Below are 56,753 nucleotides of genomic sequence, written 5' to 3'. Positions count from 1 at the left end.
AGGGGATCACCGCGAGATCGGGCACCGCCGTTGCGATCGCCCGGTGGTAGTCGATCCAGCCGGCGCGCGAAACATAGGGATGCACCGGCTGGTGCACCATCACCGCGTGGGCACCCTGGGCACGCGCATGGTGCGCCGATTCGATCGCGGTCGCGGTGTCGAACCCGACGCCCGCGACGAGCAGCGTTTCGTCCGGTGCCGCGGCCGCGGTCAGCTCGACCGCGGTGCGCCGTTCGGCCGGCGAAAGCGGGTAGAACTCGCCGGTGTTGCCGTTGACCGTGAGCACGCGCACGCCGCCGTCGGCCAGCCGCCCGATGACCCGTTCGAACGCCGCGACGTCGATCTCGTCGTCGGCGGTGAACGGCGTCGGCGTGATCGCGACGACGTCGGCAAGGCGGCGCCGGATTTCGTCCAGATCCATCGTTCTCCTTCGTCGGAGGTATTCGCCGGAGGGAAAAGGGCAGCGGGTACCGCCGCGACGCCCGGCCGGCTCGCGGTGTTCGTCCTGCGGTACGGCTCAGCCCGCTGCCGAGCTGCCTTCCCGGTTTTCGTCGGTCAGCAACGGGATCGTCCGCTCGACGAACCCGGTGATGTGGTCACGCAGGGCCGCCGCGGTCGCCACGGCGTCCCCTTTCTTCGCCGCGGCGAGCATGTCCCGGTGCTCGCCGGCCTCCGCCCGCCAGCCGCCCGCGGAACGCCAGCCCGAAACACTGACCAGCGCGGTCTGGTCCTTGAGCCCGTCGAGAGTCGAGATCAGCAGCGGATTGCCGCAGCCGAGGTAGAGCGCACGGTGGAATTCCCGGTTCGCCAAGCTCATCCCGGCGGTGTCGCCCGACTCGCCCGCGGCCAGCGCACGGTCCAGTGCATCGGCCGCCACGGACACGTCCGCGCCGTTCGCCACCGCGCGCCGCACCGCCTCGGGCTCCAGCAGCAGCCGTAGATCGTAAATCGCGGACGCCGCTTCCGCGTCGAGCTCCCGCACCACCGCGCCCTTGAACCGGCTGAGCACCACCAGCCCCGAACCCACCAGGGTTTTCAGCGCCTCGCGCACCGGGGTTTTCGACATCTGCAGCACCTCGGCGAGGTCGGCCTCCACCAGCTGCTGACCCGGCCGGAGACCTCCGGTGAGAATACCGCGCTTGATAGCCGCCAATGCCCGGTCGGTGCGGTTGGCCAGCGGATCCACCTCGGCGTCGGCGAGCGCCGGCCGGAACGCGGCGGCCACGTCCTCGGGAACGCCGTCCATCGGACCACCCTTCGGTCGATCATATATTAGATATGAAGGACTGTAGGGTTCCCCCGTCGCCGCGTCAAGCGAGCTCGGGCTCGCCATGACTCCCCCGGCAAAGCAAGCGCTTACAATCGAGCCCACCGGCGGGCGGACCCGCCGCCGGGACGACGAGGAGGTTCGCCGGATGACGGTTTCCGACGAGCTGTGGCCCGATGTGCAGCCGGCGACCGCGCGCCGGCTCATGCTCGCCGGGGTGGAATCGTTCGCCGAGCGCGGTTACCACGCCACGACCACCCGCGACATCGCCGGCGCCGCCGGGATGAGCCCGGCCGCGCTGTACGTGCACTTCCCGTCGAAGGCGGCGCTGTTGTTCGAGATCAGCCGCAGCGGGCACGAGCAGACCCTCGCGCTGGTGGAGGACGTGCTCACGCGCGCCGAGGACCCGGTGGAGCGGATGCGGCTGCTGGTCGAGGACTTCGTCGCCTGGCACGCGCGCCGGCACACCGTGGCCAGGGTCGTGCAGTACGAGCTGAACGCGCTGCCCGAACGGGAGTACCAGGTCGTCGGCAAGCTGCGGCGCCGGATCGAGCAGGTGGTGCGGGAAGTGATCACCCAAGGCCTCGGCTCCGACGCGTTCACCGTCGCCGATCCACAGGTCGCGGCGGTCGCCGTGCTGTCGCTGGGGATCGACGTGGCCCGCTGGTACAGCGACCGCGCCCGCCTGACCCCGACCGCACTCGGCAAGGAGTACGGCGAACTGGTGCTGCGGATGCTCGGCGCACGCTGAGCATCCGCAGCCCAGCCGTCACCCGGCTCGGGCCGGCTGCGGGTCAGCCGCCGGCGGTCCGGGCCGCGCCGGCGAAGCGATCGGCGATCCGGCGCAGCCGCTCCACCAGTCCCGGCGGGGCCTCCTCCACGACGAACTCGTAATCCCATTGCGCGAGGTAGAACGGGACCGGATCGAGGTCGTTCGCACCGGTGCGCAGCCGGCAGGTGTCGGCGTCGATCGGCTCCACGGTCCCCGCGGACGACGGCACCCGCAGGGCGAGTTCCTCGGCGGACACCGACACCCGCAGCGTCATCTGGTGCGGATAGCGGGCGGACGAGATGCGGCTCGCCACGTAGGCGGCCAGGTCCTCGGCCGGCGGTTGCCTCGGGGTGAAGCGAAATCCCGTGGACGGCACGCCGTCGATGCGATCCAGCCGGAAGGTGCGCCAGTCCGCGCGGACGAGGTCGTAGGCGACCAGGTACCACCGCCATCCGGTGTGCACCAGGCGCAACGGTTCGACGTCCCGTTCGGCGACCTCGCCGTCGTGGGTGCCGTAGGTGAACCGCAGGCGTTCGCTGTCCCGGCAGGCCGCGGCGACCACCGTGAGCAGCTCCGCGTCGATCACCGGGCCGCCGCCGGGCATCCGCACGAGCGCGGAGTCCATCGCACGCACCCGGCTCCGCAGCCGGACGGGCAGCACCTGCTCGAGTTTGGCCAGCGCGCGCACGGACGTCTCCTCGATACCGGACACCGTGCCGTTCGCGGCCGTGCGCAGCCCGAGAGCCACCGCGACCGCCTCGTCGTCGTCCAGCAGCAGCGGCGGCAACGCGGCACCCGAGCCGAGCCGGTAGCCGCCGGCCACGCCCGGCGTCGCGTGCACCGGATAGCCCAGCGCGCGCAACCGTTCGACGTCACGCCGGATCGTGCGGACGTCCACCCCCAGCCGGCCGGCGAGGTCCGGACCCGGCCAGTCGCGGCGGGCCTGAAGCAACGACAGCAGCCGGAGCAGGCGCTCGGACGTTCCGTACATGCCGAGCACTCTGCCAGACAACGCGGACATCTTCCGTCCTCGTTGCCACGGGACTTGCCCCTCGCGGGCGCGACCGGCGAAAGTGGCGCATGCCGATCGACCCGCACCAGCTGCTCACCGTTGCCCGCGAAGAAGCCGAACTGGGCAAAACGGAAGGCGGCGTCCCGATCGGCGCCGCCCTGTTCGACCGTACCGGCAGGCTCCTCGGCCGCGGCCACAACCGCCGAGTACAGGACGACGACCCGTCCCTGCACGCGGAAACCGTGGCGTTCCGCAACGCAGGCCGCCGCCCGCACTACCGCGACACGATCATGGTGACCACGCTGTCGCCGTGCTGGTACTGCAGCGGCCTGGTCCGCCAGTTCGGCATCCCGCACGTGGTGATCGGCGAATCGACCACCTTCACCGGCGGCCACGACTGGCTGAGCGACCACGGCGTACGCATAGACCTCCTGGACGACCCAGCCTGCACCACACTGATGACGAACTTCATCCGGCAACACCCGGACTTGTGGTTCGAGGACATCGGCCAACCGTCCACTTCGGACGCAGAGTAGCCGGGTCGCGGGCGCCGCTCGCCGGGCCGCAGCTCCCGCCGGTGAGCAGCCGAGGCACAAGCCAGCTGCTCGAAGCATCCCGCACGAAGGCGTCCGACACGGAGAAACCAGGACTGGACCCGCTCGACCGCAAATCGATTCGAGGACCGGCCACGGCATCGGGTCAGGACACCGGACCAGGCAGCGATCCAAGGCGAATCAGTACGCCGGGCCAGGTAGCGGGACCAGGGGCGCCGGCCCCGGAACCGGTCCGGGCTCCGGGCACCGCGGTCCGGAAACGGGCACGGGGAACGACCCGGGCACCAGCCACCGGGCCGAGAACCGGTCCAGGTGCCAGTGCAAGGCTCCGGATCCAGGCACCGGTCCAAGGAACGCCCCGCGTCAGGCACCAAGCCACCGGCCCGGAAACCGGTCAACGGCGGTGGCGCAGTACCGGTCAGCGGGACCCCGGTCGCTGCGGTGACCTCGGTACTCGTGGCGGGGTGTCGTGCTCCTTCCGTGGTGTCTTGACACTGCTCATTGGTCTAGTCCATTGTGGCGTGGCACACATCCCGTTCGAGTGCCGGAGAGCCGATCCCGCCGCGTCGTGCTTCGCCAGGTGCTCCGCCTTCGCACGTTCGCGTGGCGTGCGTTTCCCCGCTGGAGGACCCATGAAACCCTTGCGTCGCATCAGCACTCTCGCCCTGGTTGCGGGGGCCGCGCTGGCCACCACGGTCGGCGTCGCCCCGGCTGCGCTCGCCGCACCGGATCCGGTGCTCGCCTCGCCGTACCTGTACCAGTGGGGCGGGCAGAGCGACCCGGCCGCCGCGATGGACGCCACCGGGGTGCAGGCGTTCACCCTCGCCTTCATGCTGTCCAGCGGTGGCTGCAACCCGGCGTGGGACGGCTCCCGCGCGCTCGACGGTGCGGACCAGGCACTGATCCAGACCATCCGGGACAAGGGCGGCGACGTGATCCCGTCGTTCGGCGGCTGGTCCGGCAGCAAGCTGGGCGCGCTGTGCGGGTCGCCGGAGGAACTGGCGGGCGCCTACCAGAAGGTGATCGACGCCTACCAGCTCAAGGCGATCGACCTGGACATCGAGAACACCGACGAATTCGAGAACGAGGCCGTGCAGGACCGGATCCTGAACGCGGTCAAGATCACCAAGGACAAGAACCCCGGCCTGCGCGTGGTGATCACCATGGGCACCGGCACGGACGGCCCGAACGACTGGGGTAAGCGGCTGATCAGCCAGGCCAAGGCGCTCGGCGCGGACGTCGACGTGTGGTCGGTCATGCCGTTCGACTTCTCCGACGGCGGTGACATGGCTGCGATGACCGAATCGGCCGTCGACGGGCTCGCCACACAGCTCAAGTCGACCTTCGGCTGGGACGACGCCACCGCCTACCAGCGCAGCGGACTGTCCTCGATGAACGGCAACACCGACAACGCCGGCGAAACGGTTTCGGTGGACGACTTCACCGCCATCCGGGACTACGCGACCGGCCACCACCTCGGCCGGTTCACGTTCTGGGCGACCAACCGGGACTGCTCCGGCGGCGGCACCGACTGCAGCGGCATCGACCAGGACCAGTACGCGTTCACCAAGATCGTGGCCGGCTACCAGGGCTGAGACCGCCCCGGGCGAAGGGGACCTTCCGGTCGGGGAGGTCCCCTTGTGCGCTCGTGACCCGCTGTACGCGCAAGCCGCCGAACGGGGGACGCCGACCCGGGGGAAGCAGATCAGGCAGCGGCGGTGACCGCGAGCGCGGCGACGCCCGCCTCGGTCAGCTCCGCGCGGATCCGGCCGATCCCGGCCGCAGTGGCGCCCGCGGCGGGGCGCACATAGCCGCCACGCGCGAGCGCGTGTGCGGTCATCTGGTCACAACAGGCGAAACCATCGATGAAGAGGTCGGGCTCGCAGCTGGCGGACATCTCCGCACGCTGCTGCGCGATGGCCTTGAGCATGGCCATCGCGCGATGGGACAGCTCGACGGGGGCCTCTTCCGCATCGGACACCGGACTCGCCTTCTTCCTGATGAAGCTACTTACTCACCGTTATCGGCCGTTGGGCCGAATGTGTTAACAACCACACTGTAACGCGCATCGCTCGGACGCGGCTCAAGACTCCCCGGTTCCGCCGAGCCGGGTCTCCAGCGTGGCCGCCCATTCGCGCACGATCTGCCTGCGGCGGCGGGTGTCGTCGGTGAGCAGGTTCGCCAGGCCGAGCCCGCGGGCCAGGTCGAGAGTGGCCTGGACCAGCTCGCGCACGCCCGTGCGCGATTCGTCCACGCCCAGCAGTGCCACGGTGACCCGGTGCGCCTCCCGCCCGACCCGCGCCTCCAGCGGCACGAGCACGGCACGCAGCTGCTCGTCGGTCGAGGCCACCACCCACAGCTGCAACGCGGCACGGAACATCGGCCCGGTGTAGAGGTTCAGCACCATCTCGACCACGCGCTCGATCCGCGACGCGCCGCCGGGCAGACCGTCCGCCCGCGCGCGCAGTTCGTCCAGCTGTGCCTCGCCGAGCAGCTCCACCGCAGCCGCCACCAGCGCCTCCCTGGTCGGGAAGTGGTGCTGCGCGGCGCCACGGGACACCCCGGCACGTTCGGCGATCACCGCGACGGTGACCCCGTGCCAGCCGCGTTCGCCGAGGCAGTCCACCGCGGCCTCGATCAGCCGGCGGCGGGTGGTCCGGCTGCGTTCCTGCTGCGGTTCGCGCAGCATCAGACCGGCCCGCCCCGGGACAACGCGGACGGGACGGCGGACGGGAGGGTGCGCACCGGTGGCTCCATGGCTCGGGGAAACGGGCTCGGCAAGACGGGCTCAGTAGGACTTCGGCAGCCCGAGGCTGTGCTGCCCGACGAAGTTGAGCACCATCTCGCGGCTCACCGGTGCGATCCGGCCGAGCCGCACCGCGGTGACCAGCGAACCGAGGCCGTATTCGGTGGCAAGGCCGTTGCCGCCGTGGGTCTGCACCGCCTGGTCCACCGCGCGGATGGCGACCTCCGCGGCGGCGTACTTGGCCATGTTCGCCGATTCGCCTGCCGCGAGGTCGTCACCGGAGTCGTAGAGCGAGGCCGCCTTCTGCGTCATCAGCTTCGCCAGTTCCAGCTCGATCTTGGCGTGCGCGAGCGGATGCGCCAGCCCCTGGTGCGAGCCGATCGGCACGCCCCACACCTGACGGTCGTTCGCGTAGCCGACCGCCTTGTCCAGCGCGTAACGCGCGATGCCGAGGGAGAACGACGCACCCATGATGCGTTCCGGGTTGAGGCCGGCGAACAGTTGCGCGATCGCCGCGTCCTCCTCCCCCACCAGCGCCTCCGCCGGCAGCCGGACGTCGTCGAGGAACAGCGCGAACTGGTTTTCCGGTGCGACGATGTCCATGTCGATCTTCCGGTACTCGAAACCCGGCGCGTCGGTCGGCACGAGGTACAGCGCGGGCTTGAGCCGCCCGGTCCTGGCGTCCCCGGTGCGGCCGACCACGAGCACCGCGTCCGCCTCGTCCACCCCGGAGATGAAGACCTTGCGACCGGACAGCAGCCAGTCGCCGCCGTCGCGGCGGGCGGTGGTGGTGATCCGGTGCGAGTTGGACCCGGCGTCCGGTTCGGTGATCGCGAAAACGATCTTCTTGCTGCCGTCCGCGAGCCCCGGCAGCCACTGCTTCTTCTGCTCGGCGGTGCCGAACCGGGCGAGCACGGTACCGACGATGGCCGGCGAGACGACCATGAGCAGCAACGGTGTGCCTGCCGCGGCCATTTCTTCCAGCACCGCGGCGAGGTCGGCGATGCCGGCGCCCCCGCCGCCGTACTCCTCGGGCAGATTCACGCCGAGGTAACCGAGCCGGCCGGCCTCGGCCCACAGTTCGTCGGTCTTCTCCTCGGCACGGGCCTTCTTGGCGTAGTACTCGTGGCCGTATTTGCCTGCCAGCTCGGCGACCGCCTTGCGCAGCGCCACCCGCTCTTCGGGCTCCAGGAAGTTCATCGCGTTCATTCCTTCTCTCCCACCACGACCAGCACCGTGCCCACTTCGACCTGCTGCCCGACCTCGACCGGAAGTTCGCTGACCACGCCGTCGGCAGGCGCGGTGATCCGGTGTTCCATCTTCATCGCCTCGAGCCACAGCAACGGATCGCCCGCCGCCACCGGTTCACCGGCCGCCACCGCGAGCCGGACCACGGTGCCGGGCATCGGCGCCACGAGCGAGCCCGCGGCGAGTGCGGCGTCCGGATCGGCGAACCTCGGCAGCACGGTCAACGCCACAGAACCCAGCGCCGAGTCCACATAGGACGTGTCGAGCACGCGGTCCACCTCGAACGTCCGCCGTACCCCGGAAACGTCCAGCACCACCCGGGCCGGATCTGCCGAGACAAGGGCGACGTCCTCGTACCCGACGGCCCGCAGCCCTTCGCGGGTCAGCGAATAGCGGACCTCGTACCGCTCGTCTCCGCGGGCGAACACCTTGCGCTGCCCGGCAGAGCGGACGTTGCGCCAGCCGCTGGGCAACCGGCCGAGGACGGCCGCACCCGCCCGGTTCGCGGCCGCGTCCGCCAGTGCCGCAGCCAGTGCGGAAAGCCGTTGAGTGTCCGTTGTGGCCAGTGGGCGCGCCAGTGTGTCCAGTCCGTGCCGGTCGAAGAACGCGGTGTCGGTCTCGCCCGCCAGGAATGCCTCGTGGCGGAGGATGCGCACCAGCAGATCACGGTTGGTCACCACGCCGTGGATCTTGGCGCCCGCCAGTGCGGCGGCGAGCCTGCTGGCCGCTTCGTCCCTGGTCGGCGCCCACGAGATCACCTTGGCCAGCATCGGGTCGTAGTGCACACCGATCACCGAGCCCGCCTGCACCCCGGAATCGAGCCGCAGCCCGGGTCCGTGCGTGAACTCACGGTCCACATCGGGCACTTCGAACGCGTGCAGGGTGCCGCTCTGCGGCTGCCAGCCCGCGGCCGGGTCCTCCGCGTAGAGCCGGACCTCGATGGAATGCCCTTGTGCGGCCGGAGGATCGGCGGCCAGTTCGGCACCGTCGGCAACCGACAGTTGCAGTGCGATCAGGTCGAGTCCGGTGACGTTCTCGGTGACCGGGTGTTCCACCTGCAGCCGGGTGTTCATCTCCAGGAAGTAGAACCGGCCGTCGGGTGCGGCGAGGAATTCGACCGTGCCGGCCCCGAGGTAATCGATCGCCCTGGCCGCCTTGCGAGCCGCGTCGAACAGTTCGGCCCGCATGTGCCGGTCGACGAACGGCGAGGGAGCCTCCTCGACCACCTTCTGGTGCCTGCGCTGGAGGGAACACTCGCGCTCGCCCACCGCCCAGACCGTCCCGTGCTTGTCCGCCAGGATCTGGACCTCGATATGCCGTCCGGTTTCCAGGTACCGCTCACAGAACACCGTGGGATCACCGAACGCCGAACCGGCCTCGGCCTGTGCGCTCTGCACCGCCTCGGTCAGCTCCGCCAGCTCGCGCACCACGCGCATACCACGCCCGCCGCCACCGGCAGAGGCCTTGACCAGCAGGGGAAGATCGTCCTCGGTGACCTCGGCCGGATCCAGTTCGGACAGTACCGGCACGCCGGCCGCGGCCATCAGCCGCTTCGACTCCACTTTGGAGCCCATGGTCTCGATCGCCTCCGGCGGCGGGCCCACCCAGCTCAGCCCGGCGTCGAGCACCGCCCGCGCGAACGCCGCGTTCTCGGACAGGAAACCGTATCCGGGGTGCACCGCGTCGGCTCCCGCGTCCGCCGCGGCCCGCACGAGCAGGTCCGTCCGCAGGTAGGTCTCGCCCGGCGCGTTGCCGGGCAGCCGGACCGCGACGTCGGCCTCGCGGGTGTGCGGCGCATCCGCGTCCGCATCGGAAAACACCGCCACCGTGCCGATCCCGGCGGTGCGGCAGCTGCGGAACACCCGGCGCGCGATCTCGCCGCGGTTGGCGACCAGCAGGTTCTGGATCACTGAACCACCCCTACATCCGGAAGACGCCGAAGCCACCCTCGGCGCCCTTCACTGGTCCGTTGTGGATCGCCGACAGGCTGAGCCCCAGCACGGTGCGGGTGTCGCGCGGGTCGATGATGCCGTCGTCGTAGAGCATGCCGGACAGGAACATCGGCATCGACTCCGCCTCGATCTGGTTCTCCACCATCGTGCGCATCGCGGCGTCGTTGTCCTCGCTGTACTCCTGGCCCCGTCCGGCCGCCGCTGCCCTGGCCACGATGGACAGCACGCCCGCGAGCTGGGCCGGGCCCATCACCGCGGACTTCGCGCTCGGCCAGGCGAACAGGAACCGCGGATCGTAGGCCCGCCCGCACATGCCGTAATGGCCCGCACCGTAGGACGCTCCCATCAGGACGGACAGGTGCGGCACCTTCGAATTGGACACCGCGTTGATCATCAGCGCGCCGTGCTTGATGATGCCGCTCTGCTCGTATTCCTTGCCGACCATGTAGCCGGTGGTGTTGTGCAGGAATACCAGCGGGGTGTCGATCTGGTTGGCCAGCTGGATGAACTGGGCGGCCTTCTGGGATTCCTCGCCGAAGAGCACGCCGCGGGCGTTGGCGAGGATGCCCACCGGATAGCCGTGGATACTCGCCCATCCGGTGACCAGGCTGGTGCCGTAGAGCGGTTTGAACTCGTCGAAATCGGATCCGTCCGCCACCCTGGCGATGACCTCGCGCGGGTCGAACGGGATCTTCAGGTCGGCGGGCACGATGCCGAGCAGGTCTTCGGCGTCGAACAGCGGCTCGGCGTAACCGGGCTTCGACGGCTGCCCCTGTTTGCGCCAGTTGAGCCGCTTGACGATGCCGCGGCCGAGCCGGATCGCGTCCTGCTCGTCGGCCGCGAGGTAGTCGGCGAGACCGGACTTCCGCGCGTGCATTTCGGCGCCGCCGAGGGATTCGTCGTCGGACTCCTCACCGGTGGCCATCTTGACCAGCGGCGGTCCGCCGAGGAAGACCTTCGCTCGTTCCTGCACCATCACCACGTAGTCCGACATGCCCGGCAGGTACGCCCCGCCCGCGGTCGAATTGCCGAACACCAGCGCGATCGTGGGCACCTTCGCCGCCGAGGACCGCGTGAGGTCGCGGAAGATCCGTCCGCCGGGGATGAAGATCTCCTTCTGCGTGGGCAGATCCGCCCCGCCGGACTCGACCAGGTTGATCACCGGCAGCCGGTTCTGCGCGGCGATGTCGGCCGCGCGGAAGGACTTCTTGGTGGTCCACGGGTTGCTCGCGCCGCCCTTGACGGTGGGATCACTCGCCGAGATCAGGCATTCGACGCCCTCCACCACGCCGATGCCGGTGATCAGGCTCGCGCCGACCCGGTAGTCCGAACCCCATGCGGCGAGCGGGGACAGCTCCAGGAACGGCGAATCCTCGTCCAGCAGCAGTTCGATCCGTTCCCGGGCGAGAAGCTTACCGCGCTTGCGGTGCCGCTCGACGTACTTCTCGCCGCCGCCGGCGACCGCCTTGGCGTGCTCGGCGTCGATCTCGGCGAGCTTTTCCAGCATCGCCTCGCGGTTGGCGGAGAACTCGCCGCCCCGGGTGTCCACAGTGGATCTGAAGGTGGTCATGCGGTGTATCCCAATCGCTTCGCGGCCAAGCCGGTGAGGATCTCGGTGGTGCCGCCGCCGATCCCGAGGATGCGCACGTCACGGTAGTGCCGTTCCACTTCGGACTCACGCAGGTAGCCGAGCCCGCCGTGCAGCTGCACCGCCTCGTTCACCACCCACTCGGCGGCTTCGACGGCGGTGTTCTTCGCGAAACAGGCCTCGGCGATCACCTCTTCCCCCGCCACGTGCCGGACCGCGATCTGCCGGGTGTAGGTGCGCGCGACGTCGACCTTGCGTGCCATCTCCGTGAGCTTGTGCTGCACAACCTGCCGGGAAATCAGCGGACGGCCGAAGGTCTCGCGCATCCGGCACCAGTCCACGGTCAGCTCGAGTGCCCGTTGTGCATGCGCATAGGCCTGCACCGCAAGGGAAAGCCGTTCGGTGACGAACTGGGTGGCCACTTGGGCGAACCCGCTGTTCTCCGCACCGACCAGGTTCTCCACCGGCACCCGGACGTCCACGTAGGACAGTTCGGCGGTGTCGGAGGCCGCCCAGCCCATCTTCTCCAGCTTGCGCGACACGGTGAATCCGGGCGTGCCCCGTTCGACCACGAGCAGCGAGATCCCGTGCGCGCCCGGCGCACCGGTACGCACCACCGTGGTCACGAAGTCCGCACGGCAGCCGGAAGTGATGTACGTCTTGGCTCCGTTGACCACGTACTCGTCACCCTCGCGCACTGCCGTGGTGCGGATTCCGGCCACATCGGAGCCACCGTCCGGTTCGGTCACCGCGAGCGAGCCGATCTTGGCACCGGCCAGCGTCGGGCGCACCCAGCGCTCGATCTGCACCGGGTCGCCTGCTTCGGCGATGTGCGGCACGGCGATCCCGCAGGTGAACAGCGAGGCGAAGAGCCCACCGGAACCGCCTGCGTAATGCATTTCCTCGCCGACCACGAGCGCGTCCAGGTAATTGCCGTCGCCACCGCCCACCGCTTCGGCGAACCCCACGCCGAGCAGGCCGAGATCGCCTGCCTTGCGGTGCAGTTCCCGAGGCAGCTCGCCGGCACGCTCCCAGTCGTCGAGGTGTGGCAGTACTTCCTTGTCCACGAAACGGCGCACCGTCGCACGCAGTTCCCTGCGTTCCGGCGTACTGAACGGATCCGGGCTCACAGCAGCTCCTCCGGCACGTCGAGTTCGCGCGCCCGCAGCCATTCGCCGAGCGCTTTCGCCTGTGGATCGAACCTCGCCTGCGACGCGACGCCCTCGCCGAGAATCCCTTCGACCACGAAGTTCATCGCCAACAGGTTCGGCAGCAGGTGCCTGGTGACCGGCAGGTTTTCGGTTTCCGGCAGCAGACGGCGGAATTCGGCCACGGTGAGCGCTCGCACGAGCCAGCGCCACGCGGGTGCCGACCGCGCCCAGACGCCGAGGTTGGCGTTGCCGCCCTTGTCGCCACTGCGTGCTCCGGCCAGGAGACCGAGCGGCACCCGGCGCACCGGGCCCGCGGGCAGCGGTGCCGGCAGCGCCGGTTCATCCACTTCGGACAGTTCACGGGTTTCGGCGGCGGGTGCGATGTCCACCCGGGACCCGTCCGGCAGCACCGCCACGTGCGGTACTTCGGCAGCGTCCACATAGGCCGCCGAGTAGACGCCGTACGGCGAGGCATCCGAAGGCGGTGCGGTCACGTGGAAACCCGGGTAGCTGGCCAGCGCCAGCTCCACCGCAGCTCCGCTGAACGCCCGGCCGGCGACCTTCGGATCGGCGTCCTTCACCGCCACGTGCAGCAGCGCACTGGCCTGCTCCTCGGTGCCTGCATCGGGGTGGTCGGTGCGCGCGAGCGTCCAGGTGAGCTCCGCCGGGCGGCGGTTCGCCAGCCCGGTTTCCAGCTGATCCTTGACCAGCGCGGCCTTCTCCTCGATGTCCAGTCCGGTGAGGACGAACGTGGTCTCGTTGCGGAAGCCGCCGAGCCGGTTCAGGCAGACCTTCGCCGTCGGTGGCGGCGCTTCCCCGCGCACCCCGGAAATCCGGACCCGGTCCGGACCCGCCTCGCCGAGGGTGAAGGTGTCGAACCGGGCGGTCACATCAGGATTCGCATAACGGGCACCGGTGATTTCGTACAGCAGCTGCGCGGTGACCGTGCCGGTGTTGACCACTCCCCCGGTGCCGGGGTGTTTCGTGATCACGCTGGAACCGTCGGCGTGGATTTCCGCGATCGGGAAGCCCGGTACGCCGATCGGCTGCTCGCGGAAGAACGCGTAGTTGCCGCCGGTCGCCTGTGCACCGCATTCGATCACGTGCCCGGCGACGACCGCACCGGCGAGCGCGTCGTAGTCGTCGCGGGCCCAGCCGAAGTGCGCGGCGGCCGGGCCGACGATCACCGAGGCGTCGGTGACCCGGCCGGTGACCACCACGTCCGCACCCGCACGCAGGCATTCCACGATGCCCCATGCACCGAGATAAGCATTGGCGGTCAACGGCTTTTCGAAGCCCAGCTGGTCCGCACGGCTGAGCAGATCGTCGCCCTCGACGTGCGCGATCCGGACCTCGAGCCCGAGCTTCGCAGCCAGTTCCCGCAATGCGGCGGCGAGCCCCGCCGGGTTCAGGCCACCGGCGTTCGCGACGATCCGCACGCCCTTTTCCTTGGCCAGTCCCAGGTTTTCCTCCATCTGCCGGAGGAAGGTCTTGGCGTAGCCGCGGTCCGGATCCTTCATCCGGTCCCGGCCGAGGATGAGCATGGTCAGCTCGGCGAGGTAGTCCCCGGTCAGCACGTCGAGCGGACCGCCGGTGAGCATTTCGCGCACCGCGGAGAACCGGTCGCCGTAGAAGCCCGACGCGTTGCCGACGCGCAGCACCCCGGCGGTACCCGCCTGCGCGGACGAACCGGCGCTCATGCGAACTGCCCCGGCCCTCGTCCGGACCCGGGCGGCCCGGCGAAGGCCTGTGCGATGCCGAGCCATTCGGCCACCTCGTCCCCGGTGGCGACGAGATCGGTGTCGGCGGGGTGCCGGCGCTGCGTGACGACCAGGCAGAAGTCGAGGGCACTGCCGGTGAGCCACTGGTCGGCGTCCGCGGGACCGAACGCCCAGGTGGTCCCGTCCGGCGCGGCGAGTTCCACGCGGAATTCCCCGGCCGGCGGGGCGAGCGAGTTCAGTTTGTAGGCGAAGTCCCGGGTGCGCGTGCCGAACCGGGCGATGTGCCACAGCCGGGCGGTGGGCTCGCGGGTGACGCCGAGCGCGTCCGCGACGTCCTGCCCGTGCGCCCAGGTCTCCATCATCCGGGCGGTGGCCATGGAGGCCGCGCTCATCGGCGGCCCGTACCACGGCAGTTTTTCCCCGGCAGGCACCGCCTCGAGCGCTTTCGCAAGCTCGGCCCTGGCGGTGCGCCAGCGCGTGAGCAGCTCGTCCGGCGGCAGTTCGGCTCCCTCGGCAGCCCCGAGGTCGACATAGTGCTCGCCGACGCTCAGCAGGTTCTCCACCTCGCCCTGCCAGTCCTCGGGCCGGCTCGCGGAGATCAGCGACTTCTCGTCGGTCCATGCCAGGTGCGCGATCTGGTGTGCGACGGTCCACCCCTCGGCGGGCGTCGGCCGCGCCCAGCCCCCGGCGTCCAGACCGGCCACCAGGTCGTCGATCACCTGCGATTCGGCCGCCAGATCCCCGAGGATCACGGCGAGATCAGCCATCCTGCGCCTCCCTGCGTCAGCGGGCACACCCAGCGTGGCCCCCGTCCACGGAAAAATCAAGCGCGCATGATTGTTTTATCCCGAATCGGGAGAGCACCGGCGGGCCGGCCGGTGAAGATGCCGTCCCGGGGGCGGTCTCGAAACGGCTGCCGACTGCGCACCCGGCCACGGCCCGGCACACAGCCACACGCTCAACACCCGGCCACGCGCTCAACACCCGGCCACAGCCCAGCACTCGACCAAGCGCCCAGCACCCGGCCACGCGCTCAACACCCGGCCACAGCCCGGCACACGGCCAAGCGCTCAGCACCCGGCCACAGCCCAGCACCCGGCCACCGCCCGGCGCCCGGCCACGCGCTCAACACTCGGCCAAGCGCCCAGCACCCGGCCAAGCGCTCAACACCCGGCCACAGCCCGGCGCCCGGCCACGCGCTCAGCCGCGGCCGGTGTCGATCACGCAGAACCGGTTGCCCTCCGGATCCGCCAGCACCACGAAATCCGCGTCCGGCGGGTAGTGCGGCCAGTCGACCCGGTGCGCGCCCAGGGTCAGCAGGCGGTCGACTTCCGCTGCCTGGTCGGCGGCGTCCCCGGCGTAGAGGTCGAGATGCACCGTCGGCTCCTCCTCCGCCGGAGTCTCGGTCAGCTGGAGCGACAGCCGCGGCCCCGCACCCCCGTTCGGCACCAGCACGACGAAATCCGGCGCCGGTTCGCGGTCGCGGGGCAGATAACCGAGTGCCGCGCACCAGAACGCCACCGCACGCGCCATGTCCTTGACCCCGAATACCACCGAGCCCACTCGCAGCATGGTCCGATGATCCCGCACCGAGCACTATTGACATCTTGTCAGTAATCCGGTGGTGGCCTACCTTCGGCGGATGGATTCCTACGCGGAGGTCACCTACGAGGTCGCCGCGCGGGTCGCGACAGTGCGGCTCGATCGGCCGCACGCACGCAACGGGTACACCGTGCGGATGGCCGACGAGCTGGCGGACGCGCTGGATCGGGCGGATCGCGACGAAAGCGTGCGCGCCGTGGTGCTCGGCAGTACCGGCGAGGACTTCTCGGTCGGTGCCGATCTCGCGTCGGGGGGTTTCGAGTTCGAAACCGGCGACGGGCCGCCCGCCGGATGGCTGGAGCCTGCCGGGCGCGTCTCCCGGCGGATCTTCACCATGAACAAGCCGGTGATCGCCGCGTTGCGCGGTGCGTCGGTCGGGGCCGGGATCACCATCACGCTCTCCTGCGACTACCGGTTCGCCTCGGCCGACTCGAAGTTCGGGTTCGTCTTCACCCGCCGTGGCATCGCACCCGAGGGCGGATCCGCCTGGTACCTGCCCCGGCTCGTCGGGATGGGCACGGCGCTCGACTGGATGATGAGCGGGCGGGTGTTCGGCCCGGACGAGGCATTGCGGGCCGGGCTCGTGCACCGCATCCTCCCACCGGACGAAGTGCTGGCACGGGCCCAGGAACTCGCCCGCGAACTCGCGGCGAACACCGCACCGGTCGCCGTCGCGGTCACTCGGCAGATGCTGTACCGGATGGCGTTCGCACCCACCCCGTTCGACACACACGACCTCGACTCGCGCCTGGTCGGCGAACTGCCCACGAACGCGGACGCAGCCGAGGGCGTTCAGTCCTTCCTGCAGAAGCGGTCCCCCGAGTTCATCCGGCGGGTGGACACCGATCTGCCGTCGTACCTGCCGTGGGCGAGCGAATGACCGGCTACCCGCCCGAACCGTGGGAGCTGGCCGGCGAAGCCCGCGTGTCGATGTGGCGACTGCCGGTCGACGAGCTGCCTGCATTGCCCGACGGCGCCGAGCCGGTGGTGCTCGCCGGGCACGCGTCGGTGTTCACCGCCTGGATCGACTACCTGCCACCCGGCCGGCTGAGCTACCACGAACTGCTCGCCGCGGTCGCGGTGCACGGCCGCGGGCTTGCCGCGTCGATCACCCAGATCTGGGTCGACAGCGAGGTTTCCCGCGACGGCGGACGGGAGCTGTGGGGCATCCCGAAAGACCTCGCATCGCTCGGCTTCACCGGTGGCCGCACCTTCACCGCGGCCACCGCCGACGACTGGATCGCCACCGCCGCCTTCACCCCGCGGGCCGGACTGCCGGTCGCGGTACCCGCCCGGTTCGAGATCGCGCAGACCCTCGACGGCAGGCTCGCGCGCACCCCGGTCCGCTGGCGCGCGAAGCCGCACGCGGCCGCCGCCGACTGGTCGGTCAACCCTCGCGGCGCGCTCGGTTACCTCGCCCGGCACCGGCCCGTGGCCAGTGCCGCACTGCGCGGTTTCACCCTTCGGTTCGGTCCCGGCGATCGCTCGACCAGCCGCTCTGGGTGATCGCCTAACCCGCGAGGGTGAAGCCTCGACACGCCACCCCTTGGGGCCCGTGCAGCGGTCCACCCCTACATGTAGTCTCTGAACACCGGCAGCCCCCAGCGACGGGGAGACCGCTTGAGGAGGGTCGCCGGGCAGCTTCACCGCAACTGCAGCGCACGGCCCCGCGGGCCGTGCGGAGATCGAACGCGCCCTTTTTTTGGAGACACGCATGTCAGTGGAAACCGGTCAGCGGCCGCCCGCGACGGGGGAGCAGGTCAACGCCGTCCGCGTCATCCGGCGGGACGGCAGCGTCTCGCCCTTCGACGCCGGCAAGATCTCGGTGGCGCTGACCAAGGCCTTCCTCGCGGTCGAAGGTGACGACGCCGCCGCGTCGTCACGCGTGCACCACGTGGTCGCCGAGCTGACCGAACAGGTGGAAGCCTCGCTGCTGCGTCACGCCGGTCCGGAGACCGCGCTGCACATCGAGCAGATCCAGGACCTGGTCGAACTCGCGCTGATGCGCGGCGAACACCACAAGGTCGCGCGCGCCTACGTGCTGTACCGCGAAGAGCGTGCGAAGGCCCGTGAGGCTGCCGCGCCCGCCCCCGCGGAAGCCGCGATCAGCGTGAAGAGCGTCGACGGCACGGTGCGCCCGCTCGACTGGGCCCGCGTGTCGCACGTGGTCGGCGAGGCGGTCGCCGGGCTCGACGACGTGACCGCCGAGCCGGTGCTGACCGAGACCAAGCGCAACCTCTACGACGGCATCAGCACCGACGAACTGGCGCTGGCCCAGATCATGGCCGCCCGGGTGCTGGTCGAGCAGGAGCCGAACTACTCGTACGTGAGCGCCCGGCTGCTGCTGGACAAGCTGCGCGGCGAGGCGCTCAGCTACCTGGCCGGCACCCCGCGCCAGGCCAGCCAGGACGAGATGACCGGCGAATACCCGCCGTACTTCCGCAGCTACCTTCGCCGCGCGATCGAACTGGAGCTGGTCGATTCGCAGCTGGCCACCTTCGACCTCGACCGGATCACCGCGGCGATCCGCCCCGAACGCGACCTGGACTTCGGCTTCCTCGGCCTGCAGACGCTGTACGACCGGTACTTCCAGCACCACGACGGGGTGCGGTTCGAACTGCCGCAGGCGTTCTTCATGCGCGTTGCGATGGGCCTCGCGATCCGCGAGGACGACCGCGAGGGCAGGACGATCGAGTTCTACGAACTGCTGTCCACCTTCCACTTCATGGCCTCCACCCCGACGCTGTTCAACTCGGGCACCACGCGCGCCCAGCTCTCGTCCTGCTTCCTGACCACTGTGGACGACGATCTGGACTCGATCTTCCAGGCGTACAAGAACAACGCGCTGCTGGCCAAGTACTCCGGCGGTCTCGGCAACGACTGGACCCCGGTCCGCGGCCTCGGTGCGCACATCAAGGGCACCAACGGCCAGTCACAGGGGGTCGTGCCGTTCCTGAAGATCGCCAACGACACCGCGGTCGCGGTGAACCAGGGCGGCAAGCGCAAGGGCGCGGCGTGCGCGTACCTGGAGACCTGGCACGTCGACGTCGAGGAATTCCTCGACCTGCGCAAGAACACCGGCGACGACCGGCGGCGCACGCACGACATGAACACCGCCAACTGGGTGCCCGACGAGTTCCTGCGCCGCGTCGAGGCCGATGCGCAGTGGACGCTGTTCTCCCCGAACGAGACGCCGGACCTGCACGACCTCTACGGCACCGCGTTCGCCGAGCGCTACCGCGAGTACGAGGCGGCCGCCGAGCGCGGTGAGATCAAGGTGTTCCGCAAGATCCGCGCGGTCGAGCTGTGGCGGCGCATGCTGACCATGCTGTTCGAGACCGGGCACCCGTGGATCACCTTCAAGGACCCGTGCAACCTGCGTTCGCCGCAGCAGCACATCGGCGTGGTGCACTCCTCCAACCTGTGCACCGAGATCACGCTGAACACCAACTCCGAAGAGGTCGCGGTCTGCAACCTCGGTTCGGTGAACCTGCTCAAGCACGTGACCCCGGCGGGCCTCGACACGTTGCGGCTGGAGCAGACCGTGCGCACCGCGGTCCGGATGCTGGACAACGTGATCGACATCAACTTCTACACGATCCCCGAGGCTCGCCGGTCCAACCTGCGGCACCGGCCGATCGGGCTGGGACTGATGGGTTTCCAGGACGCGCTGTTCGAGCTGGGGCTGCCGCTGTCCTCGGACGACGCGGTGCAGTTCGCCGACGAGAGCATGGAGCACATCTCCTACTACGCGATCTCGGCGTCCACCGACCTCGCCGAGGAGCGCGGCCGCTACCAGTCGTTCGAGGGCTCGCTGTGGAGCCGCGGCATCCTGCCGATCGACTCGATGAAGCTGCTGATCGACGCCCGCGACGGCGACGCGCTCGACGTGGACACTTCGTCCACTTTGGACTGGGCACCGCTGCGCCGTCGGGTGCAGACCGTGGGTATGCGCAACTCCAACGTGATGGCGATCGCGCCGACCGCGACGATCTCCAACATCTGCGGCGTGGGCCAGTCGATCGAACCGCTGTTCCAGAACCTGTTCGTGAAGTCCAACATGTCCGGTGACTTCACCGTGGTGAACCCGCACCTGGTCCGCTCGCTCAAGGAACGCGGGCTGTGGGACGAGGTGATGGTCAGCGACCTGAAGTACTTCGACGGCAGCCTCGGCCGGATCGACCGGGTCCCGGACGAGCTCAAGGCGCTCTACGCCACAGCCTTCGAGATCGAGTCGAAGTGGCTGGTGGACGCGGGTTCACGGCGGCAGAAGTGGATCGACCAGGCGCAGTCGCTGAACCTGTACATCGCCGCACCCAGCGGCCGCAAGCTCGACGAGCTGTACCGCTACGCCTGGCACAAGGGCCTCAAGACCACCTACTACCTGCGTGCACAGTCCGCGACGCACGTGGAGAAGAGCACCCTGCGCGGCACCGACGGCAAGCTGAACGCGGTCTCGGCCACCCCGGCCGCGGCTCCCGCGGCCGGCCCGGCGGCGGCACCGGCGCCCTCGCCCAGCCCCTCCCCTTCGCCTGCCGCCGCGGTCCCGGCGACCCCGCCTGCCGCGGAGCCGGAGACCAAGGCCGCGCCGAAGGTGGACGACGTCGACTTCGTCGCCACCGATGGTGCCGCGTGCCGGATCGACGACCCCGACTGCGAAGCCTGCCAGTAAGGAAACCCGGAAGACATGACCAACCTGGAGACCACGGACGCGACCGGCCTCGGCGAGATCGAGGTCGGCGCGGCCCGGATCAACGTCGACGACAAGCGGATGATCAACGCCCGCTCCGACGTCAACCAGCTGCTGCCGATGAAGTACCGGTGGGCGTGGGAGAAGTACCTGGCCGGCTGCAACAACCACTGGATGCCGACCGAGGTCGCCATGCAGGCCGACATCGCGCTGTGGAAGTCGACCGACGGGCTGACCGAGGACGAGCGGCAGATGCTCAAGCGCAACCTCGGCTTCTTCGCCACCGCGGAGTCCTTGGTGGCCAACAACATCGTGCTCGCGGTGTACCGGCAGATCACCAACCCGGAGTGCCGCCAGTACCTGTTGCGCCAGGCCTTCGAGGAGGCCGTGCACACGCACACCTTCCAGTACATCTGCGAAAGCCTCGGCCTGGTCGAGGGCGAGCTGTTCAACATGTACCGCGAGGTTCCGTCCATTTCGGACAAGGACGCGTGGGCACTGAAGTACACCCAGCACCTCGAGGACCCGGACTTCAAGACCGGCACACCGGAGGCCGACACCGCGTTCCTGCGTGATCTGGTGGCGTTCTACGTGATCTTCGAGGGCATGTGGTTCTACACCGGGTTCGCGCAGATCCTTTCGCTCGGCAGGCGCAACAAGATGGTCGGCATCGCCGAGCAGTACCAGTACATCCTGCGCGACGAGTCGATCCACCTGAACTTCGGCATCGACTGCATCAACCAGATCAAGATCGAGAATCCGCACCTGTGGACCGAGCAGTTCCAGCAGGAGGTGCGCGGGATGCTGCGAGAAGCCTGTGAGCTGGAGGTTTCCTACGCCCGCGACACCATGCCGCGCGGTATGCTGGGACTGTCCGCGCAGCTGTGCGAGCAGTACATGCACTTCATCACCGACCGGCGGGCGCAGCAGATCGGGCTGGCCCCCATCTTCGGCGAGAACGAGAACCCGTTCCCGTGGATGTCGGAGGCGATGGACCTCAAGAAGGAGAAGAACTTCTTCGAGACGAGGGTCATCGAGTACCAGTCCGGCGGCGCCCTCGACTGGGACTGACCGCTGCGGCTAAGCTCGGCCACGCCACTGGTTCGCCAGGGCGTGGCCGAGCTTTTTCACGTCCGGGCGAGGCAAGAGGGAACCCGGTGCGATTCCGGGACTGCCCCGCAGCGGTGAGTGGGAACGAAAGCCGTCACCACGAGGATGTGGTCCAGCACTGGGCGCCAGCGCCCGGGAAGCGACGGCGAGTAGGAGCGTGCCCGGCGCCCACGAGTCCGAAGACCTGCCCGTGGCACGCACGCCGACGGCGTGCGTGAGTCCGGGCCTCGTGGGACAGGGCGCGACCGAAGCACGGCTGCCGCGTGCCCGGACTCTTCCGGCGAGCACGTGAGGATGCATGCTGTGAACACGATCGGCACCACCGTTCTTGGCTACCCGAGGATCGGGCCGGCCAGGGAACTGAAGCGGGCGCTGGAGGCCTACTGGGCCGGCACCGGGACCGAGGACGAGCTGCTGGCCACCGGAGGGCAGCTGCGCGAACAGACCTGGACCGCACTGCGCGACGCCGGTCTCGGCTCGATCCCGTCCGGCACCTTTTCGCACTACGACCAGGTGCTGGACACCGCCGTACTGTTCGGTGCACTGCCGGAGCGCTTCACCCGGCTCGGCCTGTCGCCGCTGGACACCTACTTCGCCGCCGCGCGCGGGGTGCCGGACGCGCCCGCACTGGAGATGACGAAGTGGTTCGACACCAACTACCACTACCTCGTCCCGGAGCTGGGCCCGGACAGCCGGTTCACGCTGACCGGCACCGCCACGGTCGACGAGGTCCGCGAGGCCCGCGCGCTCGGCATCACCCCGCGTCCGGTGCTGCTCGGCCCGGTCACCTTCCTGCTGCTGGCGAAACCGGACACGCCCGGATTCCGGCCGCTGGACCTGCTGGACGAGCTGCTGCCCGCTTACGCCGAGCTGTTGCGGCAGCTGCGGGCCGAGGGCGTGGAGTGGGTGCAGCTGGACGAGCCTGCGTTCGCCGCCGACCGAAGCACTCCGGAGCTGAACGCGCTCACCCGCGCCTACCACGTGCTGGCAAAACAGGCCGACCGGCCGAAACTGCTGGTGGCCGGCTACTTCGGCGGGCTCGGCCGGGCGCTGGGCGTACTGGCCCGCTCCCCGATCGACGCACTGGCCGTGGACCTGGTCACCGATGAGTCCTTTGTGGACGCCGTGGCCGCGGAGGGCGCACTGCGGGACAAGGAGGTACTGGCCGGGGTGGTGGACGGGCGCAACGTGTGGCGCACCGATCCCGACCGTGCGCTCGTCCGGGCGCGGCGGCTCCTGGACACTGCCGCACGGGTCGGTGTCAGCACGTCGTGCTCGCTGCTGCACGTGCCCTACGACGTGGCCGCCGAACCGCGGCTCGATCCGCGGCTGCGGGGCTGGCTCGCGTTCGCCCGGCAGAAGGTCGACGAGGTCGTGCTGCTCGGCCGGGCACTCGCCGGCGCGGACGTGGATCTCACGCCCGCCCGTGAAGCGGTGGCCGACCGGGCGCGGGCCACCGAGCCGACCGATCCGGCCGTCCGCACCAGGATCGCCGGGCTGACCGAGAAGGACGCGATCCGCCCGCCGTACGCGCAGCGGGTGCTCGCCCAGTCGACCGCGCTGGACCTGCCCGCACTGCCGACCACGACGATCGGCTCGTTCCCGCAGACCGGTGACGTCCGCCGGGCCAGGGCGGCGCACCGCGCGGGACGGCTCCGCGACGAGGAGTACCGGACCGCCATGCGCGCCGAGATCGAACGCGTGGTGCGGTTGCAGGAGAACCTCGGCCTCGACGTGCTCGTGCACGGTGAGCCGGAGCGCAACGACATGGTGCAGTACTTCGCCGAGCAGCTGGCCGGGTTCGCGGCCACCGAACACGGCTGGGTGCAGTCCTACGGTTCGCGGTGCGTGCGCCCGCCGATCCTGTTCGGCGATGTGTCCCGGCCGGAGCCGATGACGGTGGAATGGGCCCGCTACGCGCAAAGTCTCACCGGCCGTCCGGTGAAGGGCATGCTGACCGGCCCGGTGACCATCCTGGCGTGGTCGTTCGTCCGCGACGACCAGCCGCTCGGCGACACCGCGCGGCAGGTGGCACTGGCCATCCGCGACGAGGTGGCCGATCTGGAGACCGCGGGCATCCGGATCGTCCAGGTCGACGAGCCCGCGCTGCGCGAACTGCTGCCGCTGCGGGCGGCCGGGCACGAGGCGTACTTCGGCTGGGCGGTACACGCCTTCCGGCTGGCCACCTCGGGCGTCGCGGACAGCACGCAGATCCACACGCACATGTGCTACTCGGAGTTCGGCGAGGTGCTGCCCGCGATCGACGCACTGGACGCCGACGTGACCAGCATCGAGGCCGCACGGTCCAAAATGGAGGTACTGGCCGATCTCACCGGCGCCGGGTTCGCCCGCGGGGTGGGACCGGGCGTCTACGACATCCACTCGCCGCGAGTGCCGGACTCCGGTGAGGTGACCGGTCTGGTGCGGACCGCACTCGCCGCGGTACCCGCCGGACGGCTGTGGATCAACCCGGACTGCGGGCTCAAGACCCGCAGGTACGCCGAGGTCGAACCGGCACTGCGGCATCTGGTCGCCGCCGCACGCCAGCTGCGCGGCGAAGCCCGTTGATTGTCGGCGCCGCGCGGTGAATCCCGCCGATCAATGCTGCCGCTCGGCAGCTGCGCGGCGGAGCTCGCTGATCGTCGGCACTACTCGGCAGCTGCGCGGCGGAGCCCGCTGAGACCGGGCCGGACGGCGGGCTCCCGCCGTCCGGCCGGTTTGTGCCGAATCACCCGGATGGGCCAGCTCGGAGGTATTGTCACCGCGTCAACAAGAGCGCACCGTGGAACGGCAGTGGTTTCCTCGCCCGGAGGTGCTCGGCATGACCAGCGCAGTCGACCGGATCGCCGGAGTCGCGGGGACGCTGCGGGGCCGGGTGCCCCCGTTGACCGCGATCCCGTTGCCCCGCACCGTGGACGAGCGGTGGCTCGGCTCGCGGTGGCCGGTGCGCGAACTGGCCGCACCTCCGCCGGGCAGCGGCCTGCGCCCGGTGCTCGGCGACGACGGTCCGCCGGTGGTCGGGCACGTGCCGGAGATGATGCGCTTCGGCCTCGACTTCAGCCTTCGCCGCTTCGAGCAGTACGGCCCGGTGTCCTGGATGGGTGCGTTCGGCCGCCGGATCGTGTCCCTATCCGGACCGGAGGCCACCCGGATCGCGCTCGTCAACAAGGACAAGGCCTTCTCCCAGGAGGGCTGGAAGTTCTTCATCGAGCAGTTCTTCGAGCGCGGGCTGATGCTGCTGGACTTCGGCGAGCACCACCTGCACCGGCGGATCATGCAGCAGGCGTTCACCCGCGACCGGCTGGCCCGCTACGTCACGCAGATGGCACCGCCGCTGCGCGAAGGGGTCCGCTCGTGGGGCGACGGCGGGCGGCCCCGGCTGTACTGGGCGCTCAAACAGCTCACACTCGACGTCGCCACCCGGGTGTTCATGGATCTGCCGTCCTCCGGCGGAGCGTTCGACGCGGCACGGATCAACCGCGCGTTCGTGAACTCGGTCCGGGCCGGAACCGCTCTGGTGCGCCGTCCGGTGCCGGGCGGCCGGTGGGCCGCCGGGTTGCGCGGACGGCGGCTGCTGGAGCGCTACTTCGCCGCGAACCTGCCCGCGAAGCGGGATGCCGACGGCGACGACCTGTTCTCCGCGCTGTGCCATGCCACCACCGAGGACGGCGACCGGTTCGGCGACGTGGACATCGTGAACCACATGATCTTCCTGATGATGGCCGCGCACGACACCACGACCATCACCAGCAGCGCGATGGCCTACTACCTCGCCAAGCACCCGCAGTGGCAGGAACGCGCGCGGGAGGAGTCGCTGCGGCTCGGCGACGACCTGCCGGACCTCGACGCACTGGAGCGCCTGGAAACGCTGGACCTGGTGATGAAGGAGGCCTTGCGGCTGCGCGCGCCGGTGCCCTCGCTGTCCCGGATGACCACAAAGGACACCGAGGTGCTCGGCCACCACCTGCCCGCGGGCACGCTGGTCGCCGTCTCCCCCACGCTGAACCACTTCACGCCGGACTGCTGGACCGACCCGATGCGCTTCGACCCGGACCGGTTCGGCCCGGACCGCCGCGAGGACAAGGCGCACCGGTTCGCCTGGATGCCGTTCGGCGGCGGCGCGCACAAGTGCATCGGGCTGCAGTTCGGCAGCCTCGAGGTGAAGGCGCTGATGCACGAGATGCTGCGGACCTACCGCTGGTCGGTGCCCGAGGATTACGAGCTGAAGTGGGACTACGTCTCACTGCCGGTGCCCGCCGACGGGCTGCCGATACAGCTCGCCTATCGTTGACACCGGCCGCGAGAGGCGGGAACCGGCCCGGGGGAACGGACGAATCAGCGCACCACCATCGAGCACTCAAGGTGACATCCGGTCACCATTTGTGTGGCGTCCATCACTCGTTCAGCCGGTAGACACCCCGTTTCGCCCGTGATGCCGTGGCATCACTCGCGGCCGGCTCGTACCCAGTGTGGGTCCTTCGTTTCCGACACCGGGCTTGAGCTGGTCTTTGTCCGCGTCCGAAGAGGTGGAGTGTGCCGGAGCCTGGTCCCGCACCAGGGTGGGTCGAGGTCGCGCGCAGGTACGCGGCCAAGCTGACCGACACCAAAGGAGTAACGCTCCCTCCCGCGGAACTGGAGCGGACGCTGCTCGACTTCGCCGGCGAAGTGGCCGCCGCGGCGGTGCCTGCCGACGACGGTGCACTGCTGCGTTTCACTGCGCTGTTCAGCGTCGCGCCGATCGGGATCGCGCTGGCCGATCCGTCCGGCATGATCGTGGAGTCCAACGCGGCGCTCGCGAAGCTGCTCGGCGTGCCGGCGGAACGGCTGTTCGGCAGGCACCTCGCCGAGCTGGCCTCGACCCCGCAGGACGCCGGACGGCTGCGGGCCGGGCTGGAACGGGTGATGGACGACGCCGGCGAGCAGCGCACGGTGCGCGGTCTGCACCTCGACCACCGTGAGGACGGCGGCCTGATCACCAACATCACGCTCGCCTCGGTGCCCGGCGATCGGCCCGGCACCCGGTTTCCGGTGCTGATGGCCGCCGACACCGACGATCTGCACCTGCTCGGAGAGCGGCTGCTGCACCAGAACCTGCACGATCCGCTCACCGGCCTGCCGAACACCGCGGCGTTCACCGCGCGGCTCGAGGCCGCGGTCGGCGCAGGCGGTGCCGACGAGGTCGCGCTGATCTACCTGGACGCCGACGGTTTCCGGGTGATCAACGACGGACTCGGCGCGGGCGTGGCCGACCAGGTGCTGAAGAAGGTCGCGGGCAAGCTGCACGCGGTGTTCGGCGGAACGCACCGGGGTTACGAGGGGTACGTCGCCCGGCTCTCCGGCGACGGATTCGGGGTGCTGCTGCGCGGTCCGCAGCTGACCCGGCAGCAGGCGGTGGCGCTCGTCGACCGGGCGCTGGAAGACCTCCACGAGCCGGTCTACCTCGACGGGTACGGCATCGGCGTGAGCGCGAGTGCCGGCATCGTGGTGCGCCCGGCAGGCGAGGGCGGGCCGGGCGAGCTGCTGCGTGCCGCGGAACTCGCACTGCACCGCGCCAAGGAGGCGGGCAAGGCGCAGTGGATGCTGTTCGATCCGCAGCGCGACGCACAGGACCGTGGCCGCTACCAGCTCGGCGCAGTGCTCGCGGGCGCACTGGAGAACGGGGAATTTTCGCTGGTCTACCGGCCGACGGTGAAGCTGGCCAAACCGGAGGACATCGCCGCGGTGAACGCCGAGCTGCGCTGGCACCATCCGGAGAAGGGCGAACTCGGTTCCGGCGAGTTCTACCCGCTGGCCCACATCACCGGCATGACCATCCCGCTCGGCAAGTGGCTGCTGGCCGAATCGCTGGCCGCCTCCGCGCGCTGGCGCGGCCGCTACGGCGACGCCGCGCCCGACGTGTGCGTCCGGCTGCCGAACCGGCTCGCCACCGATCCCGATCTGGTGCTGCTGGTCAAGGAACAGCTCGACCGGCACGAACTGCCCGCACGGGCGCTGCGGCTGTGCACCGACCGGGAATCGTTGTTCGACAACAGCGGCGAGGTGCTGGACTCCTTCACCGTGCTGGCCGACCTGGGTGCGCAGCTGGTGCTCACCATCGCCGGTTCGGCCGATCTGGAGCTGATCCCGCGGCTCCGGCTGCCGGTGCGGCACGTGATCCTCAGCGGCGCGGTGATCGACGCGCTCGACCGGGAGGACCCGGCCGAAAGCGATCTGCGCCATCTCGGCCAGCTGGTCACCAGGGCCAGGGAACTGGGCCTGCGGATCGGCGCGGAGGGCGTGCGCACCGCCGAGCACGCGCGGCTGCTGCGGGAGCTGGGCGTGCTGGCCGCCCGCGGCGCGTTCGTCGCCGATTCGGCCACCGGCGACGAGGTGGACGAGATGATCGAACGGCACGCCCGCTGACCAATCCGGGACTGCGGCGGCACCGAACACCCGACAGGATGGCCTGTGCCACCCCGACCTCCGGAAGGACCCCCATGCAGACCGGCGACCTCGCGCCCGACTTCACCCTCCCCGACGACCAGGGCACCGACCGCACCCTGTCCGCCCTGCTCGCCGGCGGACCGGTGGTGCTCTTCTTCTACCCGGCCGCGATGACCAGCGGCTGCACCGCGGAAAGCTGCCACTTCCGCGACCTGGCCGCGGAATTCGCCGAGGTGGGCGCCCAGCGCGTGGGCATCAGCCCGGACGAGGTGATCAAACAGCGCACCTTCTCCGAGACGCACGGCTTCGACTACCCGCTGTTGTCCGATGTGGACGGAGTGGTGGCGAAGCAGTTCGGCGTGTGGCGCAGGATCCTGCCCCTGCACGCAAAACGCCAGACTTTCGTGATCGGCACCGACCGCCGGATCCTCGAGGTGGTCAAGAGCGAACTCAACTTCAGCACACACGCCGACCGGGCCCTGCAGGTACTGCGAGAGCGAGCAGCTGCCTGAACAAGGGCGGGGTGCGTCCCGGCCGGGACGCACCCCGCCCGGGTCCGCCACGGCACGTCCGAGACGCCAAGAGCCCGGCCGCGGCTCACCCCCGGCCGGGCCGGCCACCCACCCAGCCCGGCCACCACCGCTGACCCGGGCCAGACCACAGCCTGGCCCGACGAGCCCGGCTACAGCCCACCCCCGGCCGGGGCGACCGCCCACCCAGCCCGCCACCACACGGCCTGGCCCCACGAACCCGGTCGCCGCACGCACCGGCCGGGTCGGCCACCACCCGCACGTCCGGCCGAACCGCGGACCACCACGGGCCGCGGCCGCCACTCGCGCCGGGCCACGCCGGCAGCCGCATTACCAGGCACCGTCCGAACCGGACCCCGGGCGGACTTGTCCGCAGCGCACGGCAACCGCCACACAAGCCCCCTGGACCGGGACACCACGCGCCTGCCGCTCCGCACCCGAGCCGGGCGGCGGCCGGTTGTCCAGACCACTGCCCGGACCGGAACGCCCCGAGCCCGCGGCGAGTCACCCCGATCGGGCGCGGCCGACACGGTGCCGCCGGAACCGGGGCGCCACGATCTTGCCGTGCGTCCGGCCGTGACTCATCCCGGCCGGGTCAGCCGCCACACGTGGTTGATGCCCGCGCAGGCGGGGGCGACCGGTTCCCCGGCGGGTTCCTGGCGGTGCGGGGTGAAGCCGAGCCGGCGTGGTACGGCGGCGCTGCGTTCGTTGCGCTCGTCGTGCCTGATCTCCACGAAAGTCGCGCCCTGGCGCCAGGATTCGGCGACCAGCAGTGCTGCCGCGCGGGTCACGTAGCCGCGGCCGGTGTGTTCCTTGGCCAGCCAGTAGCCGATCTCCCGGCCGGGGTCGCGGTTGATCAGGCCGCAGCCGCCTGCCACCACCGACTCCGGGGTGCAGATGGCGTAGTCCTGGGACTGCCCGTTCTCCCACCGCTGCTCGGCGCCGGTCAGGAACTCCTCTCCCTTGGCGCGGTCGTAGCCACCGGTGGCCCAGACGAGCCAGTCGCCGAGGTGGTCCCTGGAGCCGTCGGCCGTGCGGACGAGCACGTCGAGGTCTTCCCGGCGCCAGCGGACGAGAGTGATCACGCCGTCGGTGAGAGTGTCCATACCGCCATCGTCGCAGGACGGCCGCCGGGCGGGCGCGCGATTTTCCGGGCGCCCGCCCAAGCCCGCCTCAGTTGGTCACGACGTCCGAGGGCACCTCGGTGTCGTTCCTGAGCGCGTCGAACAACTGCTGTGACTTCGACTTGTCCCAGTGCTCGGCCGAAGAACTCGTCAGCGGGACGGTGGTCGTGGTGACCCCGCCGTCGGAGATCCCGCGCATCGCGATCGCCAGGCCGGCCAGGTTGTGCACGTGGTCGCCGGAGTCCATGGTCAGCGCGTCCGGCGCCGAGGACAGCAGCGGGAAGAAGTCGAACGGGTTCAGCAGCGTGCCGGGGCTGGCGATCTGGCTCACCAGCGCACCGATGAACTTGCGCTGGTTGGCCACCCGGTCGAGGTCCGACCGCGGGGTCGCGCTGCTGTAGCGCATCCGGACGAAGCCGAGTGCTTCGCGCCCGTCGAGCTTCTGGCAGCCGGCCTTGATGTCGATACCGGTCTTGGGATCGCTCATGTCCTTGTCGATGCACATGTCGACCCCGCCGATGGCCTCCACGATGTTCGCGAACCCGCCGAAACCGATCTCCGCGTAGTGGTCGATGTGCAGGCCGGTGGCACCTTCCACGGTCTTCGCCAGCAATGCGGGGCCGCCGATGGCGAACGCCGCGTTGATCTTGCTGGTGCCGTGGCCGGGGATCTTCACCTGCGAGTCCCGCGGCAGGCTGAGCAGCGTCGGCTTGGTCGAGTTGTCCGGGACGTGCGCGACCATGATGGTGTCCGTGCGCTGCCCCTTCGCGTCGGATTCCGCGCCGGTGGCCAGGTTCTCCTCCTGCTCGGCGGTCAGCCCGGAACGGCTGTCCGACCCGACGATGAGCCAGTTGCTGCCGGACGCGGCGGCCGGGCGGCCGTCGTAATCGCTCAGCGCGTCCACCCGGTTGATGGAGAACTCCAGGTAGGCCCAGACCCCGCCGAGGAACAGCACGATGATCAGCACCAGGGTCATCAGGACCTTGCCGACGCCCCACCGCCGCCTGCGGCGCGGGCGCGGCGCCCCGGCAGGCGGGCCGGGCGGCGGCTGCCGGGGCGGCGGCGGGGGTTCCCCCTGCCCGTGGCCCGGTGCGCCCATCGGCCTGGTACGGCTGTCGTACGGGCTCGATTCCCGTCCCGGCAGCGGCAGCATCTGCGCCCGCTGGTGCTGCCGCGGACGCCCACCCGGCTGCGGCGGCCGTCCACCCGGCTGCGGCGGCATCCGCCGCCTGCGGTCGTCGCCTCCGTAGGTCATCGGTCCCATCACCCGTTCCCCGAATCCGGTGGTCGTGTGCGGCCCAGTGAACCGCACGTCCCCGTCAGGAGGACGTGCGGCACCCGGGACGGGTTGTGCCGGCGGGGAACGGCCCTGTTCAGCGCGGGTCGGCGAACCCGAACTGGTGCACCTTGAGATACCCGGACCGGAAGCCCGCCTCGGAGTAGGCGAGGTAGAACTCCCACATCCGGCCGAACACCTCGTCGAAGCCGAAGCCCCGGATGTCCTCCCACCGCTGCTGGAAGCGCTCCCGCCACAGTTTCAGCGTGCGGGCGTAATCCTGGCCGAACTCGCGCATCCCGGCCAGTTTCAGCCGGGTGTTGTCGCGCATGCCCTCCTCGATCGCGCGCACCGACGGGATGATGCCGCCGGGGAAGATGTACTTGTGGATCCAGGTGTAGGACCGTGCCGTGGCGACCATCCGTTCGTGGTCCATGGTGATGGCCTGCAGGCCGAACCGCCCGCCGGGGCGCAGCCGTCCGCCGATCGTGGCGAAGAAGGCGGGCCAGTAGGACGCGCCGACCGCCTCGATCATCTCCACGCTCACCACGGAGTCGTACTCGCCGGTGGCCTCGCGGTAGTCGCACAGCCGCACGTCGACGAGGTCGGACAGGCCCGCCTCGGCGATCCGGGCATCGGCCAGCACCTTCTGCTCCTGCGAGATGGTCAGCGACGTGACCCGCGCCCCGCGCTGGGCCGCGCGGATGGACAGTTCACCCCATCCGGTGCCGATCTCCAGCACCTCGCTGCCTTCGCGCACGCCCGCGTAGTCGAGCACGCTGTCGAGCTTGCGGTGCTGCGCCTGGGTCAGCGTGTCGCCGGGCCCGAACAGCGCGGAGGAGTACATCATCGACTCGTCGAGGAACGCGCTGAACAGATCGTTCGACAGGTCGTAGTGCCGGTGGATGTTCGAGCGGGCACCGTCGACGGTGTTCTCTTCCGAGGCGGGCTGCACGCGCTCGGCCAGCCGGCGGAACCGCTGCAGGAACGCAGGCACGATGGTGGCCAGCCGCTCCGCGAACGGCGTCAGCACGCCGGGCAGGTCGTCCGCGGTCCAGTCACCGACCAGATACGCTTCGCCGAAGCCGATCTTGGCGTCCGCACCGAGCCGGTGGAAGAAGGCGGACGGGCGGTTGATGCGCATCTCCGGCGCGTCCGGGCCGCCCGCGCCCAGCACCGTGCCGTCGGGGAACGTGACCCGCACGTCCAGCGACTTCACCGCACGGCGGAACAACGCTTCCGCGGCCCTCGCCCGTACCGGCGAATGCGGCGGTGTGGCCAGTCCCGGCCACCGGGATTCGTCCGGCTCCGGCCGCGGGATCGCCTCCGCCGGCCGGTCAACTCTTGACGTGGACAAGACACTCCCTCCGACGGGCCTGCCGGCCCTCCTGAAATGATATTCCCGGGCGGCACCGCCCGCGTCCCGGCCTCGCAGGTCAGCCGGGGATACGCAGCCGCTCGTCTTCCGGACGGGCCCAGGCCCGCCGGAAAGTCTCGTCTCTTTCCGCTGCACCCGTCAGTTCTCGGGTGAAAGCACACATCAGCCTGGTCCAGACCGCGGCGCGGCGGAGCATCGCGTGCCCCTCCCCCGCGATTTCGAACCGCGCGACCCGCTCGGCGACCGCGCGGGCCCGCACCGCGAAGGCGTACGACTCGGCGGGCGAGGTCATCCGGTCGCGGGTGCCGTGCACGATCAGCACCGAACGGCCGCGCACCGCGTCCACCGGTTCGCCGGACGGCGTCCACGGGGCCAGCGCGCACACCCCGGTCACCGCCGGATCGTCGGCGACCCGCAGCGCGACACGTCCGCCCATCGAGTGCCCGACCAGCACGACCGGCACGTCCGGGTGCTCGGCGCGGATCCGCTCCAGCGCCCGGCGCGCGTCCGGCACCGGGCTCTCCGCCGGCGCGTTCCAGCCGTAGATGCGGTTGCGCAGCAGGTGCACTTCGAGCCCGTGGTCCCGGCCCGCCCGGTGCAGCGCACGCGCCAGCGGGACCATCCGCAGATAGGCGAGCCGCCACGGGCGCACTCTTACGGTCCCGTGCTCCGCCCCGCCGTGCAGGACGAGCGCCACCGCTCGGGTGCGCCCCCGCGGGTGCCATCGGGTGACCACCGGTCCCGTATCCGCCACCAGGCCGCCTCCCTGCTCGATCGGGCTCCACGTTAATCCACCACGAAGCGTGCGCACGCGATACATTCGGCGCCCGGACCCGCGAGGAAGGGCAGGTGTGGTGAGCGCCACGGAAATCTGGAAGAGCACGTCGGACAAGCTCGAGGCGGCGGCCGAGGCCAACGCCGCACAGCTCAGCGCGGCCGCGGACCTGTTGCTGGGGGTGATCCGGGCCGATGCGCTCGTGTTCACCGCCGGGGCGGGGCATTCGCTCGCCGCGGTCGCCGAGACCTTCTACCGCGCGGGCGGGCTCGCCTGCGTCTACCCCGTCTACCACCCGGAGCTGCTTCCGCTGCACGGCGCGCAGCAGAGCACGAAGACCGAACGCCGCAGCGGCCTTGCCGAAGAGGTGCTCGCCGAGCGCGCACCGGGGCCGGACGACGTGCTCGTGGTGTTCTCCACCTCCGGGGTGAACCCGTATCCGGTCGAACTGGCCGCCGGCGCCCGCCGCCGGGGCGCGTCGGTGATCGCCGTGACGTCGCGGGCCTGCGTCGCCGCCGCACCCCGGCGCTCGGCGAGCACGCTCGTCGAGGAGGGCACCGTGGTCATCGATTCACTGGTGGTCCCCGGCGACGCGAGCCACCCGGCGAGCGCGCCGCGCACCGCACCGCTGTCCACTGTGGTCAACGCGTTCCTGTGGAACCTGATCCTGACCGAGGTGTTCGACCGCGGCGCCGCCGACGGTCTCGACGTACCACTGTGGCGAAGCTCCAATGTGGAGGGTGGCGACGAGGCGAACGCGGCACTGCTCGCGAAGTACAGCCAACGGGTGCCCGCACTGCGCTGACGAAACCGGCCGAGTGCGGCAGGGGCCGGCAGGTCTCAGCCGTCCAGTGGCACGTGGTCCCAGCAGGCTCGTCGTTCACCTTCCGGATCGGAGACGACCGCGGTCTTCTCGTCGAACACCATGGTGTACCGGGAGCCGGGCTCGTACTCCGGCCGGCCGGCGACCGCGGGATCACCGGTGGTGGCGAAGGAAATCCAGGATCCGTGCAGTTCCCGGGTCAGGTTCGCGGGCCGCTCGTCACCCAGCAGCCGGTTGGTCAGCGACAGAGTGAAATCGTCGAGCACGAAGGGGCCTTCCATACGGTGACTGGCGCCGGCGCGTCCGCCGAAGGAGCCGGAGCGCCAGGCGAACCGGTACACCCGGGTGGAGCCACCGGCGCACTGGTGCGCCTCGGCGATCCGCAGCATCGGGATCGCCGAAGATCCGGTCGGTGTCGATCGCGATCGACGTTCCGATCACCGCGCCCGGTTCCCGGTCGCGGTCGTACACGGCGCGGATTCGCCGCTGCAGCGCGGGGTCGGCGTCCCAGCTCGTGGTGGGCAGGTCGGCCCCGGCACGCATCTCGGCCGTCAGCTCGTAGAGGGTGCACTCGTCACGGTTGCTACCGGTCAGGAACGCGACGTCCGCGCCGACACCATCGGCGACGGCGGCCACCGCGGGACACGGCAGCAGCTCGCCGCCGGCCAGCGGAACGAACGGCAGCGGCACCCGTCCGCATTCCGGGTGTGCGCCGCGGCGCAGCTCGGCGACCAGCTCGTTCTGGGCCGCGAGAATGCACCCCAAGGGCAGCGACGGCAGCTCGGCCGCGGCGACGCCGAGCTTGCCGAGTACGAGCTCGGCGATGGGTTCGGCGTGCACGGCGGGAAAAGCCGAACAGCGGAAGCCCGGCGGCGCTCTGCGACACCGCTCGGCGGAACAGCCCCGGCGCACCGGGGGCAGCCGAGCAGCTCCCTGACGAACGTGCCACCGGCCGAGGCCCCGAAAATCATGACATTGCCGGGATCCCCGCCGAAGTTCGCGATGTTGTCGCGGGTCCAGCGCAGCGCGGCGATCTGGTCGGCGAGCCCGTAGGCACCGGACGCCGCGGCGTAACCGTCGCCGAGATGGCCGGCGTGCAGGAATCCGAACGCGCCGAGCCGGTAGGTGCAACTGACGAAAACGGCACCGTCGCGGGCGAACGCACGCCCGTCCGAACCGGGCTCGGCATTCGATCCGAGGGTGACGCCGCCACCGTGGATCCAGAACGCGGCCGGCCGCGTCTTCGGGCACCCACACGTCGACCGTGAGGAAGTCCTCGCCCGTTGCGAGGTCCCCGAAGACGCCCGAGGCCGGCTGCGGGCAGCGCGGGCCGTGGGCGGTGCACTCACGCACCCCCCTCCCAAGGCGCGCGGCAACGGGGTTTTGAAGAGGTTCGGTCCGAAGGGCGGCTCTGCGAAGGGAATGCCCCGGTAAGCGGCGATCCCGTCGGTCAATTCGCCGCGCACGGTACCGCTGGTGGTCTTCGCGTCGACGGTGGTCATGCTGAGGCCCTTCACCGGGAGACCTGCGGCACGAGACTCGAGGTGGCTATCCAGCGCCGGGATGTGCGGGGGCGATGATGCGCCGCAGGGCTTCCTCGATCGCGGCGCGCCGCGTGTGGACCGGTGGGCCGTCGGCCTCGGCCAGCTCGACCAACGAGGCGGACGCATCGGTCCACGCCCCCGCCAGTGCGCCGATGATCGCCATCAGATCGCCCGCGTCCCAGGACGCGTCGACCTCGCCCGCCTGCTGCGCCGCCCGGATCTGCTCGATCTTGCGCCGGTAGGACTCGGTTTCCGCGGACGTCCGCCCGAGGTCCGGATCCTCCAGCCGCCGCCACGCCATCAACCGCAGGATCTCCGGCGCGCGGAACGCCAGGTCGAACAGGTCCCCCGCAGCCGCGGGAAGGTCCGCCGCGCTGCGGTCGGTCCACCCGTCCGGCCGGGATGCCGAAGCCTGCAGCACCGCCGAGAACAGGCGCTGCTTGTTGCCGAAGTACGCGTAGATGCGCTCCTTGTTCGCCTTCGCGGCCGCGGCGATGCGGTCCACCCGTGCGCCGCCGAAGCCGTGCGCGGCGAATTCGGCCGTCGCGGCGGCGAGGATCCGCTTCTCCGTGGTCTCGGTGCGCATACCCCGCAGTGTACCAACTGACTGGTTGGCGTATCGTGCCAACTAACAAGTTGGTCGGCTTTCCAGGAGGACCTGACATGGCACCGCAGACGTGGTTCATCACCGGCGTGAACAGCGGTTTCGGCCGCGAACTGAGTGAAGCACTGCTCCGGCGGGGCGACCGGGTCGCCGGGACCGTCCGGAAGGCCGATTCGGTCGCCGACCTCGCCCGCGAGTTCGGCGACCGGTTCTGGACCGCACACCTGGACGTGACCGACGGCGAGGAGATCACCCGGGTCGTCGACCGCGCGTTCACCGAACTGGACCGGATCGACGTCGTGGTGAGCAATGCGGGTTACGGCCTGTTCGGCGCCGCCGAAGAGGTCAGCGACGACCAGATCCTGCACGTGCTGAACACCAACCTCGTCGGCTCCATCCGCGTTGGCCGGGCAGTGCTTCCGCACCTGCGCGCCCAGGGTGGCGGGCGCATCATCCAGCTCTCGAGCGTCGCCGGGCAGACCGCGGCGCCCGGCGCGTCCCTTTACCAGGCCAGCAAATGGGGCATCGAAGCCTTCATGGAGGCGCTCTCGCACGAGGTCGCCGGCTTCGGCATCGGCGTCACCCTGGTCGAACCCGGGGGCGCACGCACGGACTTCCAGAGCGGCAGCCTCCGCCTCGGCCGGCCCTTGGCCGCCTACGACAACACGGCCGCGGCCATGGTGCGGAACCTGCAGAAGCCGGAGTTCCGGCCCGCGGGAGACCCGAAGCGGATGGCCGCAGCGATCATCGACAGCGTCGAGCAGCACCCCGCGCCACTGCGCCTCGTCCTCGGCCGCTCGGCCTACGACGGCATCCGCGCCGCGCTGACCGAACGGCTCGCCGACATCGAGCCACAGCAAGAACTCGCCTACTCGGCCGACTTCCCCGAATGACCGGGAAGGAGCCCGTCACGCCGCGGCGGGCTCCTCGGAGAACTGCGTGTGGTAGAGCTGCGCGTAGCGGCCTTCGCGGGCCAGCAGATCCTCATGCGTACCGCGCTCCACCACTTCGCCGTTCTCCACCACCAGGATCAGATCCGCGGCACGCACGGTGGAGAGCCGGTGCGCGATCACCAGCGACGTCCGCCCGGCCAGTGCGCCGGTCAGCGCCTCCCCCACGGCTGCCTCGGATTCGGAGTCCAGGTGCGCGGTCGCTTCGTCGAGCACCACGACCCTCGGCCGCGCCAGCAGCAACCGGGCGATGGTGAGCCGCTGGCGTTCGCCACCGGAGAGCCGGTAACCCCGCTCGCCGACCGTGGTGTCGAGGCCGTCCGGCAGCGAACGCACCAGCTCGGCCAGCCGTGCCTGCTCCAGTGCCGCCCAGACCTCGTCGTCGGTCGCGCCGGGACGGGCGTAGGCCAGGTTGGCGCGGATCGTTTCGTGGAACAGGTGCCCGTCCTGGGTCACCACGCCCACGGTTTCCCGCACCGTGGCGAAATCCAGATCCTTGACGTCCACACCGGACAGTCGCACGGATCCGGTGTCCACGTCGTAGAGCCGCGGCAGCAGGGACGCGATCGTCGACTTACCCGCACCGGACGGGCCGACCAGCGCGACCAGCTGCCCTGCCTCGGCACGGAAACTCACGCCGTGCAGCACCTCCTCGCCGCCGCGGCTGTCCACAGTGGCCACGTCTTCCAGCGAGGCGAGGGAGAACCGGTCCGGCGCCGGGTAACCGAAGTGCACGTCGGTGAATTCCACCGCGACCCCGCCCGCGGGCAGCTGAGCGGGCTCGACCGGCTCCTTGATCATCGGTTCCAGGTCCAGCACCTCGAAGACGCGCTCGAACGAGACCAGCGCGGTCATCACGTCCACCCGCACGTTGGCGAGCGCGGTCAGCGGCGTGTAGAGCCGGGTCAGCAGCAGAGCGAGCGCCACCACGGTGCCGGGTTCCAGCCGCCCGGTGAGCGCCAGGTAGCCGCCGAGACCGTACACCAGCGCCTGGGCGAGTGCCGATACGAGCGTCAGGCTGGTCATGAACCAGCGCGTGAGCATCGCGGTGCGCACGCCGATGTCCCGCACCCGCCCTGCCCGCACACCGAAGTCGGCCACCTCCTGCCGTGGCCGGCCGAAGAGCTTCACCAGGGTGGCACCCGGTGCGGAAAACCGTTCGGTCATCTGCGTGGTCATGCCCGCGTTCAGCTGCGCGGCCGCACGCTGCAGCCCGGCCATCCGGCGGCCGAGCCTGCGTGCGGGCAGCACGAACACCGGCAGCAGCACCAGCGCGACCACCGTGACCTGCCAGGACAGCGACACCATCACCACCAGCGACAGGGCCAGCTGGATGACGTTCGTGACCAGGCCGGACAGGGTCGCGGTGAACGTGCGCTGCGCGCCGATCACGTCGTTGTTGAGCCTGCTCACGAGTGCGCCGGTGCGGGCACGGGTGAAGAACGCGATGGGCATCTTCTGCACGTGGTCGAACACCGCGACCCGCAGATCGAGAATGATGCCCTCGCCGATCCGCGCGGACTGCCATCGCTCGGCGAGGCCGAAGCCGGCATCGAGGATCGCGAGCGCCGCGATCACCAGCGACAGCACGATCACCGGCGTCAGATCGTGCCCGCCGACGATGGCGTCGACCACCTTGCCGGCGAGCACCGGCGTGCTCACCGCGAGCACCGCGGAAAGGACGGTGAGCACCAGGAAGATCACCAGCGCACGCCAGTGCGGGCGGGCGAACCGCGCGACGCGGCGCACGGTGCCCCTGGTGAGTGCCCGTGGTGTGTCGGCGGCCCGCATCGCGGAGCCGAGCAACGCCCACGTGTTGTCCATCGGAGTCTCCCCCCAGGTTCGGAATACCTCTAGATTAGTTGAGCTATTTTCCGGAGATGACCTGCACAACACCGGCGCGTCCGAGGTTCTTCCCGAACTGCCGGGATCCGTCCGCGCCCCGCGGCCGAAGCCGGTCGCAACCGGCTCGGTAGCCTGTCGCCACGGTCGGCCGGCAGCGGAAGGGGACGCATGCATCTGCTGATGGCCCCTGCCCGCGCGACCGGCGCGCGCCGCACCCGGCTGTTCGGCTGGGATCTGGTCTTCTACCTCGGCTGCTTCACCTTCGCATTGATCACCGCGTTCGCGTCGGAGTTCTACGGCTACCGCATCTGGGGCAGCTTCGCAGTCGCCGGGTACGGGATCGCCGCGGTGCACAGCGGCTGGCTGCTGATCTCCGCACGGCTGCAGCGCGAGCCGTCCGGACGGCTCGGCTCCCGGTGGATCGGCATCGCCGCCATCGGATTGCTGGCCATGCTGGTCCCGCTCGCGGTGTTGGTGATTCGCCGGCTGACCGGAGTGGACTGGTTGATCACGCCGGGCTCGTGGGCCGCACAGCCCGAGGTGTGGGTGATCGAACGCAGCGCGACACTGTTGCTGCAGCACGGAACCCCGTACGTCGACGTGACCGCGCTCGGCCGCCCTCCGGAGGTGAACGACTACACGCCGTACGGTCCGGTGATGGCGCTCTTCGGCCTGCCCCGCGCACTTTTCGGCGGTAGCCCGGTCGCGAACGCGCTCACCGACGCGCGGTGGATGTTCGCGCTCGCCGCCTGCCTGTGCGTACTCGGTTCCCTGCGCCTGCTGAACCGGCCGCGGATCCCGGTGCTGTCCGCGCAGCTCGTGCTCGCCTGTCCGCTCACCGCACTGACCTGGGCGGTCGCCGGTCCGGATCTCGCCATCGCGGGAATGCTGGTGCTCGCCTGCGCGCTCGCCGCGACCGGCCGGGCCGGCTGGTCGGGATTCGTGCTCGCACTGGTGATCAGCGCGAAACTCATCGTGGCGCCGGCCTTCGCGGTGCTCGCGGTCCTGGTGTACGTCCGCGCCCGCGGCGGAAAACCCGGTGGGCGCACCGCACTTGCGTGGTTCGTGACCACAGTGGCCGGCACGACGGTGGTGCTGCACCTGCCGGTGTACCTGGTGGATCCGGGCGCGTTCATCGAACACGTGCTGCGGTTCCCGCTCGGCATGGGACTGGTGCGCTCACCCGCGGCGAGTCCGCTGCCGGGGCATCTGATCGCGGGGATCGGCCCTGCGGGCAACGCGATTTCGCTGGCGCTCGTGGGCATCGCGGCGGTGGCGATGCTGGTCTGGCTGGCGCGCCGGCCCCCCGCGACCGGATCCGCCGCGCTCGTGCGGATCGCCGTCGGTCTCGGCGCGTTGATCCTGCTCACCCCGGCAACCCGCTACGGCTACCTGGTCTACCCACTGATCCTGCTCGGAGCCGCGCTCACGTTCCGGGCAGCTCGACCGGCCCTGCGCCCCCCGCGCAGCGGCCTTGGTACTACTTCTTCTTGACCCGAGTGGCCCCGCCGCGCCCCCGCAGCTGAACCCCGGATTCGGACAGAACCCGGTGGACGAACCCGTAGGACCGTCCGGTGGACTCCGCGAGAGCCCGGATGCTCGACCCCTTCTCGTATTTTTTCTTCAGGTCAGCGGCCAGCTTGTCGCGCGTGTTGCCGGTGATCCGCGCGCCTTTCTTGAGATCAGCCACGTCGATCGCCTTCCCGCCGAGTGGTTGTTCCGGACCCTATCGGGCCCCTGCCGGGGCAATGATCGAACACTCCGCGCCGGAATGCCAGACGACAGCCTTAAAACAACCTGAAACGCGATCACATTGGGCCAATTCAGTGCTTCGGCCACCACGGTGGGCACCCGGACGGACGCACCGAGTCAGGCCAGCTGCACAAGTTCGAGATATTCGGCCGACCAGTGGTCCTCGGTTCCGTCCGGAAGCAGGATCACCCGCTCCGGTTCGAGCGCCTCGACCGCGCCCGGATCGTGCGTGACGAGCACGACCGCGCCCGCGAAGCTGCGCAACGCGTCGAGGACCTGCGCGCGGCTGGCCGGATCCAGGTTGTTGGTCGGCTCGTCGAGCAGCAGCACATTGGCCTTGCCGGAGACCAGCCCGGCCAGCGCGAGCCGGGTTTTCTCGCCACCGGAGAGGGTGCCCGCAGGCTGCTCGAGCTGTTCGCCGCTGAACAGGAACGAACCGAGCAGGTTCCGCAACTCCTGTGCCCCGGTGTCCGGTGCGAGATGCCGGATGTTTTCCCACACGGTCGCATCGTGGTCGAGTGTTTCGTGTTCCTGTGCGTAATAACCCAAACGCAATCCGTGACCCGGTTCGACCGCGCCGGTATCCGGAGTTTCCAAACCGCCGAGCAAGCGCAGCAATGTCGTCTTTCCGGCGCCGTTCAATCCGAGTACGACGACCTTCGAACCGCGATCGACGGCAAGATCGACTCCGGTGAAGATCTCCAGCGAACCATAGGATTTCGACAGCTCTTCGGCGGTCAGCGGCGTACGGCCGCACGGGGCGGGTTCGGGGAACCTGATCCGCGCGACCTTGTCCCCCTGCCGGGTTTCGTCGAGCGAGGACAGCATCTGCTCCGCACGGCGGGCCATGTTCTTCGCCGCGACCGCCTTGGTGGCCTTCGCCCCGAGCTTCGCCGCCTGCTGCTGCAGTGCGGACGCCTTCTTCTCGGCGTTCGCACGCTCACGACGGCGGCGCTTCTCGTCGGTGGCGCGCGCGTCGAGATAACGCTGCCAGCCCATGTTGTAGAGGTCGAGTTCGCCTCGCGTCGCGTCCAGGAACCACACCTTGTTCACCACGTCGGCGAGCAGTTCGACGTCGTGGCTGATCACCACCAGCCCGCCGTCGTGCTGCTTGAGGAACCCGCGCAGCCAGGTGATCGAATCGGCGTCGAGGTGGTTGGTGGGCTCGTCGAGCAGCAGGATCGTCTCGGATTTGCCGCCTGCGCCCGCTTCCGCGGCGGCGAACAGGATGCGCGCGAGCTCGACACGGCGCCGCTGTCCGCCGGACAGCGTGCTCAGCGTCTGGGCGAGCACCCGGTCCGGCAGGCCGAGGTTCGAACAGATCCGCGCGGCCTCGCTCTCCGCGGCGTACCCGCCGAGCGAGGCGAACCGCTCCTCCAGCCGGGCGTAGCGGTTGATCGCCTTGTCCCGCTGGCCCTCGTCGACCAGCTCGGACATCTCGTTCTGCGCCTTCTCCATGTTGCGCAGCAGGGTGTCGAGCCCGCGCGCGGACAGCACCCGGTCCTTGGCGGTGACCGACAGGTCTCCCTCACGCGGGTCCTGCGGCAGGTAGCCGAGTTCACCGCTGCGCCGGACGTCGCCTGCGTGCGGTTCGCCCTCGCCCGCGAGGACCTTCAGCGAGGTGGTCTTGCCCGCACCGTTGCGGCCGACGAGGCCGATGCGGTCGCCGGACTGGATGCGGAGGGTGGCGCCGCCGAGCAGGATGCGCGAGCCGGCGCGCAGCTCGAGGCCGGTGGCCGTGATCATGAAAACTCCCGGATTCGCGGGGGGATGGAGGCAGGGTCGCTGAAGAGCCCCGGCGCGACGGACGCGCGGGGCACCGCGGCTACTCTCTCTGGATCCGCACGAACTCCCTGATGACCACGACACCAGTGTACGAGCTCGGGTCGAGCAGTTTTCCCGGGCGTGGCCGGTCTCACTCCGGGACGGGCTGCTACGGCGACGTCCACTTCGGACCACCGAGCACACAACCGGGTGCCCCGGCGGCGGCCGACCCTGGTCCCGGCGGGCAGCGTCGCCTCCGCGGACGAGGCCGCGCCGGCGTCCCGGCGGGCAGCGTCGCCTCAGCGGACGAGGCCGCGCCGGCGTCGGGGCGGCCGGCGCCGATCGTGGTCTCCGCGCACCCGGCTGTCCAATGTGCACGGTCGTTTCCCTGGCCTGGCTTTCCGTGCCGGGAACACGGCGCTGCCCCCGGGGAGTCCGGTGTGGACCCGGCGGCCGCATCCGGGAGCGGTCAGAGCACGAACGAGTCGGACCACGGCTGACCGGAGCGCCCGGACAGCGCGTCGAGCAGGGTCACTGCCTGTTTGTCGGTCAGCGACGCCACGAAGTCGACCACCGCGCGGCCGCGGGCGAGGGAACGGACCGCGTCGGCGCCGTCCACCCGTTCCCCGGTGGCGCCCACCAGCAGCTCCGGCGCGGTGCGGGCGATCCCGGCGTACTCCTCGTGCGCGAGTTCCACCAGGTCGTGCAGCCTGCGCGGCAGCCGGGACACCTCGTCCCGGTCGAGCAGCCAGCTCTCCAGCGCGTCCACCAGGGTGGTCACCAGGCTGGCCTGGCCACGCTGGTGCAGCGCGAGATCCGGGCGCAGCAGCACGAACCGGCGGTGCACGAACTTGAGCACCTGTACCTCGTGCCACTGCGCAGGGCGCAGCGACAGGTGCCCGGACCGGGTGGGCGGTGAGGAGAGCAGGAAAACCCCGTCGACCAGCCGGGACGTCCAGTTCGCGGAGAACGCGGCGGTGGTCTGCTCGGCCTCGGTCGAGCCGTCGAACCCGTCCGCGAGCAGTCCGTCGACGAGCTCGTGGCGGACCCTCGCAACGGCCGCGGCGAACGCGTCGTCGTCCACCATCCAGCCGTCCTTGAGGTGCATCCGCCTGCGCATCCGCTCCAGCGAACGGCCGGGGCGGCGCTGCTGCCCGTCCAGTGCCTCGTCGTCCAGCCCGGCCAGCTCGACCGCGTGCGCAAGCCACTCCCCCAGCTCCGCGGCCACCGGTGCGTGCTGCAGCACCCCGATCCGGTGGAAGTCCTGCAGGTCGTGGATGGCGTAGGCGATGTCGTCGGCGGTGTCCATCACGGATGCCTCGACGGTCTGCTGCCACGGTTCGATCCGCCCGGCGAACGGGGCGCGGGACTGGTCGAAATCGTCGAGTTCGGTGACGTAGGCGGAGAACTTGCTCGCGCCGGTGCCGGGCGAGTCGTCCGGTTCGGCAGCACCCCGCGGCGGCTGCCGCATCGCGGTGGGATGCGGGCTGGGCCGGTGCAGCCGGGCCCACGGGTACTTCAGCACCGCGGCGCGCACCGCCGTGGTCAGGTCGAGGCCGATCGCGGACGGTCCGCGCACGTCGGTGGTGGTCAGGATGCGGAACGTCTGCGCGTTGCCCTCGAAGCCGTCGGCGAGGCCGAACCGGTGCCGCGCGAGCCGGTCGAGGGTCTGCTCGCCGAGGTGCCCGAACGGCGGGTGCCCGAGGTCGTGCGCGAGCGCGGCGGCCTCGCACGCGTCCGGGTCGCAGCCGCCGAGTTTCGCGGCCAGCTCGGCCGATTCGCTCGTACCGGTGATCCGCTCCGCGATCGCGCGCGCGACCTGCGCGACCTTGAGACTGTGCGTGAGCCGGTTGTGCAGCAGCCCCGAATCGCCCGCGCTGACCACCTGGGTGACTCCGCCCAGGCGCGCGAAGTACGGCGAGGCGATGATCCGGTCGCGGTCGATGCGGAACGGGCTCGTCGCCAGGTCGGTGAACCCGCCCGCCGAACTCGCCGGGTCGCGGCGGGCGGCCCTCGGGTCGGTCTCGTGCATGCGGTCCACCGTATCCGGCCGTGCGCGGCGCGTGCGGCAGGATCGGGGCGTGAGCGACGTGCTGGTGGCAGGCGGCGGCCCGGCCGGATGGGCGCTGGCCGGTGCCTGCGTCCGGCGGGGGCTGGCGACCACCCTCGTCGATCCCGCTCCGCACCGGCCGTGGCGCCACACCTACGGAGCGTGGTCGGACGAGCTGCCCGGCCTGCCCCCGGAGGCGATCGCCGCGGCTCCGTCCACCACTCTCGCCTACGGCACCCGCGAACACCACATCGACCGCGGCTACCTGGTGCTGGCCAACGACGGCCTGCGCGCCTGGCTGGCCTCCACCCAGGTGGCCGTGGTGACCGGCAAGGTGACCTCCGCCGACCACGGTCCGCACGGCTCGACGGTCCTGCTCGCCGACGGCCGGCGCCTGGCCGCCGCAGTGGTCGTCGACGCCTCCGGCGCGACCCGAACGCTGTCCGGCGGCACCCCGCGAGGCCCGCGCGCGGAACAGACCGCCTACGGCCTGATCCTGCCCGCCGAGGTGACCAACCGCCTCGTCCCGGACGCCGCGGACACCGCGGTGTTCATGGACTGGCGCGAGCACCCCGCTTCCCCCGGCGGCCCGGACGGCTCCGGCGCCGGGAACGACGAGCCTGGCCGGAGCGGTCGCCGGCGCTCGGGCGTGGCCGGCCGGACGGCGAGTTTCTGCTATCTCCTGCCCCTCGGTGACGGATCCGTGCTCGTCGAGGAGACTTCGCTCGCGCGGCGGCCGGGGGTGCCTGCCGCGGAGCTGGCCGGACGGCTGCGGCGCCGGCTCGCCGCTGCGGGGGTGCGGGCCCAGGGACGGGACGAGCGGGTGCGGATCGTGCTCGATCTGCCGTTGCCGGGGCGGGGTCCGGGCCGGGGCCGAGTCGTGCCGTTCGGCGTGGCCGCCGGGTTCGTGCATCCGGCGACCGGATACAGCCTCGCCACCGCGCTTCGGCTCGCGCCGGTGGTCGCCGGTGCCGTCGCCGAGGCCTTCGAGGCGGGTCCGGCGGCCGCTTCGGTTGCCGCGCACCGGGCACTGTGGACGGTCGAGGCGCGCGCGGTGCATGCGTTGCGGCAGCACGGTTTGCGTGCACTGCTCGGAATGTCCGCTGATCAGCTCCCCGAGTTCTTCGATCTGTTCTTCACCCTCGGGCCCGCCACCCAGCGCGCCTTCACCTCCGGCCGCACCGACCTGCCGGGCACGGCCGCCGCGATGGGCGCCCTGTTCCACACGGCGCGGCCGGCCCTGCGGCGACGGTTGCTCGGCTGAGCCGGGCAGCAAGCTCGGGCACCGCCGGCCGGGCGCGGACCCGGCTACTCCGATCCAGGTAACTCAGGTTCCGCCGCGATGAACATCAGTTGACAACGGTTCCCTCCAGTGTGCCGCGATGCGACGATCAGCCGGTGACGACGCCCCGTGCGGTCCGCTTCGCCTTCCAGCCGATGTACAGCCTGCACACCGGCGGCGTCGTCGCGTACGAAGCACTCGCGCGGCCTGGCCGGGGCACCGCCCACGAGCTGCTCGCCGAAGCCCGCCGCGCCGGACGGCTCACCGAGGTCGACCTCGGCCTCGCCGTCGCGGCGGTACGCCAGGAGGCGGCTCGGCCCAGCGCACTGCCCCTGCACCTGAACCTCTCCGCCCGCACGCTCGCCGCCTCCCCCGCGGCGTTCGACGGGCTCATCGCCGAACTCGGAGCGGCCGGACGGCGCACCCGCGACGTGGTGCTCGAGGTCGGGCCGCCCTTCACGCACCTGCCGCCGGAGCGGCTGCTGGCCGGCCTGCGGGCGGTCGCCGAACTCGGCTTCCGGCTCGCGCTCGACGGCCTCGGCCGCGGGGACCTGCCGCTGGCGCTGCTCGCGCAGGCCCCGGTGGACCTGATCAAGCTCGACCGCAGCGTGCTGCGCGGACTGCCCGGTGACGCGGCCGCGGTGGCCGTGGTCGAGGCGCTGCTGCACTACACCACGCGGACGAACATCCGGCTCGTCGCGACCGGTATCGAGACCGAGCCGCAGCTGGACGCCGCGCAGAGCCTGGGGGTACGGATCGCGCAGGGCAATCTGCTGGCCCCGCCGGCCGCACACCGGTCCGCCGCGGCCGTCGGCGCGGTGGTGACCGACGATCGGCGCAGCCCGGCGTCGCCGCTGGCTCCGCGGGTCGCCGACTTCCTGCGCCCGGCCACCACCCTGCCCGAGGACGCCACCTGCGACGACGTGCGCGAGGTACTGGCCGCAGCGGACGCGCCGAGCGGCGTGGTCGGCGTCGACCACGCCCACTGTCCACAGTGGTCGGTGGACCGGACCCGTTTCCTCGTCGCGGTGACCGGTCCCTACGGGCACGCACTGCACGCGAAGCGCCCGGCCGCGCGGCTGGCCGACAAACCGCACACCATCGAGGGCGGAGCGAGCGCGCTGGAATTCCTCGAACTGGTCACCGACGCCGACTGGGGCCGCACCGGCGACGACGTGGTCGTGGTCGACGCCGAGGGCCGCTGCCTCGGCGTGGTACTGGTGACCGAGGTGGTCCGCGGGGTCGCCGAGGCGAAGGTCGAGGAGGCCGTCACGCTCAGTCCGCTCACCCGGCTGCCGGGCAGCGAGGCGGTGGCCCGCGACGTCGAGCGCCGGATCGCCACCGGGGAACAGTTCGTGGCGGCGTGGATGGACGTCGACTCGTTCAAGTCGGTGAACGACAACGCCGGGTTCGCCGCGGGCGACGACCTCATCCGGGCACTCGGCGAAACCCTCACCGGCCTCACCCACCGGCTGCCGCGGATGCGGGTGAGCCACGTGGGCGGGGACGACTTCCTGATCGTGTGCGACGTGGACGAGATCGCCGCGGTGGCCGCGGCCCTGCTGGACACCCCCTGGTCGGCGGGGGGCATGCCGGTCACCGTCTCGCTGGCCACGCTGGTGTGCGCCGGCGGCTCGATCTCGTCCTACCGGGACACCTCGCGACTGCTGGCCCCGCTGAAGAAGCGGGCGAAGGCCGTACCCGGGCCGAGCTGGGTGCTCAGCCGCCCCGGCACCGACCGGGTCGAAGTCCTGCGCGGCATCGGCCGCGACATCGCGGTCAGCCGCTCGGCGTAACGAACGCCCCCGCCCGCGTTGCCCCTGGCCACCAACGATTCCGGCAGACCGTCGGGCCGCATTGCCGTTCTCCGTGACAAACCCGGCACGCTGCAAGCCGCATTGCCGTGCACGCGACGTTCGAAGTGGCCGGTGCGAGAGCGGGCGCGTGCGCAGTGCGCCCGCTCTCGCGCTGGGTGTCCGGCGCCGGGCGCCGTCCGGGAGGCTCAGTACACCGTGGTGAAGCGGGCGCCCTCCGCGCGGAAGCCGTTCTCCCACAGCTGCTGCACCTTCGCCGTCTCCTGCTCGTCCGGTTTGGCGTTCTTGCAGGAGGTGCCCGGTCCGTGGCCGGACATCAGCTCGGTGCACGGGCCGTCGTAGTCGTCGGGCAGGCCGAGGTTGTGGCCGAGCTCGTGGGCCGCGATGCGGGTCGGGTCGAAGCCCTCCGCCACCTGGCTCGTGTCGAGGTAGATGTCGCCGTTGCCGTGGCCGTCGGTGTTGGTGTACGAGCCGCCGCTCTGGATTTCGTGGAACACCACGGTGGCGTTGCCGTCGTTCTTCTCCAGTTTGACGTCGCTCACCGCCGCGTTCCAGTTCGCCGCGCCCTGGTCGATCTGCGCCAGGTAGTCGGGCGCGCCTTCCGAGCTGTAGTACACCGTGGTGGCCTCGGCCGCGGCGGCGACCGGCGCGGTGGCCAGTCCGGCACCCAGCGGCGCGGCGACGGCCAGTGCCAGCGCGGCGATCCGACCGAACCCTCGTGCGTGCATCGTGTCCCCTTCACCAGGAATCGACTGCCAGTGGGCGAGCTGCCGGGAAGCGGCAACCGCCGTTGCCACGACGAGGTTAGAAGTTCACCGCGACGACGGCCACGGCCGAAAGTAGGGCGCGCACCCGGTTCCGGCACCCGGCGCCGGGACCACCACCCCGGCAGTCCACAAAGGACAGCGGACCCCGTGCGGCACAGTCAGCCCGCACGAGACGGCCGGGGCTTCCACCGGCCGGGCAGATCCGGCCGCGGTGTCCGATCCGGGCGGATCACCCGGTTCGCGGGGCGTACATGATCACCGCGACGCCGGCGAGGCAGAGCAATGCGCCCAGCACGTCGTAACGATCGGGACGGTAGCCGTCCGCGAGCATTCCCCAGGCAAGGGAACCGGCCACGAAAACCCCGCCGTACGCGGCCAGGATGCGGCCGAAATGGGCGTCCGGCTGCAGGGTCGCGACGAATCCGTAGAGCCCGAGTGCCACCACCCCGCCGCCGATCCACAGCCAGCCGCGGTGTTCGCGCACGCCCTGCCAGATCAGCCACGCCCCGCCGATCTCCAGCACGGCGGCAGCCACGAAGAGCGCAATCGAGCGAACGGCCGTCATCAGCGGTGCATAGTAGCCGCAGGCACCGACGGCGACGGCAAGCACACCCGGACAGCGTTCACCCGGGAGCCGCCGTATAGGGCGTTATACGATCACTGCAACGAAAAAGGCCACCCCGGGCGGACCGGGATGGCCTCCTCGCACGGAAATCCGGCTCAGACGGTGAACCCGAGGGCACGCAGCTGCTCGCGGCCTTCCTCGGTGATCTTCTCCGGGCCCCACGGCGGCATCCAGACCCAGTTGATCCGGAAATCGCCGACCAGCCCGCCGGAGGTGAGCGCGGCCGCGGTCTGGTCCTCGATCACGTCGGTGAGCGGACACGCCGCCGAGGTGAGCGTCATGTCCAGCGTCGCGGAGTTGTCGGCCTCCACCCGGATGTCGTACACCAGGCCGAGGTCGACCACGTTGATGCCGAGCTCCGGGTCCACGACGTCGCGCATGGCCTCTTCGACGTCCTCGATCTTCGCGATGTCCGCGGGCACCGCGGCCGGCTGCTCCGGCAGGTCCGCGGCGGTACGCCCCTCGCGGTGCTCCTGGGTCACGGTCTCTTCGCTCATGCCTTCTCAGCTCCTGTGGTGGTGCGGGAAACAGCGTCCTTGAACGCCATCCAGCCGAGCAGAGCACATTTTACGCGTGCCGGGTACTTCGCGACACCGGCGAACGCGACGGCGTCCTCGAGCACGTCCTCGTCCGGCTCGATCTTGCCCCTGCCCTGCATCAGTTCCACGAAGGCGTCCATGGTGGTGAACGCCTCCTCCACGGTGTGGCCGGTGACCAGGTCGGTGAGCACCGAGGTGGACGCCTGGCTGATCGAACAGCCCTGTCCCTCGTAGGAGACCTCGGCGACCTTCCCGTCGGCCACCTTCACCCGCAGCGTCACCTCGTCGCCGCAGGTCGGGTTGACCTGGAACGACTCGGCGTCGTACGGATCGTGCAGGCCGCGCCCGTGCGGATTCTTGTAGTGGTCCAGGATGATCTCCTGGTACATGCTCTCCAGGTTCATCACGCCACCCCGAAGAACTTCTGCGCCTCGCGGATCCCGGCGACCAGAGCGTCCACTTCGGACGGAGTGTTGTACAGGTAGAAGCTCGCCCGCACGGTGGCGGGCACCGAGCAGGCCCGGTGCAGCGGCCACGCGCAGTGGTGGCCGACGCGCACGGCGATGCCGAGGCTGTCGAGCACCTGACCGGCGTCGTGCGGGTGCACGCCGTCGATCACGAACGAGACCGCGCCACCGCGGTCGGCGAGGTCGGCCGGCCCGATCAGCCGCACGCCCTCGATCCCGGCGATCCCGGCCAGCGCGCGTTCGGTCAGCAGGTGCTCGTGCGCGGCGATCCGGTCCATGCCGATCGCGGACAGGTAGTCCACCGCCGCGCCGAGGCCGATGGCCTGCGAGGTCATCGGCACCCCCGCCTCGAACCGCTGCGGCGGCGGCGCGAAGGTGGTGCCCTCCATCCGGACCAGCTCGATCATCGAACCGCCGGTGAGGAACGGCGGCATCGCCTCGAGCAGTTCGCTGCGCCCGTAGAGCACGCCGATCCCGGACGGCGCCAGCATCTTGTGCCCGGAGAACACCGCGAAGTCCACGCCGAGTGCGTGGAAGCCGACCGGGAAGTGCGGCACCGACTGGCAGGCGTCCAGCACGGTGAGCGCGCCGACCTGCTTCGCCTTGGCCACCAGCAGCTCGACCGGGTTGATCGTGCCGAGCACATTGGACTGGTGCGCGAAGGCGACCAGCTTGGTGCGCGGCGTGATCAGATCGTCCACATCGGACAGATCGAGCCTGCCCTCCGCAGTGACCTTGAACCACTTCAGCGTCGCACCGGTGCGCCGGCACAGCTGCTGCCACGGCACCAGGTTCGCGTGGTGCTCCATCTCGGTGATGACGATCTCGTCGCCGGGACCGACCCGGAAGCGCTCGGCTTCCGGACCGGCGGTGGCGGCGTTGCTCATCGCGTACGCCACGAGGTTGATGCCCTCGGTCGCGTTCTTGGTGAACACCAGCTCTTCCGGGTCCGCGCCGACGAATTCCGCGGTCTTCGCGCGCGCGGCTTCGTAGGCGTCGGTGGCCTCTTCGGAGAGCTGGTGCGCACCGCGGTGCACGGCCGAGTTCGACGTGAGCACGTAGTGCCGCTCGGCGTCGAGAACCTGCACCGGCCGTTGCGAGGTCGCACCGGAGTCCAGGTACACCAAGGGTTTCCCGTCCCGCACGGTGCGCGACAGGATCGGGAAGTCGGCACGCAGTGCCGCCACGTCAAGGGGAACAGAGTTGGTCGGGCTGTCCGAGGCCGTGGTGGTCATCGAGCCAACTCCTCTCGGTGTCGTCGGGAACTTCGGTGGTCAGCCGTCAGGCCTTCGCGGGCTCGGCGGAACCCGCGTACTTGACGTAGCCGTGCTCCTCCAGCTCGTCGGCCAGCTCCTTGCCGCCCGACTCGACGATCCTGCCGCCGGCGAACACGTGCACGAAGTCCGGCGTGATGTGCCGCAGGATCCGGGTGTAGTGCGTGATCAGCATGACGCCGACCTCGCTCGCGGACTTGTAGGCGTTGACCCCGTCGGAGACCACGCGCAGCGCGTCCACGTCGAGGCCGGAGTCGGTCTCGTCGAGGATGGCGAACTTCGGCTTGAGCAGCGACAGCTGGAGGATCTCGTGGCGCTTCTTCTCGCCGCCGGAGAAGCCCTCGTTCACGCTGCGCTCGGCGAACTCCTGCGAGATCTCGAGCTTGCCCATCTCCTCCTTGACCTCCTTGACCCAGTGGCGCAGCTTGGGAGCCTCGCCACGGACCGCGGTGGCCGCGGTGCGCAGGAAGTTGGACATGGACACGCCGGGCACCTCGACCGGGTACTGCATGGCGAGGAACAGGCCGGCGCGGGCACGCTCGTCCACGCTCATCTCGAGCACGTTCTCCCCGTCCAGGAGCACCTCACCGGAGGTGACCTGGTACTTCGGGTGCCCGGCGATCGCGTAGGACAGGGTCGACTTGCCGGAGCCGTTGGGGCCCATGATCGCGTGCGTCTCACCCGAGGAGATGGTCAGGTTCACGCCCTTCAGGATCTCCTTCGCACCTTCCTCGGTGGTCACCGAGGCGTGCAGGTCCTTGATTTCCAGAGTAGCCATTCTGCTTTTCCTAAGTCTGATCTGAAGGAACGGGCACTGTGTTCGATGCCCTCTCGGCGAAAAGAGTGCCTCGAGCTAGACGCCCACAGCTTCGAGCTCGGCCTCGATCGCGGCCTCCAGGCGCTCGCGCACCTCGGGGACGCCGATGCGGACCAGGATCTCGTGGAAGAACCCGCGCACCACCAGCCTGCGCGCGGCCTCCTCGCCGATTCCGCGCGACTGGAGGTAGAACAACTGCTCGTCGTCGAACCTTCCCGTGGCGCTCGCGTGCCCGGCACCTTCGATCTCGCCGGTCTCGATCTCCAGGTTCGGCACCGAATCCGCACGGGCACCCTGCGTGAGCACCAGGTTGCGGTTGAGCTCGTAGGTGTCGGTGGCCTCGGCGGCGGCCCGGATCAGCACATCGCCGATCCACACCGCATGCGCGTCGGCACCCTGCAACGCGCCCTTGTACATCACGCGCGACTTGCAGTTGGCCACCGCGTGGTCCACGAAGAGCCGGTGTTCCTGGTGCTGGCCCGCGTCGGCGAAGTACAGGCCGAGCATCTCCACGTCCCCGCCGCGGTCGGCGAAGGTCGCGGTGGGCGATACGCGCACCAGATCGCCGCCGAGGGTGACCACGGCGTGCTTGAGCGTCGCGTCACGGCCGAGCCGCAGGTGCTGCTCGGACACGTGCACCGCGTCGTCGGCCCAGTCCTGCACGCTGATCACGGTGATCTTCGCGGAGTCACCGAGCACGAACTCGACGTTGTCCGCGTAGGTACCGGAGCCGACGTGGTCGAGCACGATCACCGCCTCGGCGAACGCTTCGGCCCGTACCTGCAGGTGCCCGTAGGCGACCTTGCCCTCGCCGGGGCCGTGCACGCGCAGCACCGACGCCTTCGACGCCTGGGTCTCCTTCGGCACGGTGACCACGGTGGCCTTGGCGAACGAGGAGTAGGCCTGCGCCGCGATCCGGTCGCTGGGCACACCTGCCGCGCCGAGCCGCTCGTCGTCGCGGCCCACGGTCTCGACCTTCAGTTCCGGCGCCGCGTCCGTCTCCAGCGTGATCTCGCCGGAGACCACGGCAGTGCCGTCGTGCAGGCCGCGCAGGCGCTTCATCGGGGTGAAACGCCAGTTCTCCTCACGTCCGCCGGGGACCTCGAAGGCCTCGACCTCGTAGGAGGTGAACCGCTCTGCACGGGAGGCCGCCGGGATGACGGCGCCCTCCCGCAAGGACTCGGCAACATTGTTTTCCGAGGCCACGGACTGTGCTGCCGCCATCAGCCGACGGACCCTTCCATCTGGAGCTCGATCAGGCGGTTCAGCTCGAGCGCGTACTCCATCGGCAGCTCCCGCGCGATGGGCTCGACGAACCCGCGCACGATCATCGCCATCGCCTCGTCCTCGGCCAGGCCGCGGGACATCAGGTAGAACAGCTGCTCTTCGCTGACCTTGGACACGGTGGCCTCGTGGCCCATGGACACCTCGTCGTTGCGGATGTCCACGTACGGGTACGTGTCCGACCGCGAGATGGTGTCCACCAGCAGTGCGTCGCAGACCACGCTGGAGCGCGAGTGGTGCGCCCGCTTGGCGACCTTCACGAGACCGCGGTAGGAGGTGCGGCCGCCGCCGCGGGCCACCGACTTCGACACGATGGTCGAGGAGGTGTGCGGCGCGAGGTGCTCCATCTTGGCGCCCGCGTCCTGGTGCTGGCCCTCGCCCGCGAACGCGACCGACAGGACCTCGCCCTTGGCGTGCTCGCCCATCAGGAACACCGACGGGTACTTCATGGTCACCTTGGAGCCGATGTTGCCGTCGACCCACTCCATGGTCGCGCCCTCTTCGCACTTGGCGCGCTTGGTGACCAGGTTGTACACGTTGTTCGACCAGTTCTGGATCGTCGTGTAGCGGCACCGGCCGCCCTTGCGCACGATGATCTCCACGACCGCGGAGTGCAGTGAGTCGGACTGGTAGATCGGCGCCGTGCAGCCCTCGACGTAGTGCACGTAGGCACCCTCGTCGACGATGATCAGCGTCCGCTCGAACTGGCCCATGTTCTCCGTGTTGATCCGGAAGTAGGCCTGCAGCGGGATGTCGACGTGCACGCCCTTCGGCACGTAGATGAACGAGCCACCGGACCACACCGCGGTGTTCAGCGCGGAGAACTTGTTGTCCCCGGCGGGGATCACCGAGCCGAAGTACTCGCGGAAGATCTCCGGGTGCTCCTTGAGCGCGGTGTCGGTGTCCAGGAACAGCACGCCCTGCTCCTCCAGGTCCTCACGGATCTGGTGGTAGACGACCTCGGACTCGTACTGCGCGGCGACACCGGCCACGAGGCGCTGCTTCTCCGCCTCCGGGATGCCGAGCTTGTCGTAGGTCTTCTTGATGTCCTCGGGCAGGTCTTCCCAGCTGGCCGCCTGCTTCTCCGTGGACCGCACGAAGTACTTGATGTTGTCGAAGTCGATCCCGGACAGGTCGGCGCCCCAGTTGGGCATCGGCTTGAGGTCGAAGAGCTTGAGCGCCTTCAATCGGGCGTCGCGCATCCACTCGGGCTCGGACTTCTTGCCGGAGATGTCGAGGACGACGTCCTCGCTCAGGCCGCGGCGGGCGCTGGCGCCAGCCTCGTCGGAGTCCGCCCAGCCGAACGCGTAGTTGCCAAGAGAGGCGATCGTCTCTTCCTGGCTCAACGGCTCGGTGGTGGGAGTGCGCTGCTCGGCAGCGGCAGTCATGCGGGTTTCCCTCCATTCGGGATCCGTGCGGGGTGCTCCTGCTGCGGCGGGGCCGCGGCAGGTGCCGTGGTGCGGTCCGGCTCGGGATGGGCCGGGATACCCGCCGGTCCGGCGGGTACGTGTGTGGTGCACGCGTTGTCGCCGCGTGCGATGGTCGCCAGCCGCTGCACATGGGTGCCGAGCAGCCGGGCGAACGCCTCCGTCTCGGCCTCGCACAGCTGCGGGAATTCCGCGGCGACGTGCGCGACCGGGCAGTGGTGCTGGCACAGCTGCGCGCCTGCGGCAGTGCCGGTGACCGCGACCTGACGGGTCGAGGCAGCGTAGCCCTCCCTGGTCAGTGCCGTGGCCAGTGCCTCCGCCCGCCTCGCCGGATCGGGTGATCCGGCGATCGCCGCGCGGTGCGGTCCGACCAGCCGGTCGACCCGGCTCTCCGCGAACGCGCGCACCGCATCCGGCCCGGCGTGCTCGGCGAGGAACCGGACCGCGGACACCGCGAGGTCGTCGTAGGCGTGCCCGAACCGGGCCCGGCCGGCTTCGGTGAGCAGGAACAGCCTGGCGGGCCTGCCCCGGCCACGCGGGCCGCGGCGGGGTGCGTCGCGGGTCTCGGCCTCGCCGTCGGCGAGGAGCGCGTCCAGGTGCCTGCGGACCGCAGTGGGACTGATGCCGAGCTGCTCGGCGACCACCGCGGCGGTCATCGGGCCCTGCTCCAGCAACAGCCTGGCCACCTCGTGCCGGGTACGGCCCTCGGCCGAGGAACCGACGGGAGCCGGCGGAGCCGGGGCTTCGGGCGCACTGTCCGCCACCGGCACCTCGGCCCCAGCGTTGACCTGCACAGGAGTACCGTCGACCGGGGTACGCGGCTGCTCGCCACGCCCCTCGCCGGTGCTCCCGTTCTTTTTCACAACACAAGTGTGTCTTATTTCCGTCCCACTGGCAAAGCCGGGGTCTGCGGCAGTGACCCGAGTCACCCGCAGGAGGACTCGATACGCTGCGCGGCGTGGCAATCGGCGAACACCCCGAACAGCGGGACCAGGAACCGGGGACGTCCGGTGACACGGCGACGGCCGTGGCACCGTCGCCGGTGCGCCCGCGCGAGCCGAAGCCACTGAACGCGGCCGAGCACCGCGGCCTCGACGTGGTCCGCCGCTTCGGCACGGTCGGCTCGCTGTTCCTCGCGCTCGGCTCGCTCGGCGCGGGTGCCGCCCCGGTGATCAACCCGGTGCAGGACCTCCCGGTGCTGCGCCTGTTCACCCGCATCCCCACGGTGTCGCTCGCGATCGCGTTCTCCGGGATGGGCATCCTCGTGCTCAGCTGGCTCATGCTCGGCCGCTTCGCGCGGCCGGCGAGTGCCCGGCTGGCCAGCCGCGGGCAGCTCGCCCGCACGATCGCCATGTGGGTCGCGCCGCTGCTGGTGATCCCGCCGCTGTTTTCCCGCGACGTGTACAGCTACCTCGCCCAGAGCGAGATCGTGCACCGCGGCATGGACCCCTACCAGCTGGGCCCGGCACAGGCGCTCGGCGTGGCCGACCCGCTCACCTCGGGTGTGTCGAACATCTGGCGGGAGACGCCCGCGCCGTACGGTCCGCTGCTGCTGCGGCTGGGCGGCTGGCTCGCACCGGTCGGCGGTAACGACATCGTGGCGGGCGTGCTGCTGCAGCGCGGGCTGGCGCTGGTCGGCGTGATCCTCACGGTGTGGGCGGTGCCGCGGCTGGCCCGGCGCTTCGGCGTGCAGCCCGCGACCGCGCTGTGGCTGGGTGCGGCGAATCCGTTGCTGATCTTCCACTTCGTCGCCGGCGCGCACAACGACGCGCTGGCCATCGGCCTCATGGTGGCCGGGCTGGAGGTCGGTATCCGGCGGTTGCCGATGCGGGTCAAGGGCGATTCGCCGCCGCCACTGGCGAAGGGCGAACTGCTGTTCATCGGGCTCGGCGTGGCGATCATCACGCTCGGCGCCTCGGTGAAAGTGCCCGCGCTGCTGGCACTGCCGTTTTTCGCGGTGATGGTGGCGCGCCGATGGCACGGCCGGATCAAGGACCTGCTCTGGGCCGGGCTGCCGATGGCCGGGCTGTTCGGGGTGGTGCTCGTCGCGGTCTGCTACGGCACCGGACTGGGCTTCGGCTGGATCGGCGCCACCGCCAGCACCCCCGCGCTGGTGCGCTCCTGGATCTCCCCCACCGCGGAGATCGCGAACCTCGCCGGGGTGCTCGGCATCACGCTCGGGCTCGGCAACCACACCGATTCGCTG

Annotated in this window: 49 protein-coding genes and 1 riboswitch (2 of these 50 only partly in view); of the genes, 17 read left to right on the top strand and 32 right to left on the bottom strand. The window is 70.5% G+C overall.

Annotated elements, in window-relative coordinates:
• A protein-coding gene (locus ABD793_RS07525) for a dihydrodipicolinate synthase family protein (RefSeq protein WP_344856752.1) crosses the window boundary here: on the bottom strand, positions 1 to 421 show its 5' end (the start). 485 nt of this gene lie to the left of the window's left edge; 421 of the gene's 906 nt are visible here — the first part of the coding sequence; it begins with the start codon at positions 419 to 421; the stop codon falls past the left edge of the window.
• 96 nt (positions 422 to 517) lie between these two features.
• On the bottom strand, positions 518 to 1,246 hold the full coding sequence (locus tag ABD793_RS07520; protein ID WP_344856750.1) for a GntR family transcriptional regulator: 729 nt from the start codon (positions 1,244 to 1,246) through the stop codon (positions 518 to 520).
• Between the two features lie 169 nt (positions 1,247 to 1,415).
• Between ABD793_RS07520 and ABD793_RS07515 the strand changes: the two genes are divergently transcribed.
• Positions 1,416 to 2,018, top strand: coding sequence for a TetR/AcrR family transcriptional regulator (locus tag ABD793_RS07515; RefSeq protein ID WP_344856747.1), 603 nt, complete (start codon positions 1,416 to 1,418; stop codon positions 2,016 to 2,018).
• A gap of 43 nt (positions 2,019 to 2,061) precedes the next feature.
• On the opposite strand, the gene ABD793_RS07510 is transcribed toward ABD793_RS07515, so the two are convergent.
• Positions 2,062 to 3,030: a helix-turn-helix transcriptional regulator gene (locus ABD793_RS07510; protein ID WP_344856745.1), complete on the bottom strand. Its 969-nt coding sequence runs from the start codon at positions 3,028 to 3,030 to the stop codon at positions 2,062 to 2,064.
• 89 nt (positions 3,031 to 3,119) lie between these two features.
• Here ABD793_RS07510 and ABD793_RS07505 point away from each other — a divergent pair, with 89 nt between their 5' ends.
• Together ABD793_RS07505 and ABD793_RS07500 are read left to right on the top strand one after the other, a co-directional pair.
• Positions 3,120 to 3,587: a nucleoside deaminase gene (locus ABD793_RS07505; RefSeq protein ID WP_344856743.1), complete on the top strand. Its 468-nt coding sequence runs from the start codon at positions 3,120 to 3,122 to the stop codon at positions 3,585 to 3,587.
• Positions 3,588 to 4,237: 650 nt separating this feature from the next.
• On the top strand, positions 4,238 to 5,200 hold the full coding sequence (locus tag ABD793_RS07500; protein ID WP_344856740.1) for a chitinase: 963 nt from the start codon (positions 4,238 to 4,240) through the stop codon (positions 5,198 to 5,200).
• Positions 5,201 to 5,310: 110 nt separating this feature from the next.
• Here the strand turns inward: ABD793_RS07500 and ABD793_RS07495 are convergent, their stop codons facing one another.
• The 9 genes from ABD793_RS07495 to ABD793_RS07455 all read right to left on the bottom strand — a co-directional run bounded on the left by ABD793_RS07495 (position 5,311) and on the right by ABD793_RS07455 (position 15,583).
• On the bottom strand, positions 5,311 to 5,586 hold the full coding sequence (locus tag ABD793_RS07495; RefSeq protein ID WP_425548663.1) for a hypothetical protein: 276 nt from the start codon (positions 5,584 to 5,586) through the stop codon (positions 5,311 to 5,313).
• A 102-nt stretch (positions 5,587 to 5,688) separates the two neighbouring features.
• Positions 5,689 to 6,294, bottom strand: coding sequence for a TetR/AcrR family transcriptional regulator (locus ABD793_RS07490; RefSeq protein WP_344856738.1), 606 nt, complete (start codon positions 6,292 to 6,294; stop codon positions 5,689 to 5,691).
• A gap of 99 nt (positions 6,295 to 6,393) precedes the next feature.
• Positions 6,394 to 7,560, bottom strand: coding sequence for an acyl-CoA dehydrogenase family protein (locus ABD793_RS07485; RefSeq protein ID WP_344856735.1), 1,167 nt, complete (start codon positions 7,558 to 7,560; stop codon positions 6,394 to 6,396).
• Positions 7,557 to 9,509, bottom strand: a complete 1,953-nt coding sequence (locus ABD793_RS07480) for an acetyl/propionyl/methylcrotonyl-CoA carboxylase subunit alpha (RefSeq protein ID WP_344856733.1) — start codon at positions 9,507 to 9,509, stop codon at positions 7,557 to 7,559. Before ABD793_RS07480 ends, ABD793_RS07485 begins: the two co-directional genes overlap by 4 nt.
• Before the next feature lie 10 nt (positions 9,510 to 9,519).
• Positions 9,520 to 11,121, bottom strand: coding sequence for an acyl-CoA carboxylase subunit beta (locus ABD793_RS07475; protein WP_344856731.1), 1,602 nt, complete (start codon positions 11,119 to 11,121; stop codon positions 9,520 to 9,522).
• A complete protein-coding gene (locus ABD793_RS07470) occupies positions 11,118 to 12,311 on the bottom strand; it encodes an acyl-CoA dehydrogenase family protein (RefSeq protein ID WP_344856728.1) in 1,194 nt (397 codons plus the stop codon). Before ABD793_RS07470 ends, ABD793_RS07475 begins: the two co-directional genes overlap by 4 nt.
• Positions 12,266 to 13,990, bottom strand: coding sequence for an acyclic terpene utilization AtuA family protein (locus ABD793_RS07465; RefSeq protein ID WP_344856726.1), 1,725 nt, complete (start codon positions 13,988 to 13,990; stop codon positions 12,266 to 12,268). The genes ABD793_RS07470 and ABD793_RS07465 overlap by 46 nt, the downstream gene beginning before the upstream one ends.
• Positions 13,987 to 14,778: a TIGR03084 family metal-binding protein gene (locus ABD793_RS07460; protein ID WP_344856724.1), complete on the bottom strand. Its 792-nt coding sequence runs from the start codon at positions 14,776 to 14,778 to the stop codon at positions 13,987 to 13,989. The genes ABD793_RS07465 and ABD793_RS07460 overlap by 4 nt, the downstream gene beginning before the upstream one ends.
• 433 nt (positions 14,779 to 15,211) lie before the next feature.
• Complete coding sequence (locus tag ABD793_RS07455; RefSeq protein WP_344856721.1) at positions 15,212 to 15,583, bottom strand: VOC family protein; 372 nt, start codon at positions 15,581 to 15,583, stop codon at positions 15,212 to 15,214.
• 70 nt (positions 15,584 to 15,653) lie between these two features.
• Between ABD793_RS07455 and ABD793_RS07450 the strand changes: the two genes are divergently transcribed.
• The 8 genes from ABD793_RS07450 to ABD793_RS07415 all read left to right on the top strand — a co-directional run bounded on the left by ABD793_RS07450 (position 15,654) and on the right by ABD793_RS07415 (position 28,348).
• Positions 15,654 to 16,493, top strand: a complete 840-nt coding sequence (locus tag ABD793_RS07450) for an enoyl-CoA hydratase-related protein (RefSeq protein ID WP_344856719.1) — start codon at positions 15,654 to 15,656, stop codon at positions 16,491 to 16,493.
• Positions 16,490 to 17,119, top strand: a complete 630-nt coding sequence (locus tag ABD793_RS07445; protein ID WP_344856922.1) for an acetoacetate decarboxylase family protein — start codon at positions 16,490 to 16,492, stop codon at positions 17,117 to 17,119. The genes ABD793_RS07450 and ABD793_RS07445 overlap by 4 nt, the downstream gene beginning before the upstream one ends.
• Positions 17,120 to 17,327: 208 nt before the next feature.
• Complete coding sequence (locus ABD793_RS07440) at positions 17,328 to 20,285, top strand: ribonucleoside-diphosphate reductase subunit alpha (RefSeq protein WP_344856717.1); 2,958 nt, start codon at positions 17,328 to 17,330, stop codon at positions 20,283 to 20,285.
• Positions 20,286 to 20,300: 15 nt separating this feature from the next.
• On the top strand, positions 20,301 to 21,374 hold the full coding sequence (locus ABD793_RS07435) for a ribonucleotide-diphosphate reductase subunit beta (RefSeq protein WP_344856715.1): 1,074 nt from the start codon (positions 20,301 to 20,303) through the stop codon (positions 21,372 to 21,374).
• A gap of 11 nt (positions 21,375 to 21,385) precedes the next feature.
• A riboswitch (cobalamin riboswitch) is annotated at positions 21,386 to 21,619 on the top strand.
• Between the two features lie 88 nt (positions 21,620 to 21,707).
• A complete protein-coding gene (gene metE / locus ABD793_RS07430) occupies positions 21,708 to 23,981 on the top strand; it encodes a 5-methyltetrahydropteroyltriglutamate--homocysteine S-methyltransferase (RefSeq protein WP_425548662.1) in 2,274 nt (757 codons plus the stop codon).
• Between the two features lie 253 nt (positions 23,982 to 24,234).
• Positions 24,235 to 25,704, top strand: coding sequence for a cytochrome P450 (locus ABD793_RS07425; RefSeq protein WP_344856711.1), 1,470 nt, complete (start codon positions 24,235 to 24,237; stop codon positions 25,702 to 25,704).
• 242 nt (positions 25,705 to 25,946) lie between these two features.
• Entirely contained in the window at positions 25,947 to 27,815 is a 1,869-nt protein-coding gene (locus ABD793_RS07420; protein ID WP_344856708.1) for an EAL domain-containing protein, read from the top strand.
• A 74-nt stretch (positions 27,816 to 27,889) separates the two neighbouring features.
• Positions 27,890 to 28,348, top strand: a complete 459-nt coding sequence (locus ABD793_RS07415) for a peroxiredoxin (RefSeq protein ID WP_344856706.1) — start codon at positions 27,890 to 27,892, stop codon at positions 28,346 to 28,348.
• 599 nt (positions 28,349 to 28,947) lie between these two features.
• On the opposite strand, the gene ABD793_RS07410 is transcribed toward ABD793_RS07415, so the two are convergent.
• The 4 genes from ABD793_RS07410 to ABD793_RS07395 form a co-directional block, all read right to left on the bottom strand.
• Entirely contained in the window at positions 28,948 to 29,472 is a 525-nt protein-coding gene (locus ABD793_RS07410) for a GNAT family N-acetyltransferase (RefSeq protein WP_344856704.1), read from the bottom strand.
• 67 nt (positions 29,473 to 29,539) lie between these two features.
• Positions 29,540 to 30,745 (bottom strand): LCP family protein, encoded by a 1,206-nt coding sequence (locus tag ABD793_RS07405; protein ID WP_344856702.1) that lies wholly within the window; start codon positions 30,743 to 30,745, stop codon positions 29,540 to 29,542.
• A gap of 118 nt (positions 30,746 to 30,863) precedes the next feature.
• Entirely contained in the window at positions 30,864 to 32,123 is a 1,260-nt protein-coding gene (locus ABD793_RS07400; protein ID WP_344856700.1) for a class I SAM-dependent methyltransferase, read from the bottom strand.
• Positions 32,124 to 32,202: 79 nt separating this feature from the next.
• Positions 32,203 to 32,898: an alpha/beta hydrolase gene (locus ABD793_RS07395; RefSeq protein ID WP_344856697.1), complete on the bottom strand. Its 696-nt coding sequence runs from the start codon at positions 32,896 to 32,898 to the stop codon at positions 32,203 to 32,205.
• 97 nt (positions 32,899 to 32,995) lie between these two features.
• On the opposite strand from ABD793_RS07395, the gene ABD793_RS07390 reads away from it, so the two are divergent.
• Positions 32,996 to 33,724, top strand: a complete 729-nt coding sequence (locus tag ABD793_RS07390; protein ID WP_344856695.1) for an SIS domain-containing protein — start codon at positions 32,996 to 32,998, stop codon at positions 33,722 to 33,724.
• Between the two features lie 35 nt (positions 33,725 to 33,759).
• On the opposite strand, the gene ABD793_RS07385 is transcribed toward ABD793_RS07390, so the two are convergent.
• From ABD793_RS07385 to ABD793_RS07375, 3 genes are all read right to left on the bottom strand, one after another.
• Positions 33,760 to 34,131, bottom strand: coding sequence for a hypothetical protein (locus ABD793_RS07385; RefSeq protein WP_425548661.1), 372 nt, complete (start codon positions 34,129 to 34,131; stop codon positions 33,760 to 33,762).
• A gap of 201 nt (positions 34,132 to 34,332) precedes the next feature.
• The gene (locus ABD793_RS42640; RefSeq protein WP_425548660.1) at positions 34,333 to 35,244 is read right to left on the bottom strand and encodes a carboxylesterase family protein; all 912 of its coding nucleotides are present in this window, start codon (positions 35,242 to 35,244) and stop codon (positions 34,333 to 34,335) included.
• A 46-nt stretch (positions 35,245 to 35,290) separates the two neighbouring features.
• Positions 35,291 to 35,872 (bottom strand): TetR/AcrR family transcriptional regulator, encoded by a 582-nt coding sequence (locus tag ABD793_RS07375; RefSeq protein WP_344856689.1) that lies wholly within the window; start codon positions 35,870 to 35,872, stop codon positions 35,291 to 35,293.
• 77 nt (positions 35,873 to 35,949) lie between these two features.
• Here ABD793_RS07375 and ABD793_RS07370 point away from each other — a divergent pair, with 77 nt between their 5' ends.
• The gene (locus tag ABD793_RS07370; RefSeq protein ID WP_344856686.1) at positions 35,950 to 36,783 is read left to right on the top strand and encodes an SDR family oxidoreductase; all 834 of its coding nucleotides are present in this window, start codon (positions 35,950 to 35,952) and stop codon (positions 36,781 to 36,783) included.
• Between the two features lie 15 nt (positions 36,784 to 36,798).
• Here the strand turns inward: ABD793_RS07370 and ABD793_RS07365 are convergent, their stop codons facing one another.
• A complete protein-coding gene (locus ABD793_RS07365) occupies positions 36,799 to 38,664 on the bottom strand; it encodes an ABC transporter ATP-binding protein (protein ID WP_344856684.1) in 1,866 nt (621 codons plus the stop codon).
• Positions 38,665 to 38,865: 201 nt separating this feature from the next.
• On the opposite strand from ABD793_RS07365, the gene ABD793_RS07360 reads away from it, so the two are divergent.
• Complete coding sequence (locus ABD793_RS07360) at positions 38,866 to 40,179, top strand: glycosyltransferase 87 family protein (protein WP_344856920.1); 1,314 nt, start codon at positions 38,866 to 38,868, stop codon at positions 40,177 to 40,179.
• On the opposite strand, the gene ABD793_RS07355 is transcribed toward ABD793_RS07360, so the two are convergent.
• From ABD793_RS07355 to ABD793_RS07345, 3 genes are all read right to left on the bottom strand, one after another.
• Positions 40,166 to 40,375, bottom strand: a complete 210-nt coding sequence (locus tag ABD793_RS07355; RefSeq protein WP_003071237.1) for a helix-turn-helix domain-containing protein — start codon at positions 40,373 to 40,375, stop codon at positions 40,166 to 40,168. The genes ABD793_RS07360 and ABD793_RS07355 overlap by 14 nt on opposite strands.
• Before the next feature lie 179 nt (positions 40,376 to 40,554).
• Complete coding sequence (locus ABD793_RS07350) at positions 40,555 to 42,183, bottom strand: ABC-F family ATP-binding cassette domain-containing protein (RefSeq protein WP_344856681.1); 1,629 nt, start codon at positions 42,181 to 42,183, stop codon at positions 40,555 to 40,557.
• A 487-nt stretch (positions 42,184 to 42,670) separates the two neighbouring features.
• Positions 42,671 to 44,233 carry a deoxyguanosinetriphosphate triphosphohydrolase family protein gene (locus tag ABD793_RS07345; RefSeq protein ID WP_344856679.1) on the bottom strand — a complete coding sequence of 521 codons (1,563 nt, stop codon included), beginning with the start codon at positions 44,231 to 44,233 and terminating at the stop codon, positions 42,671 to 42,673.
• Between the two features lie 49 nt (positions 44,234 to 44,282).
• Between ABD793_RS07345 and ABD793_RS07340 the strand changes: the two genes are divergently transcribed.
• Positions 44,283 to 45,515 carry a lycopene cyclase family protein gene (locus ABD793_RS07340; protein WP_344856676.1) on the top strand — a complete coding sequence of 411 codons (1,233 nt, stop codon included), beginning with the start codon at positions 44,283 to 44,285 and terminating at the stop codon, positions 45,513 to 45,515.
• 134 nt (positions 45,516 to 45,649) lie between these two features.
• The gene (locus tag ABD793_RS07335; protein WP_344856673.1) at positions 45,650 to 47,329 is read left to right on the top strand and encodes a GGDEF domain-containing protein; all 1,680 of its coding nucleotides are present in this window, start codon (positions 45,650 to 45,652) and stop codon (positions 47,327 to 47,329) included.
• Positions 47,330 to 47,535: 206 nt separating this feature from the next.
• On the opposite strand, the gene ABD793_RS07330 is transcribed toward ABD793_RS07335, so the two are convergent.
• The 9 genes from ABD793_RS07330 to ABD793_RS07290 form a co-directional block, all read right to left on the bottom strand.
• Positions 47,536 to 48,075 carry a snapalysin family zinc-dependent metalloprotease gene (locus ABD793_RS07330; RefSeq protein WP_344856671.1) on the bottom strand — a complete coding sequence of 180 codons (540 nt, stop codon included), beginning with the start codon at positions 48,073 to 48,075 and terminating at the stop codon, positions 47,536 to 47,538.
• 268 nt (positions 48,076 to 48,343) lie between these two features.
• The gene (locus ABD793_RS07325; protein ID WP_344856668.1) at positions 48,344 to 48,679 is read right to left on the bottom strand and encodes a YnfA family protein; all 336 of its coding nucleotides are present in this window, start codon (positions 48,677 to 48,679) and stop codon (positions 48,344 to 48,346) included.
• Positions 48,680 to 48,834: 155 nt separating this feature from the next.
• Positions 48,835 to 49,236, bottom strand: a complete 402-nt coding sequence (locus tag ABD793_RS07320) for a metal-sulfur cluster assembly factor (RefSeq protein ID WP_344856666.1) — start codon at positions 49,234 to 49,236, stop codon at positions 48,835 to 48,837.
• Positions 49,233 to 49,682, bottom strand: coding sequence for a Fe-S cluster assembly sulfur transfer protein SufU (gene sufU, locus ABD793_RS07315; protein WP_344856664.1), 450 nt, complete (start codon positions 49,680 to 49,682; stop codon positions 49,233 to 49,235). Before sufU ends, ABD793_RS07320 begins: the two co-directional genes overlap by 4 nt.
• The gene (locus ABD793_RS07310; protein ID WP_344856661.1) at positions 49,682 to 50,980 is read right to left on the bottom strand and encodes a cysteine desulfurase; all 1,299 of its coding nucleotides are present in this window, start codon (positions 50,978 to 50,980) and stop codon (positions 49,682 to 49,684) included. Before ABD793_RS07310 ends, sufU begins: the two co-directional genes overlap by 1 nt.
• A gap of 46 nt (positions 50,981 to 51,026) precedes the next feature.
• Positions 51,027 to 51,797, bottom strand: a complete 771-nt coding sequence (gene sufC, locus ABD793_RS07305) for a Fe-S cluster assembly ATPase SufC (RefSeq protein ID WP_344856659.1) — start codon at positions 51,795 to 51,797, stop codon at positions 51,027 to 51,029.
• A gap of 75 nt (positions 51,798 to 51,872) precedes the next feature.
• On the bottom strand, positions 51,873 to 53,060 hold the full coding sequence (sufD, locus tag ABD793_RS07300; protein WP_344856656.1) for a Fe-S cluster assembly protein SufD: 1,188 nt from the start codon (positions 53,058 to 53,060) through the stop codon (positions 51,873 to 51,875).
• Positions 53,060 to 54,508, bottom strand: a complete 1,449-nt coding sequence (sufB, locus tag ABD793_RS07295) for a Fe-S cluster assembly protein SufB (protein WP_344856654.1) — start codon at positions 54,506 to 54,508, stop codon at positions 53,060 to 53,062. The genes sufD and sufB overlap by 1 nt, the downstream gene beginning before the upstream one ends.
• Positions 54,505 to 55,317, bottom strand: a complete 813-nt coding sequence (locus ABD793_RS07290) for a helix-turn-helix transcriptional regulator (RefSeq protein ID WP_425548667.1) — start codon at positions 55,315 to 55,317, stop codon at positions 54,505 to 54,507. The genes sufB and ABD793_RS07290 overlap by 4 nt, the downstream gene beginning before the upstream one ends.
• 188 nt (positions 55,318 to 55,505) lie before the next feature.
• On the opposite strand from ABD793_RS07290, the gene mptB reads away from it, so the two are divergent.
• Positions 55,506 to 56,753: the 5' portion of a polyprenol phosphomannose-dependent alpha 1,6 mannosyltransferase MptB gene (gene mptB, locus ABD793_RS07285; protein ID WP_425548659.1), read on the top strand. The gene runs 429 nt beyond the window's last position; only the first 1,248 of its 1,677 coding nucleotides appear in the window; the start codon lies at positions 55,506 to 55,508; its stop codon lies beyond the right edge, outside the window.

It is taken from the genome of Amycolatopsis ultiminotia, assembly GCF_039536925.1.
Classification (GTDB): Bacteria; Actinomycetota; Actinomycetes; order Mycobacteriales; family Pseudonocardiaceae; genus Amycolatopsis; species Amycolatopsis ultiminotia.
The sequence above is the reverse complement of the archived record's forward strand: the minus strand, read 5'-3'. Positions and strand labels throughout refer to the sequence as shown.

What these genes read in the sequence shown, in the direction of transcription:
- ABD793_RS07460 (WP_344856724.1), bottom strand. Translation starts at nt 14,778, where the DNA reads ATGGCTGATCTCGCCGTGATCCTCGGGGATCTGGCGGCCGAATCGCAG.
- ABD793_RS07445 (WP_344856922.1), top strand. Translation starts at nt 16,490, where the DNA reads ATGACCGGCTACCCGCCCGAACCGTGGGAGCTGGCCGGCGAAGCCCGC.
- metE (WP_425548662.1), top strand. Translation starts at nt 21,708, where the DNA reads ATGCATGCTGTGAACACGATCGGCACCACCGTTCTTGGCTACCCGAGG.
- ABD793_RS07425 (WP_344856711.1), top strand. Translation starts at nt 24,235, where the DNA reads ATGACCAGCGCAGTCGACCGGATCGCCGGAGTCGCGGGGACGCTGCGG.
- ABD793_RS07370 (WP_344856686.1), top strand. Translation starts at nt 35,950, where the DNA reads ATGGCACCGCAGACGTGGTTCATCACCGGCGTGAACAGCGGTTTCGGC.
- ABD793_RS07375 (WP_344856689.1), bottom strand. Translation starts at nt 35,872, where the DNA reads ATGCGCACCGAGACCACGGAGAAGCGGATCCTCGCCGCCGCGACGGCC.
- sufD (WP_344856656.1), bottom strand. Translation starts at nt 53,060, where the DNA reads ATGGCGGCAGCACAGTCCGTGGCCTCGGAAAACAATGTTGCCGAGTCC.
- ABD793_RS07365 (WP_344856684.1), bottom strand. Translation starts at nt 38,664, where the DNA reads ATGGACAACACGTGGGCGTTGCTCGGCTCCGCGATGCGGGCCGCCGAC.
- ABD793_RS07500 (WP_344856740.1), top strand. Translation starts at nt 4,238, where the DNA reads ATGAAACCCTTGCGTCGCATCAGCACTCTCGCCCTGGTTGCGGGGGCC.
- ABD793_RS07325 (WP_344856668.1), bottom strand. Translation starts at nt 48,679, where the DNA reads ATGACGGCCGTTCGCTCGATTGCGCTCTTCGTGGCTGCCGCCGTGCTG.
- ABD793_RS07345 (WP_344856679.1), bottom strand. Translation starts at nt 44,233, where the DNA reads ATGCACGAGACCGACCCGAGGGCCGCCCGCCGCGACCCGGCGAGTTCG.
- ABD793_RS07520 (WP_344856750.1), bottom strand. Translation starts at nt 1,246, where the DNA reads ATGGACGGCGTTCCCGAGGACGTGGCCGCCGCGTTCCGGCCGGCGCTC.
- ABD793_RS07350 (WP_344856681.1), bottom strand. Translation starts at nt 42,183, where the DNA reads ATGATCACGGCCACCGGCCTCGAGCTGCGCGCCGGCTCGCGCATCCTG.
- sufC (WP_344856659.1), bottom strand. Translation starts at nt 51,797, where the DNA reads ATGGCTACTCTGGAAATCAAGGACCTGCACGCCTCGGTGACCACCGAG.
- ABD793_RS07415 (WP_344856706.1), top strand. Translation starts at nt 27,890, where the DNA reads ATGCAGACCGGCGACCTCGCGCCCGACTTCACCCTCCCCGACGACCAG.
- ABD793_RS07330 (WP_344856671.1), bottom strand. Translation starts at nt 48,075, where the DNA reads ATGCACGCACGAGGGTTCGGTCGGATCGCCGCGCTGGCACTGGCCGTC.
- ABD793_RS07485 (WP_344856735.1), bottom strand. Translation starts at nt 7,560, where the DNA reads ATGAACGCGATGAACTTCCTGGAGCCCGAAGAGCGGGTGGCGCTGCGC.
- ABD793_RS07505 (WP_344856743.1), top strand. Translation starts at nt 3,120, where the DNA reads ATGCCGATCGACCCGCACCAGCTGCTCACCGTTGCCCGCGAAGAAGCC.
- sufU (WP_344856664.1), bottom strand. Translation starts at nt 49,682, where the DNA reads ATGAACCTGGAGAGCATGTACCAGGAGATCATCCTGGACCACTACAAG.
- ABD793_RS07515 (WP_344856747.1), top strand. Translation starts at nt 1,416, where the DNA reads ATGACGGTTTCCGACGAGCTGTGGCCCGATGTGCAGCCGGCGACCGCG.
- ABD793_RS07470 (WP_344856728.1), bottom strand. Translation starts at nt 12,311, where the DNA reads ATGGCTGCGGGCGCGCGAACTCGACGTGCCGGAGGAGCTGCTGTGAGC.
- ABD793_RS07450 (WP_344856719.1), top strand. Translation starts at nt 15,654, where the DNA reads ATGGATTCCTACGCGGAGGTCACCTACGAGGTCGCCGCGCGGGTCGCG.
- ABD793_RS07490 (WP_344856738.1), bottom strand. Translation starts at nt 6,294, where the DNA reads ATGCTGCGCGAACCGCAGCAGGAACGCAGCCGGACCACCCGCCGCCGG.
- ABD793_RS07405 (WP_344856702.1), bottom strand. Translation starts at nt 30,745, where the DNA reads ATGACCTACGGAGGCGACGACCGCAGGCGGCGGATGCCGCCGCAGCCG.
- ABD793_RS07360 (WP_344856920.1), top strand. Translation starts at nt 38,866, where the DNA reads ATGGCCCCTGCCCGCGCGACCGGCGCGCGCCGCACCCGGCTGTTCGGC.
- ABD793_RS07440 (WP_344856717.1), top strand. Translation starts at nt 17,328, where the DNA reads ATGTCAGTGGAAACCGGTCAGCGGCCGCCCGCGACGGGGGAGCAGGTC.
- sufB (WP_344856654.1), bottom strand. Translation starts at nt 54,508, where the DNA reads ATGACTGCCGCTGCCGAGCAGCGCACTCCCACCACCGAGCCGTTGAGC.
- ABD793_RS07385 (WP_425548661.1), bottom strand. Translation starts at nt 34,131, where the DNA reads ATGCTGCGGATCGCCGAGGCGCACCAGTGCGCCGGTGGCTCCACCCGG.
- ABD793_RS42640 (WP_425548660.1), bottom strand. Translation starts at nt 35,244, where the DNA reads ATGACCACCGTCGACGCGAAGACCACCAGCGGTACCGTGCGCGGCGAA.
- ABD793_RS07455 (WP_344856721.1), bottom strand. Translation starts at nt 15,583, where the DNA reads ATGCTGCGAGTGGGCTCGGTGGTATTCGGGGTCAAGGACATGGCGCGT.
- ABD793_RS07410 (WP_344856704.1), bottom strand. Translation starts at nt 29,472, where the DNA reads ATGGACACTCTCACCGACGGCGTGATCACTCTCGTCCGCTGGCGCCGG.
- ABD793_RS07465 (WP_344856726.1), bottom strand. Translation starts at nt 13,990, where the DNA reads ATGAGCGCCGGTTCGTCCGCGCAGGCGGGTACCGCCGGGGTGCTGCGC.
- ABD793_RS07435 (WP_344856715.1), top strand. Translation starts at nt 20,301, where the DNA reads ATGACCAACCTGGAGACCACGGACGCGACCGGCCTCGGCGAGATCGAG.
- ABD793_RS07310 (WP_344856661.1), bottom strand. Translation starts at nt 50,980, where the DNA reads ATGACCACCACGGCCTCGGACAGCCCGACCAACTCTGTTCCCCTTGAC.
- ABD793_RS07320 (WP_344856666.1), bottom strand. Translation starts at nt 49,236, where the DNA reads ATGAGCGAAGAGACCGTGACCCAGGAGCACCGCGAGGGGCGTACCGCC.
- ABD793_RS07475 (WP_344856731.1), bottom strand. Translation starts at nt 11,121, where the DNA reads ATGACCACCTTCAGATCCACTGTGGACACCCGGGGCGGCGAGTTCTCC.
- ABD793_RS07510 (WP_344856745.1), bottom strand. Translation starts at nt 3,030, where the DNA reads ATGTACGGAACGTCCGAGCGCCTGCTCCGGCTGCTGTCGTTGCTTCAG.